The sequence below is a fragment of the Shewanella sp. POL2 genome (genome assembly GCF_000282755.1).
Classification (GTDB): domain Bacteria; phylum Pseudomonadota; class Gammaproteobacteria; order Enterobacterales; family Shewanellaceae; genus Shewanella; species Shewanella xiamenensis.
This window is the reverse complement of record NZ_AKZL01000036.1, coordinates 1-47,029: the sequence shown is the minus strand read 5'-3', so window position 1 is coordinate 47,029 and position 47,029 is coordinate 1. Positions and strand designations below refer to the sequence as shown.

Annotated in this window: 42 protein-coding genes and 2 pseudogenes; 21 read left to right on the top strand and 23 right to left on the bottom strand. The window is 48.5% G+C overall.

The features are described from left to right. On the bottom strand, positions 1-718 hold a 718-nt coding region (locus SHEWPOL2_RS11585; protein ID WP_037428386.1), incomplete at its 3' end, for a helix-turn-helix transcriptional regulator. Positions 719-928: 210 nt separating this feature from the next. Between SHEWPOL2_RS11585 and SHEWPOL2_RS11580 the strand changes: the two genes are divergently transcribed. Both SHEWPOL2_RS11580 and SHEWPOL2_RS11575 read left to right on the top strand, forming a co-directional pair. Next, positions 929-1,492, top strand: coding sequence for a malate synthase (locus SHEWPOL2_RS11580; RefSeq protein ID WP_037428380.1), 564 nt, complete (start codon positions 929-931; stop codon positions 1,490-1,492). A gap of 244 nt (positions 1,493-1,736) precedes the next feature. Continuing rightward, the gene (locus SHEWPOL2_RS11575) at positions 1,737-2,687 is read left to right on the top strand and encodes a putative sulfate exporter family transporter (RefSeq protein ID WP_037428377.1); all 951 of its coding nucleotides are present in this window, start codon (positions 1,737-1,739) and stop codon (positions 2,685-2,687) included. Between the two features lie 49 nt (positions 2,688-2,736). Here SHEWPOL2_RS11575 and SHEWPOL2_RS22720 read toward each other — a convergent pair whose 3' ends face one another. Both SHEWPOL2_RS22720 and SHEWPOL2_RS11565 read right to left on the bottom strand, forming a co-directional pair. Continuing rightward, entirely contained in the window at positions 2,737-2,883 is a 147-nt protein-coding gene (locus tag SHEWPOL2_RS22720) for a hypothetical protein (RefSeq protein WP_086024028.1), read from the bottom strand. Between the two features lie 112 nt (positions 2,884-2,995). Next, the gene (locus SHEWPOL2_RS11565) at positions 2,996-3,541 is read right to left on the bottom strand and encodes a LuxR C-terminal-related transcriptional regulator (protein WP_037428372.1); all 546 of its coding nucleotides are present in this window, start codon (positions 3,539-3,541) and stop codon (positions 2,996-2,998) included. Positions 3,542-3,685: 144 nt separating this feature from the next. Here SHEWPOL2_RS11565 and SHEWPOL2_RS11560 point away from each other — a divergent pair, with 144 nt between their 5' ends. From SHEWPOL2_RS11560 to SHEWPOL2_RS11545, 4 genes are read left to right on the top strand one after another with little or no spacing between them, the layout of a single operon-like run. Further along, positions 3,686-4,888, top strand: a complete 1,203-nt coding sequence (locus SHEWPOL2_RS11560; protein WP_037428368.1) for a hypothetical protein — start codon at positions 3,686-3,688, stop codon at positions 4,886-4,888. Further along, positions 4,885-5,913, top strand: a complete 1,029-nt coding sequence (locus SHEWPOL2_RS11555; RefSeq protein WP_037428366.1) for a membrane fusion-like protein — start codon at positions 4,885-4,887, stop codon at positions 5,911-5,913. Before SHEWPOL2_RS11560 ends, SHEWPOL2_RS11555 begins: the two co-directional genes overlap by 4 nt. 1 nt (position 5,914) lies before the next feature. Continuing rightward, positions 5,915-8,968, top strand: a complete 3,054-nt coding sequence (locus SHEWPOL2_RS11550) for a CusA/CzcA family heavy metal efflux RND transporter (RefSeq protein ID WP_037428364.1) — start codon at positions 5,915-5,917, stop codon at positions 8,966-8,968. Next, the gene (locus SHEWPOL2_RS11545; RefSeq protein ID WP_011627657.1) at positions 8,965-9,270 is read left to right on the top strand and encodes a DUF3240 family protein; all 306 of its coding nucleotides are present in this window, start codon (positions 8,965-8,967) and stop codon (positions 9,268-9,270) included. The genes SHEWPOL2_RS11550 and SHEWPOL2_RS11545 overlap by 4 nt, the downstream gene beginning before the upstream one ends. A gap of 42 nt (positions 9,271-9,312) precedes the next feature. Here the strand turns inward: SHEWPOL2_RS11545 and SHEWPOL2_RS11540 are convergent, their stop codons facing one another. From SHEWPOL2_RS11540 to SHEWPOL2_RS11505, 8 genes are all read right to left on the bottom strand, one after another. After that, positions 9,313-9,948, bottom strand: a complete 636-nt coding sequence (locus SHEWPOL2_RS11540; RefSeq protein WP_037423959.1) for a paraquat-inducible protein A — start codon at positions 9,946-9,948, stop codon at positions 9,313-9,315. A 104-nt stretch (positions 9,949-10,052) separates the two neighbouring features. After that, a complete protein-coding gene (locus SHEWPOL2_RS11535) occupies positions 10,053-11,243 on the bottom strand; it encodes an HD-GYP domain-containing protein (protein ID WP_037428357.1) in 1,191 nt (396 codons plus the stop codon). A gap of 217 nt (positions 11,244-11,460) precedes the next feature. Next, on the bottom strand, positions 11,461-11,703 hold the full coding sequence (locus SHEWPOL2_RS11530; protein ID WP_037428355.1) for a hypothetical protein: 243 nt from the start codon (positions 11,701-11,703) through the stop codon (positions 11,461-11,463). A 7-nt stretch (positions 11,704-11,710) separates the two neighbouring features. Beyond that, positions 11,711-12,448: a DNA-binding protein gene (locus tag SHEWPOL2_RS11525; RefSeq protein WP_037428353.1), complete on the bottom strand. Its 738-nt coding sequence runs from the start codon at positions 12,446-12,448 to the stop codon at positions 11,711-11,713. Between the two features lie 15 nt (positions 12,449-12,463). After that, on the bottom strand, positions 12,464-13,006 hold the full coding sequence (locus SHEWPOL2_RS11520) for a hypothetical protein (protein WP_037428350.1): 543 nt from the start codon (positions 13,004-13,006) through the stop codon (positions 12,464-12,466). Continuing rightward, the gene (locus SHEWPOL2_RS11515) at positions 13,003-13,686 is read right to left on the bottom strand and encodes an energy-coupling factor transporter transmembrane component T (protein WP_037423969.1); all 684 of its coding nucleotides are present in this window, start codon (positions 13,684-13,686) and stop codon (positions 13,003-13,005) included. Before SHEWPOL2_RS11515 ends, SHEWPOL2_RS11520 begins: the two co-directional genes overlap by 4 nt. Further along, a complete protein-coding gene (locus SHEWPOL2_RS11510; protein ID WP_037428348.1) occupies positions 13,676-15,043 on the bottom strand; it encodes an ATP-binding cassette domain-containing protein in 1,368 nt (455 codons plus the stop codon). The genes SHEWPOL2_RS11515 and SHEWPOL2_RS11510 overlap by 11 nt, the downstream gene beginning before the upstream one ends. A 1-nt stretch (position 15,044) precedes the next feature. Then, complete coding sequence (locus SHEWPOL2_RS11505; protein ID WP_037428346.1) at positions 15,045-17,234, bottom strand: TonB-dependent receptor plug domain-containing protein; 2,190 nt, start codon at positions 17,232-17,234, stop codon at positions 15,045-15,047. 418 nt (positions 17,235-17,652) lie between these two features. Here SHEWPOL2_RS11505 and SHEWPOL2_RS11500 point away from each other — a divergent pair, with 418 nt between their 5' ends. Further along, positions 17,653-19,011, top strand: coding sequence for an isochorismate synthase (locus SHEWPOL2_RS11500; RefSeq protein WP_037428343.1), 1,359 nt, complete (start codon positions 17,653-17,655; stop codon positions 19,009-19,011). A 24-nt stretch (positions 19,012-19,035) separates the two neighbouring features. Here the strand turns inward: SHEWPOL2_RS11500 and SHEWPOL2_RS11495 are convergent, their stop codons facing one another. Next, positions 19,036-19,761 carry a transporter substrate-binding domain-containing protein gene (locus SHEWPOL2_RS11495; protein ID WP_037428341.1) on the bottom strand — a complete coding sequence of 242 codons (726 nt, stop codon included), beginning with the start codon at positions 19,759-19,761 and terminating at the stop codon, positions 19,036-19,038. A 229-nt stretch (positions 19,762-19,990) separates the two neighbouring features. On the opposite strand from SHEWPOL2_RS11495, the gene SHEWPOL2_RS11490 reads away from it, so the two are divergent. Together SHEWPOL2_RS11490 and SHEWPOL2_RS11485 are read left to right on the top strand one after the other, a co-directional pair. Further along, positions 19,991-20,650, top strand: a complete 660-nt coding sequence (locus SHEWPOL2_RS11490; RefSeq protein WP_037423985.1) for a 7-cyano-7-deazaguanine/7-aminomethyl-7-deazaguanine transporter — start codon at positions 19,991-19,993, stop codon at positions 20,648-20,650. Positions 20,651-20,748: 98 nt separating this feature from the next. Then, positions 20,749-21,216, top strand: coding sequence for a GNAT family N-acetyltransferase (locus tag SHEWPOL2_RS11485; protein ID WP_037423988.1), 468 nt, complete (start codon positions 20,749-20,751; stop codon positions 21,214-21,216). A gap of 254 nt (positions 21,217-21,470) precedes the next feature. Here SHEWPOL2_RS11485 and SHEWPOL2_RS11480 read toward each other — a convergent pair whose 3' ends face one another. Both SHEWPOL2_RS11480 and SHEWPOL2_RS11475 read right to left on the bottom strand, forming a co-directional pair. Beyond that, positions 21,471-23,606 carry a cache domain-containing protein gene (locus tag SHEWPOL2_RS11480; RefSeq protein ID WP_037428338.1) on the bottom strand — a complete coding sequence of 712 codons (2,136 nt, stop codon included), beginning with the start codon at positions 23,604-23,606 and terminating at the stop codon, positions 21,471-21,473. Beyond that, positions 23,607-24,989 (bottom strand): sigma-54 dependent transcriptional regulator, encoded by a 1,383-nt coding sequence (locus tag SHEWPOL2_RS11475; protein WP_037423995.1) that lies wholly within the window; start codon positions 24,987-24,989, stop codon positions 23,607-23,609. A 284-nt stretch (positions 24,990-25,273) separates the two neighbouring features. Between SHEWPOL2_RS11475 and SHEWPOL2_RS11470 the strand changes: the two genes are divergently transcribed. From SHEWPOL2_RS11470 to mutM, 8 genes are all read left to right on the top strand, one after another. Then, positions 25,274-26,098, top strand: a complete 825-nt coding sequence (locus SHEWPOL2_RS11470) for a substrate-binding domain-containing protein (protein ID WP_037423998.1) — start codon at positions 25,274-25,276, stop codon at positions 26,096-26,098. Then, positions 26,095-26,802: an ABC transporter permease gene (locus SHEWPOL2_RS11465; protein ID WP_037428336.1), complete on the top strand. Its 708-nt coding sequence runs from the start codon at positions 26,095-26,097 to the stop codon at positions 26,800-26,802. Before SHEWPOL2_RS11470 ends, SHEWPOL2_RS11465 begins: the two co-directional genes overlap by 4 nt. 3 nt (positions 26,803-26,805) lie before the next feature. Beyond that, entirely contained in the window at positions 26,806-27,513 is a 708-nt protein-coding gene (locus SHEWPOL2_RS11460) for an energy-coupling factor ABC transporter ATP-binding protein (RefSeq protein ID WP_037428334.1), read from the top strand. Then, the gene (mobA, locus tag SHEWPOL2_RS11455; protein ID WP_037428332.1) at positions 27,497-28,090 is read left to right on the top strand and encodes a molybdenum cofactor guanylyltransferase MobA; all 594 of its coding nucleotides are present in this window, start codon (positions 27,497-27,499) and stop codon (positions 28,088-28,090) included. Before SHEWPOL2_RS11460 ends, mobA begins: the two co-directional genes overlap by 17 nt. Before the next feature lie 30 nt (positions 28,091-28,120). Further along, complete coding sequence (locus SHEWPOL2_RS11450) at positions 28,121-29,920, top strand: bifunctional molybdopterin-guanine dinucleotide biosynthesis adaptor protein MobB/molybdopterin molybdotransferase MoeA (RefSeq protein WP_037428330.1); 1,800 nt, start codon at positions 28,121-28,123, stop codon at positions 29,918-29,920. 16 nt (positions 29,921-29,936) lie between these two features. After that, positions 29,937-30,920 carry a GTP 3',8-cyclase MoaA gene (gene moaA / locus SHEWPOL2_RS11445; RefSeq protein ID WP_037428328.1) on the top strand — a complete coding sequence of 328 codons (984 nt, stop codon included), beginning with the start codon at positions 29,937-29,939 and terminating at the stop codon, positions 30,918-30,920. Positions 30,921-31,000: 80 nt separating this feature from the next. Continuing rightward, complete coding sequence (locus tag SHEWPOL2_RS11440; RefSeq protein WP_037428327.1) at positions 31,001-31,456, top strand: hypothetical protein; 456 nt, start codon at positions 31,001-31,003, stop codon at positions 31,454-31,456. Positions 31,457-31,480: 24 nt separating this feature from the next. Then, the gene (gene mutM, locus SHEWPOL2_RS11435; protein ID WP_037428326.1) at positions 31,481-32,296 is read left to right on the top strand and encodes a bifunctional DNA-formamidopyrimidine glycosylase/DNA-(apurinic or apyrimidinic site) lyase; all 816 of its coding nucleotides are present in this window, start codon (positions 31,481-31,483) and stop codon (positions 32,294-32,296) included. Positions 32,297-32,357: 61 nt separating this feature from the next. Here mutM and SHEWPOL2_RS11430 read toward each other — a convergent pair whose 3' ends face one another. The 3 genes and pseudogenes from SHEWPOL2_RS11430 to SHEWPOL2_RS11420 all read right to left on the bottom strand — a co-directional run bounded on the left by SHEWPOL2_RS11430 (position 32,358) and on the right by SHEWPOL2_RS11420 (position 35,487). Continuing rightward, on the bottom strand, positions 32,358-34,082 hold the full coding sequence (locus tag SHEWPOL2_RS11430) for a glycosyltransferase family 39 protein (protein WP_037428325.1): 1,725 nt from the start codon (positions 34,080-34,082) through the stop codon (positions 32,358-32,360). Between the two features lie 13 nt (positions 34,083-34,095). Then, positions 34,096-34,754, bottom strand: a pseudogene (locus SHEWPOL2_RS11425) (VTT domain-containing protein). A 1-nt stretch (position 34,755) separates the two neighbouring features. Then, positions 34,756-35,487: a glycosyltransferase family 2 protein gene (locus tag SHEWPOL2_RS11420; RefSeq protein ID WP_011624605.1), complete on the bottom strand. Its 732-nt coding sequence runs from the start codon at positions 35,485-35,487 to the stop codon at positions 34,756-34,758. A 233-nt stretch (positions 35,488-35,720) separates the two neighbouring features. On the opposite strand from SHEWPOL2_RS11420, the gene SHEWPOL2_RS11415 reads away from it, so the two are divergent. After that, positions 35,721-36,884: a nucleotide sugar dehydrogenase gene (locus SHEWPOL2_RS11415; RefSeq protein WP_037428384.1), complete on the top strand. Its 1,164-nt coding sequence runs from the start codon at positions 35,721-35,723 to the stop codon at positions 36,882-36,884. A 24-nt stretch (positions 36,885-36,908) separates the two neighbouring features. Further along, positions 36,909-37,916 carry an NAD-dependent epimerase gene (locus SHEWPOL2_RS11410; protein WP_037428324.1) on the top strand — a complete coding sequence of 336 codons (1,008 nt, stop codon included), beginning with the start codon at positions 36,909-36,911 and terminating at the stop codon, positions 37,914-37,916. 58 nt (positions 37,917-37,974) lie between these two features. Here SHEWPOL2_RS11410 and SHEWPOL2_RS11405 read toward each other — a convergent pair whose 3' ends face one another. Together SHEWPOL2_RS11405 and coaD are read right to left on the bottom strand one after the other, a co-directional pair. Beyond that, on the bottom strand, positions 37,975-39,447 hold the full coding sequence (locus SHEWPOL2_RS11405) for a capsule assembly Wzi family protein (RefSeq protein ID WP_037428323.1): 1,473 nt from the start codon (positions 39,445-39,447) through the stop codon (positions 37,975-37,977). Between the two features lie 66 nt (positions 39,448-39,513). Continuing rightward, positions 39,514-40,005, bottom strand: a complete 492-nt coding sequence (gene coaD, locus SHEWPOL2_RS11400) for a pantetheine-phosphate adenylyltransferase (RefSeq protein ID WP_037428322.1) — start codon at positions 40,003-40,005, stop codon at positions 39,514-39,516. A 276-nt stretch (positions 40,006-40,281) separates the two neighbouring features. Here coaD and SHEWPOL2_RS11395 point away from each other — a divergent pair, with 276 nt between their 5' ends. Then, positions 40,282-41,355, top strand: coding sequence for a glycosyltransferase (locus tag SHEWPOL2_RS11395; protein ID WP_037428321.1), 1,074 nt, complete (start codon positions 40,282-40,284; stop codon positions 41,353-41,355). Between the two features lie 361 nt (positions 41,356-41,716). Here SHEWPOL2_RS11395 and SHEWPOL2_RS22260 read toward each other — a convergent pair whose 3' ends face one another. The 4 genes and pseudogenes from SHEWPOL2_RS22260 to SHEWPOL2_RS11375 all read right to left on the bottom strand — a co-directional run bounded on the left by SHEWPOL2_RS22260 (position 41,717) and on the right by SHEWPOL2_RS11375 (position 46,094). Beyond that, positions 41,717-42,676 carry a glycosyltransferase gene (locus SHEWPOL2_RS22260; RefSeq protein WP_050991351.1) on the bottom strand — a complete coding sequence of 320 codons (960 nt, stop codon included), beginning with the start codon at positions 42,674-42,676 and terminating at the stop codon, positions 41,717-41,719. Between the two features lie 145 nt (positions 42,677-42,821). Beyond that, positions 42,822-43,893: pseudogene (locus SHEWPOL2_RS11385) on the bottom strand (CDP-glycerol glycerophosphotransferase family protein). A 19-nt stretch (positions 43,894-43,912) separates the two neighbouring features. After that, complete coding sequence (locus tag SHEWPOL2_RS11380; RefSeq protein WP_011627686.1) at positions 43,913-44,998, bottom strand: glycosyltransferase; 1,086 nt, start codon at positions 44,996-44,998, stop codon at positions 43,913-43,915. Positions 44,999-45,050: 52 nt separating this feature from the next. After that, positions 45,051-46,094, bottom strand: a complete 1,044-nt coding sequence (locus SHEWPOL2_RS11375) for a glycosyltransferase family 9 protein (RefSeq protein ID WP_037428319.1) — start codon at positions 46,092-46,094, stop codon at positions 45,051-45,053. A gap of 88 nt (positions 46,095-46,182) precedes the next feature. Here SHEWPOL2_RS11375 and SHEWPOL2_RS11370 point away from each other — a divergent pair, with 88 nt between their 5' ends. Next, positions 46,183-46,935, top strand: coding sequence for a 3-deoxy-D-manno-octulosonic acid kinase (locus SHEWPOL2_RS11370; protein ID WP_037428317.1), 753 nt, complete (start codon positions 46,183-46,185; stop codon positions 46,933-46,935). Positions 46,936-47,029: the final 94 nt, after the last annotated feature.

Below are 47,029 nucleotides of genomic sequence, written 5' to 3'. Positions count from 1 at the left end.
ATACACAATGGCCGATATGGGCGGCGAGATCGTACTTCAGCCGACTGGGGCGATTTTTAAGGACTTTATTGATGTAAATTGTGCTGGGCGGCTCGAAGAAAGAGGTCACTAACTGATGGGTACTCACGCCGCGCTCGTCGATCACTTCCTGGGGTGTACTATCTATCCATTTGATTTTTAAGCCTACGCTCTTGGCAATATCCAGCATCTCCTCGAGGGATAAGGGCATACGTTTTAACCCAACCTCTTCGGCGGCCCGTTCAAGATCGGGGAAATGGTTTTGATGATGTTCCTGATGGGCGCGGATTAATAGATGGGCGAATTGCCGACCCGAGATCCCTGTCTGGGATAGCATTTCAGGAATCGCTATTTGCAAAATATCATTTGAAAACAAAAAGCTGGGTTCGAGCGCCATGCCGCTGATCCCGCCTCGGCGGCCCTTGTCCGGCGTGATGGCGCTCTCCTCGGGTACATCGTCTAAAAACCAGTCAACGTCCTTTTGAAAAACAGTGGCAATCACGGCCAACATTTCGGCACTCGGCACGCGTTTTCCGCGTTCGATCATCGACAAATATGACACAGAGGGCGCACTGCCCGCATCGACGCGAATGCAACGCGCGGATAAATCTTCCATAGTTAAATTGTTACGTTTCCGTAGGTTACGTATTTTTGTCCCGAGGAAATGTGACTTTCTCATCAAGCTCTGGTCATTGCGCATTTTGTAAAATTCACATTGTAAAATTTTTATTGTGAAATTGTAGCCAAAAAAAGACTAGACTACAAATCAAGCAATCGAGGAAGGGTTATCCACCTGACACTGCTTAACCATTAACTCTGTCGGACAAACCAAATTGAAGACAAACGTTGAACCATTAGAAGTGAAATCAAGGCCCTAATTTTTAAATTGGAAAGTGTAGAGGAACTAGCGATGAATATGTCAATTATCAAGAGCAACCAGATCCAATCGAATCTTAACAGCTTCATCGCCGAAGAAGTGCTTGCCGTCGCCCAAGTGAACGTGGCCGAGCATGAAAAACTAGCCCAGGCGAAGCAGTTCCTCGACCGTCATTTCCCGCTGGATGCGGGTTCGCACCAAGATGTGATCAGCTATGTGGTTTATTACCAACACCTGCTGGCATTTTTTGCCGACGGCAGCCACAGCGGATTACGCCAAGCAAAGCAGTTTGTTGCCTTCAACGGCACTAAAGATGCACCGAGCGCCATAGTGTTACAGGACCAAGGCTGCCATGTAGAGTTGTGTTTCGACCGCACTGGCATGATAGGCGCGCGGGATTTAGCGAATTTGGAAGATGTGCAAATTGAAACCCCAATGGCACAAGCGACTGAGCCAAAGGACACTCGCAACGCCACATCGCGCCATTGGTTAAGCCTGTTACATGCGGGAATGCCAAGCGCCAACGATATTCAAGACAAGTTATTTACCGCTAAAGACGGTGGTGACTACAGCCTGCAAAGCATTGTTAATCTTTAATTTAATCCTACAGTTGGAGGAGATGAAACCATAGGTGAATCTCCTCAGCTTTCCTTTATGATCATTCCATCGGCCCAACAATCAGTAAAACTGACTCTCAAAATAAATTAAATTGATTTTATTGAAGATTAATTCCATCGCTATAATACCCGCTTTTATCAGCGTCTCAGTTCTAACCTCGTTGCCATATAAAACCGCGCTCCAGTAGTTAGAACCAAACACTCAGTCGCAAACCTAAGGCGTTATGAATTTTTCATCGATAGTCTCGCAACTTAAACAACCTCATCGCCTTGTGTTTATCTGCGCCGCGCTACTGTGTCTCGCGCCTGTTATCTCATCCCCTATGGCACTTGTGCTCGGTTTTACCTTAGCCAGCCTAGGTTGGGTGCCAAACGACTGGAATATCGCCGCCCTCACCAAAAAATTACTGTCCTATTCGATTATCGGCTTAGGCTTTGGCATTAACTTCAACGCCGCGATTGAGGCCAGCAGCCATAACCTCGGATTAATTGTCGGCTCGATTATTTTTACGCTGATCTTGGGCTTTATGGTGACTCGCGCTTTAAAGTTTGACCCGATCACAGGCCACTTAATCGCCTCAGGCACCGCTATTTGTGGCGGTAGCGCTATTGCCGCCGTATCGCCCGCCATTAATGCCAAACCAGACCAAACCGCTACCGCATTAGCCTGTGTATTTGTACTCAACTCGGTGGCTTTGTTTTTATTCCCCGCCCTCGGGCATTTGCTCAATATGAGCCAATACGATTTTGGCGTGTGGAGTGCCATCGCGATTCACGACACTTCCTCAGTCGTCGGCGCGGCCTCTGCCTATGGTGATGAAGCACTTAAAACCGCCACGACCATTAAACTGGCGCGCGCACTATGGATTATCCCTATCGCCCTTGTCAGTGCGCTGATCTTTGGCGGCGATAAACGTAAGCTTAACCTACCGTATTTTATCGGATTTTACTGTTTAGCCATCGCAATCGCCCATTGGTTACCGCAGTTTCAGCCGCTCTACGACACGCTGTTTATGGTGTCGAAACGTACCTTGGTTCTGTGTCTGTTCTTGATTGGTGCGGGGATTACGGTGCAAAAAATGCGGGCAAGCGGCCCTAAGCCTTTGCTGCTGGGCGTGATCCTGTGGACGGCAATTGGGGTAACGTCTTTAGGTTATATTCTGTATTTTCAATAGATTGGATTTGAGTCTAACGACTCTGATTGACGCGCTAACGCGGGAAGCTTTATTCGGCGTTGGGTTTAATCCGCCAAGCCAACCCCAGTACGCCTAAAAAGGCGGAAAACTCAATCAGCGAGCGGAGTAATCCTGTGGTTTGCGTGGATGCAACGAGGGCAATCAGGGAAAACACGATAATCAGCCAGTTTTTCAATTGCATCTTCCTGCAAACTTAGGGGATGCTCATTATTGTTTAGAACTAAAAAGCCAGCCAATATCGATTTTCAATAACAAATAGCTATAAAAACTAAGCCTGAGAGTTTAGCTTAAGCGGCTTTATGGGCGCTATCGGACTCGTTTGCCGCCAGTTCTTGGTTATGTTCTTGAATAAAATCCTCCATAAACCAAGCACAAAAGGTGTGGCGACCATCTACGTCGGCCTTGCCATAAATGGTCGACGCCTGTTGGCGAACGGTTTTCTCTTTTGTCTGCCTCACTTCGGCAATTTCTTTAAAACTCAGCCCCTTAAGCAATAAAAACGCGACTTGCTGCTCGCTCTTGGTAAAACCCCAAGTATCAAACTGGTTTGATACGGCTTGGCTGTATTCCTGTCTGGCGGAGCGCATTTGGGTCGACATATTGTCGATTTTCTTATCGGCGTACTCGAGGCGTTTTGCTAAGGCTTTAACCTCGCGCGAGCGGCGCATTAAATCGTAACTGAGGTAGATGGCCCCGACAGCGGTGAGCACTAAGAGTATGGCTTCCTGCACTAAATGCCATTGCGGAATGCCTAATTGAATGTCGGAACTAATGTCAAAAAGCTTAAAGCACATGATGAGTGCCAGCAGACCAATAATGACAATATCCTTCATCTAAAACTCCTAAATAAAAGCAAAATCAATCAATTATTTTATGGGGCATATGTACCATAGGCGGGTTTATGATACAGGTCCCCGACGACTTTCACCCGTCAATCCCTACACTGACAGCATTGTTTAATACCACAGAATCATCTCATGTCTGTCAGTTCGTCTTGTATCAAGTTATGTCTGTTGACCAGCTTAGTCGGCAGTAGTTTCCCGTGTCTCGCGGCGGAAGCCGAACTTTCCCAAGCGCTTTCGAGCAGCCAAGCTAGGTTGACTCATATCACTTCATCGAATACCCAATCGGCAAATTTATCCAGCTCGACCTGGCTCACTGGCCTGCCGAGCATTAGCTTAAGTCACCTCGGGAGTTTGGATAATAGTAACAGCTACGAGCAGGAACTCTCAGTCAATTTGCCATTTAAATCGCCCGCGCTACACAACAGCGATAAGCAAATAAAACAACTCGCCGAGCGAATTCATCAACAACAAACAGCGCTGCAAGGCTTGTATCTCTCGGGATTATTAAGGCAGAGCTTGTGGGAATACCGCCAGAGCGAAGTCAAACTGTCGCAGCTTGAGCGTAAACAGCAGTTGCTCGATAAACTCCATCACCAGCAAAAACAACTGACCGATGCGGGGGAATTACCACTGGCCAACACCCTGCTGCTGGAGCGGGAAAGTGTCGATATCGCCTTAAGCCGCGCGGACATTCTGCAACAACAAGCCCAATCTTTAGCCCTGTATCAACAGCTAACGGGCCAAGACCGAATGCCCAGCGCGATTGAGGAAACTGACCGCCCGCTTGGCAGGGGCGCCGAGACCTTAGCCCAACATCCCCTATGGCAATTGCTAAAGCTGCAACAACAGCAACACCTGCTGCTGATCCAAACTCAACACGCGGGTGAGCGCGATCCTTGGACCGTCTCACTCACGGCAAAAAATACCGCCGATGCGGGTGTGGATGATCAGCAGTTAGGCATAGCCGTGTCAGTGCCCTTAACCTTAGGCTCGGCGCTGTCACAGAGCGATTTATCCCAATGGCAACAAGCAAATACCGAACAAAGCCTCAATCTTGACCGCAGCGCACTCGAGCTTAAAAACCAGTGGGATCAATTGGTCCGCCAGCAAACTAACCTCGTCGAGCAACAGCGCTTACTCACCCAAGCACTCGCCCTCAGTCGCACCATTACCGAGGAACTCGCCAAGGTAAAAGATCAAGATCAGGTGAGTTATGAAGTCTGGCTGCGCCGCTATATGGAGGCGCTCGACACCGAGTCCCGCTTGGCGCTCAACCGCGTCAGCTTGCAACAACTGCATTCTCAACAACTCCAAGCCTTAGGAATTTCATTATGATGGCCAAGTACGGCGCATGCCTTCTCTGTTTATCCGCGAGTGTTGTAGGTTCGGCGCAGGCCGAAAGCTTAGCCATTAGCGCCTTAGGCAATCTCGACCTCAGTTACACCCAGCCACAAAGAGTCGCCAGTTATGAGGGCAGCCCACTGCCGGCGCAGGTTGAAATCCTCCCCGGCAATGATTACTGGATCAGCACGCCCGAGAATATCCAGCAGGTGCACTTTCTCGTCGGCCAAGGCCAGCGCGTCAGTAAAGGCCAAGCGATAGTTAAACTCACAGGGCCAGAAGTGTTCCACTACCTCGCCCAAGTCGAGGCTGCGGCGAGCCTGTATCAACTCGCTAAGAGTCGTTATGAGCGCAACAAACCTTTGCTCGCCAATGGCAGCATAAGTGCCGAAAAATGGCGTGAGATCAGTCAGGACTATTTCACGACTCACCTCGAATACGAGCATATGCAGCACTTTATGGAGCGCGTCCACAGCACAGATGCGGCTACCGACTCCTTAGTGGTCGCCGCGCCCGTTGACGGTATCGTTAAACTCAATACCATCAACGGCCCATATATGGCCGGGAATCAGCTGTTTTCACTGGTGCCCAATAACAGCATCCGCGTCAAAGTCAATGTGCCGACGGGCCAGTCCCACTCCCTGTCGGCCATCAATATTAATCAATGCCATATCGCGATTGAGTCACTGTCGGCGATTGCCGAAGGCGCCTTTGTCACGGCTTGGTCATCGGCGGTGCCACAGGAATGTAACCTGTTGTTAGGTCAGCAAATGACTGTGGTTCCCGAGTATCAAAAAGCCGTGTATTTGCTCCCCAAAAATAGTGTGTTTAGTTGGGAGCAAGACAGCCAAGTGTTCACTCTGTCCGATAACCAGCTCAATGCGCTAACGGTCGATATCTTAGGCTCAACCCCGGAGCAATATATTGTCGCCAGCGATCAAGACTTGAGTCAGCTGCAAGTTCTATCCCAGTCGGTTGCCGCGGTGAAAGGCATCATGCTCGGTTTAGGAGGCGAATAAGATGCTCACCTCTGTGATCCGTTTTTCGCTCACTCAGCGACTTTTTGTGCTGATTGTGGCGCTGATCCTCATGTTGGCTGGCGCACGAGCTTGGTTTGCCATTCCCTTGGATGCCTTTCCGGATATTTCCCCAACCCAAGTGAAGATTATCCTCAAGGCTCCCGGCATGACGCCGGAGGAAATCGAGGCCCAGATTACCGTCCCGATTGAAACCGAGCTGCTCGGCATTCCGCAGCAATCGATTCTACGCTCGACCACTAAGTATGCCATTAGCGATATCACCCTCGATTTTGAAGAAGGCACGGATATCTATTGGGCGCGCCAACAGGTGAGCGAGCGCCTCACTGCGGTCTGGGACAGTTTTCCCGAAGGTGTGAGTGGCGGTGTGGCGCCCATGAGCACGCCGCTCAGTGAAATCTTTATGTTTTCACTCGAAAACCCCAATCTTTCCCTGCTGGAGCGACGTCAATTACTCGAGTGGGAAATTCGGCCGCTGCTGCGCACAGTGCCGGGTGTTGCCGATGTGAATATCCTCGGCGGTTATGCCAAGAGTTTTAGTATCAGCCCCAATCCTGCGGCGATGGCGGCTGCGGGCGTGAGCTTTGCCGCGCTGCAACAGGCGATTGTGGAGAATAATCACAACGAAGGTGCTGGTAAGCTCACCATAGGTACTGACACCATCATAGTGCGCTCCGAGGGACGCATCGATGATATCGACGAGCTTAAACAGCTAGTGATCAAAACCGATAATGCCAAAGTCTATCGCTTGCAGGATCTCGCCGATATCCAGATAGGCCACCTTGCACGCTACGGCGCCGTCACTAAGGATGGCAACGAAACCGCCGAAGCTTTAATCATTGCCCTCAAGGACGCCAATACGGCACAAGTGGTTAACAACATTAAGGAAAAACTGGCGCAAATCAGCCTGACTCTCCCTGAAGGCAGCCAGATAAACACCTTTTACGACCGCGCTAACCTGATCAATACCGCTATCGAGACCATTTCCAATGCGCTATTCGAGGCCGTAGTGCTGGTCATCGTATTGCTGGCGCTGTTTTTAGGTAATGTGCGCGCCGCGTTAGTGGTGTCCCTGTCGCTACCGCTAGCCGCACTGTTCACCTTTTTGATGATGGATTACTTCAATCTGTCAGCGAACCTGATGAGTCTTGGAGGCCTCGTTATCGCTATCGGCATGTTGGTGGACTCCTCCGTGGTCGTGGTTGAAAACATGGTGAATTTAATCGCCACTAAACAGCGTTTGCCGCGTTTACACTTGATCTTTCGCGCCACCAAAGACGTCGCCATTCCCGTAGTATCGGGCACGGTTATCGTCATCATAGTGTTCTCGCCACTGCTCACCCTCAGTGGTTTAGAAGGCAAACTCTTTACCCCAGTCGCCATCACCATAGTGTTTGCCATGCTGTCGGCGCTGGTGTTATCGCTGACCGTGATCCCCGTGATTGCCTCATACCTCGTTAACGAAAAGGCCGCGAAAGAACCTAAGGCCATCGAAAAGCTCAAGCATCTTTACCTTGGAAGCCTAAAAGCCTGCTTTGGTTGGCAAAAACCTTTTATGCTCACCGCCTTTAGCTTGCTGATCGTCAGTCTGGGCCTATTTAGTCTGGTGGGGAAAACCTTTATGCCGACCTTAGATGAGGGCGACATCATTCTCCAGTTAGAGAAATCCCCTTCGATTTCCCTCGACGCCTCCATCGCTATCGATAAACAGATCCAGCAAACACTGCTAAGCCAAATCCCCGAAATCAAACAGATGGTGGCACGCACTGGTGCCGATGAGATTGGTTTAGATCCCATGGGATTGAACGAAACCGATGTGTTTTTAGAGCTGGCGCCCCGCAGCGAATGGCGTTTTGCCACTAAAGAGCAGCTTATCGATGCCATCCGCACTGTGCTGCTTAAATATCCCGGCGTGAACTTTAACTTTACGCAACCGATACAGATGCGTGTCTCCGAAATGCTCACAGGCAGTATTGGGGATGTCGCGATTAAAGTATTCGGGAATGATATCGAGACCTTAGGAAAACTCACCGGCGAAATAGAACAACTGGTCACTGCAACTCAGGGCAGTGTCGACGTTAAGATGGCGATGATTGAAGGCAGCCCCTTTATTAATCTCACCTTAGATAACGAGCTCGCCCGTGGGTTTGGGATGAGCACTATGGAATTTGCCCGTTACCTCAAGAGCCAACTCGAAGGTGTGGTCGTCACCGAGGTGCTGCAAGGGAAGAAGCGCACGCCTGTGCTTATCGCCAATAATCAGGCGCAGATCAGCAATATCAACGAACTGCAAAATCAGCTATTGGTAATGCCAGATCATTCCCTGAAACGCCTAAGTGACGTGGCAGTATTGAGTTATAAACAGGGCCCTATCCTGATCGAGCGGGAACAGGGAAATCGCTTTTCGGTAATCACCACCAACGTTCAAGGGCGGGATATTGTGGGCTTTGTGGAAGAGCTTAACAGCAAAATCGCCAAGGAAATCAAACTACCAAGCGGCTATAGCGTCAGCTTCGGTGGCGAGTTTGAAAACCAGCAGCGCGCCACCAGCAATTTGTTGCTGGTGATCCCAATAGCTATCGCACTGATCACTTTGATTTTATTCACCACCTTTGGCTCGCTAGCAAAATCGGGATTAATCCTCGCTAACGTCCCGTTCGCTATGATGGGCGGTATCGTCAGCTTGTATCTCTCGGGGGAGTACCTCTCGGTGCCCGCTTCAGTAGGTTTTATCGCCCTGCTAGGTGTCGCCGTGCTTAACGGCGTAGTGATGGTCAGTTATTACGAACAAACCAAATACTTATTTGGCAGCCTCAGGGAGAGAGTCGAACAGGGTGCCGCGCGGCGACTCAGACCCATTCTGATGACGGCCACCACCGCCATGTTTGGTTTGATCCCCTTAGTGTTCGCCTCGGGCCCTGGTGCTGAAATCCAAAAACCTTTGGCCATTGTGGTGATCGGTGGATTGCTCACATCGACCATTACGACCCTGTATTTACTGCCCATGTTGTATTTTTGGCTGGAGAAACGCCGATGAGCACGGAACAACTGCTAGTCCTGATCGCCCAAAACGATATTAAGGACGATATAGTCGACACTCTGATTGAGTTGGAGTTTTTATCCGGCTTTAGCTTGGGCAATATTTGCGGATTTAGCCGAGAGCACAGCCATTTCAATATCAAGGAACAGGTGGAAGGTTATCGGGAGTTTTGTAAGTTTGAGATTATGCACCCTGCAAGCCAGCAAAGCGCCCTGCTTGAAGCACTAGCAAAGGTCTGTAAACACAACCCATGCCGTTATTGGATTATGCCCATCTATCAAAACGGCACGCTTTCCTAACGATAAAGGGCATACAGAACCTGCTGTATGCCCTTTGATTGACTACAGAATCGGGGTTGGACGACGCACTAAGTAACCACTGGCGATGGAGAGGATGCAGTAGGCGGTAAAGAAGTAAAATCCGCTCTCAAACTGCGCCTTGGTCTTTAGCATTTCACCCATACCGCCCGAGGCATTGCCCGCCAAAAAGGTAATAATCAGGGCCACCACAAACACATCGGCCATCGACCATTTCGCCAGCGCAGACACTAGATGATGAATACGCCACTGCAGCGCAATCGAACTCACGCTTTGTTGTACCAACATTAAGCTGAGTTTTACCGCAGGGATAATGATACTAAACAGCATCACCAGTCCTGCAACTAAGCCATTGCCAGTATTATATAATTCGGTGACTGTGCTCCAAATACTGCGGGTTTGCTGCAATACTTGGACCTCACCTTTAAGGTTATTTAGCCCCAGCAGACCACTAACCATATTCAACATGCCGCGGGCACTGTCGCGCCCCGAGTCTTCATCGAAACTTTGGGCAACCTGCTCAATCCCCTGTTCGGCTAATTTGGCCTTATTTATGCTGCCGTTAAGGCTCAAAATGGGCTGAGTTACGCCGGGAATTAACAACGCCAAAGACAGCAGAATAACGAGAATGGGAAGGAGAGATTGACGAACACTGTTCATAACTGAGCCCAAAGCAAACTTTCACCCAGTGTAAGGCTTTTGGCGCAGCGGGGGCAATGAATGGCACTTAAGATCTTGGTAGATATCAAGTGCAACTTGGGCAATCAATAAAAGGGTGATGGATCTATATCTAAGGAGCTTGGCGATACGCCTCGCTCAATGTGAAGGTCTGATTTAAGAAGGTCTACCATGGCGACTTCAGTGTAACGCTTTGCTTTTAGAGAATAAAAACACTTCACAATTGGATGTAATGCATCTCTATCCTTGGAGGTCCAAACAATACCAACTCGACCATCGGACAATTCGACTAAAGAGCCTACAGGATATACACCGATACAACGAATAAACTCATAAACCAGCTCTTGATCTAAGTGAAATGGCGTCAAGCTCAGTAAGATCTTAAAGGCGGCCGCAGGACTCATGGCCTCTTTGTAGCAACGCGTCGCGGTTAAGGCATCAAATATATCGACAATACAACTCATCCGACCGTGGCGAGGTATCTCATCTCCCTTTAATCCCCTTGGATAGCCCCGCCCATCTAATTTTTCATGGTGCATTAGGCAGATATCTTTACTTATTTGAGACAACCCTTTGGTTTCGTTCATTATTTCAAGTGCATATACTTGATGCAACTTCATATGCTCGAATTCTTCAGGCGTGAGCTTGCCCGGTTTATGCAGGACTTTATTGTCGACCTTAATCTTGCCGATATCATGCAAAATGCCGCCCACCGCCATTTCTCTTAACATAGCGCGGTCGAGTTTAAGGTATTTACCGAAAGTAACGAGCAGGAAGGCGACATTCACTGAGTGCTCTAACAGATAAGCATCTTTAGTGCGCAGTGCTGACATACACTTTAGGGCGTCTTCATCCAACAACACTGACTCAATCATGCTGTCAGCAAGTGCTTCAAAAGGAGCGACTTCAATCGCTTTACCCTCGAATGTTTCTGAGAGTACTTTGCGAATGAGATCCTTCGCTTCGGTCAAAATGACCTTCGCCTGCGCTTGTTGCTTCTCACGGGTCAGTAGGGATTTTTTAACTTCTGATAGGCTATCGTTGCTGGCTTTACGTTTAAAACCACAATGTTCAGCCGAACGCTCCGTATCGACCCAAACATATTTGATGCCACTCTTTGATAATTTTAGAATCGAGTCCTTGTGCTTGATTTGTCCAGCATTTGCAATTGCCAACCGGCCCTGATCATTTCTGTCAATTGCTGTGACAAACATTCCCAACGTCAATTTCGACACTGGCAATTTGATTAGGTCAACCGATTCTGCCGACTCACTCATACTAGCAACCCCAAGGCATAGAGAATATTACTGCTATCGACTACGTAACATACCGCACTATTGGGCGCACGATGCCGTTGTTTACTTCCTGGAAGTATAGGACAGTATAACGCGCATTCTATGCTGAGGAAGATAAAAGCACCATATGCTTTGATGATTAGCATCAAAGAACAAGACAAAAACCTAGTAGAATCCTATGCCATTACTCAAGAGCGAGCTAATCGTCTAATAATATAGCACTTTTTAATATTACACATTCGAAGCTTGCCACCATCCAACGGCGATATTGGCAGTTATAGCAGGAATGAAGATCATCATCTATCTGCTCATCTTCATCATCTGGAGCAAAATGAGTGCACAACCGCGCCGCCCGCCTTGCTTCTGAATATTGCTGTAAACCCGCCCGAAAAATCCAACGTTCAGTCTCATATTCAAACAGCTTGAGTAACTTTTGATCCATTCCCACCTCAATAGTCCTGCAAGGCTTGCTTGCCAGCATTACGCCACAGCTCACCGTCCTTCGCGACTAATAAAACAAATTGATGTTCAAGATAGACAGCTTTTACTTTGCCTTTGAGTTGGACTTTTTCGTCTGCGGCCAAGCGGTATTTATCGGTACTCATCACCGCATCCAAGCCGGTTTGTTCAAGGATATCCGCCACAGGTAGCTCAAGGGAAACCTCTTCAAGTTGACCGAGTTTGATTTGGCCCTTCACTCGCCCATCATTGCCCATTAACCGCAATCCAAGCCCAGCCAAAGCACCAATCACACCTTGACCAGTACCACCGTGTTCAGTCAGATGAATCTGTAACTGCTCAGCAAGCTGATAGGCGGCCGCTTTGGTAATGACTTCACACTTGGCTCTGAGCCCAAAGTCTATCAGCGCGTTCACATCATAGTCGGAATCGACATCCAAAATTGCAATCCCAGGATCTGCCTTAGGTGCAGATTCAGCCACCAGATGCGCGACCGCCAGACGATAGATCTCGGCCTGTGATAACGGCGACTGCAACGCAAAACACATGGCGCTATTGTGAGAGGTGTAAGGAATATCAGGATGCACAAATAATTGGTGCCGCGTCACAAAGGAAGCCTTGCCACCCGAGTTTTGCGCGAGCAAATGTGCAATTTCCTCAGCTATCTCGCCTGTGCCTTTAGTGCCAATGTCGTCGGTATCATCGATACAAATAAGCCAATTTTTCATCGGTATTCCTAGCAGTTAAAACTTGTCACGGTGGAGGAGGTCATGGGCCTTAAGCCTATGCAGCACGGGAGGCACCAGCAGGGCACCTAAGGTGGCAAAAAATCCACCCTTAAGCACGCTCGCACCCCATTGGATCAGCACAACATCGAGCGCCATGCCCGCCAGCGCATTGGTCAGAGCCACTTTGACCGCCCAGGCCATACAGCCAACAATGCCTAAAATCACGCAGCGCCAGTGCAGGCTTAAGGTGAGAGGTAGCAACAAGGCCACCAGATCCATCGCAATAGCAGGTAAGATAAACTTCAATAAAATCATTGGGCCGCCCTTACCAACACCGAGCGCCATCGCGACTAGCCCTGCAACACCACCACAGGCAATCATGCTACCAAAACGCCCAAGTACGCCGTAGCAAATCAAATAGAAGAAACTCATCAAAAACATGCTATGGCCAGAAATCCCGAGCTTAAGCCTTAACATACTCGTCAATGCCACCAGCAAAGTGGCGCAAAAACCAATAAACAGCGAGTCCTGCAAACTCAGAGGAAGTTTTTTCTTCATTTTTTGTCTCTCGGTGAGTGCCAATGGGTGACACGCGTACGCTTGCCAAAGTGACGACTCTGGGCCGCAACCGCCATCTGGCGAGATAATTTAAGTAATTGGATTAATACAGGAAACAGCACGCAATACACTAGCTCAGGCCAATTTTTAGGATTTCGCAGCGCCTTAGGGGTAATACGCGCGCCTCGCAGACATTGGATCTGATAAATCTCGCGCACTTCATCCGCCATATAGGGCAGCAAACTCAAAGATGCGGCCACCACAAAGGCCCATTTGCTCGGCAAAAATGCACTTAATACTTCACCAATGCGCTCGGGCGCAGCCGTGATACACAACCACCAGCCGGGGATAGTCGCTAAAATAATGCGTCCCACCACCACGGCGCCTTGGGCGAGGTGATCAACGCCATAGAGCAATAAATAAAGACTTAAAGTAATCGTCAGTTGAATCACACCGAGTTTAACCACGCCCATAATACTGCCCCGGCGCGCTAAGCCATGGAGCACTAGCAAGCCATTCACGGCCGCCAGCGGCAGCAATAAATCGGCGGGCAATACAAAAGCGCAGGCGGAAAGTACGCAGACGAAAAACAGCGACAGCGCGCATAGCGTAGTTTCTTGCTTCTCGCGACTCCAACGCCGGCGGGCACGTAGTCGCCATCGACGACAACTAACCCACATAGCGCTCCTCCATCATCAGAGTGTCTTCCGTCAACAACCCATTGTGTAAACTGAGTTGCCGAGACACGGCACTATGCACGACTACTCTGTGACTACTCATTAGAATGGCGCAACCTTGTGCACTGAGGCGCTTGAGCAGATACCATACTTTGCGATAGTACTCTTTATCCATGCCCGCGAGTGGGTCATCGAGTAGCAGCACCTTAGGCTGCAAGCAGGCTAATGATGCCAAGGCAATAAGATGCTGTTGACCGTAGGACAACTTATGAGGCGACTGTTCGGCCAGCGCACTCAATTCGAGATCGAGCAGCATTTGCTCGGCACGCTCTTTAGGCAGTTCGAAACGATTCAAACTAAACTGCATCTCGGCCAGCACGCTGGTTTCAAACAGTTGTCGACTCGGCCTTTGCAGCAATAACCCTAACTCGGCGCCATACACACCGAGTTTAGGCTTACGGCCCAACACCTTGAGCGGCAAGCGCAACTTTAGGTGCAGCATGCCCGCGATGGATTTTAATAGGCTAGTTTTACCCGCACCATTATCCCCCACTAAGGTCACTATCTCGCCGGCGTGCAATTCAAACCCTTGTGGACAGCTAAACAAGGGCTGACAACCATCGAAGCAGAAATCAAACGCCTCGGCGCTCACCTGTACTTTGCCTAAGTGATGTGTACTTCCCCAAGCTCTCACTGGCGCTTCCTGCACGGTGGCATCGCTGACGGTATATATCCCCTCGGATAAACGGCCTGCCTCTAATTGCCAATAGTGCTGGATAATCTCGGTAAAGGCCGCCGCATTATGTTCCACTAACACCAATGCCATGCCTTCGGTAATTAGATTACGTAATACCGCTAACAACTCACTCACGCCATGGTCATCGAGCTGCGCCCATGGCTCATCGAGCAAGAGTAAATGCGGCTCACACACCAACTGTGCGGCAATCATCAAACGGTATTTTTGACCGAGGGAAAGGGTGCTGACTGGGGTGTCGAGCCGTAAAAACAGCCCGACGCGTCGCAGCGCTAACTGCACTTTAGGTAACATATTCTCGGCGGGGATGCCGAGATTCTCTAAGGCGAAGGCGACTTCGGCGCCCACTGTTTGCCTTAGTAGCTGGGTTTGCGGATCCTGCATCACTAAGCCAGTAACCAACTCGGGGTGACGCCAAATATCGCCCTCATGCGGGCGATTCTGTACGCCCGCCAGTAGATTTAATAGACTCGATTTACCCGAGCCCGTGGGCCCACTCACACAATGGCATTGGCCTGCGTCAATCGAGAGATTAAGCTCCTGTAAAACCGGGGCTAGCTGGCTGCCATAGTTAAAGCTGACACCGTCGAGCTCGAGTAATTTCATCTTAAATCTGCCAGTTCACACCCACGAAGAACTGACGGCCAGCCTGAGGCAGGGCTTCACTCTGGTAGTAGTTCTCATCCAATAGGTTAGTGGCACGCAGATACACGTCTAACTTATCGGTGATCAGCGGCTGCACTAAGTTGATATCCACTAAGGTGTAGTTATCCAGCGACTGCTGTTGATACTGGTTCTGACCGTTCACTTTCACCTGAGTCGCATAAACCTGATCGAGGATACGTTCCACATTGAGGTGGACTTGTGTCTCGAATGGGAATTCGTAGCTCATTTGCCAGCGCAGCTGGTGACGAGGACGGTATTGCAGTGCATCTAAGGTATCGTCGCCTTCCATTTCTTTCGAGTCTAGGAAGCTGTAAGAGAAGCTCAGATCTAAATGTTCAATCACATGGTTATTAATTTGAAAATCAATCCCTTTGAACTCATAGCGCCCCATATTTTGGTAGAAACCCGCAGTATCTTTGGCGATGTAGTTCTTCGCATCCGTGTAATAACCGTAGAGCGAGAAGTCGGTACTGGCGGGTAAGTTTTGCTCTAAACCCAACTCAACATGCTTAGACTCTTCTGCTTCTAAATCACGGTTACCCGATGATTGCGAGTACAAGTTCACCATGGAAGGGAAACGGACTTTACGTGCCACACTTAGGCTTAAACGTGAATCGGGTACCACTTGCCAGTAGCTAGATGCCATTGCCGAGTAATTATCATCCGTGCCATCAGAGGCATCGAGTGAATGGAAAGCTCCACCTAAGGTAACGCCATAGTTGTGCTCAGATTGATACTGATATTCGGCCGCAGCGGTATATAACCATGCGGAATCGTTTAGATTTTCAGCACCGCCGGAACCTGTTCCGCCACCACTACCAGTGCCACTGCCAGAACCTGTTCCGCCACCGCTACCAGTGCCACCACCAGAGCCTGTTCCACCACCGCTGCCAGTACCACCGCCAGAACCTGTTCCGCCACCGCTGCCAGTGCCACCGCCAGAACCTGTTCCGCCACCGCTACCAGAGCCGCTGCCGGAACCTGAACCAGTGCCCGAGTTATTCCCCGTACCACTACCAGTATTGCTGGAGTATGTGTCCACTACAGACTTCCAGCTCTGCTCTTCAGCAATCACAGAGGTGGTTAACAGCCCGGCCTTATGAAAATCAGTGATCAGCTGTAAATTGACCCCTTGAACCACGGAGCGACCGTCTTGAGTTTGCGTTAATGCCAAATAAGTTTCATCGGCATAAGCGGCTTCTAAGGTATCGCTTTGATTGTGATAGCCAAAACCTCGCAGGGTAAAAGTATCGTCGAACTGATGGGCTAAGCCGAGCTGGAAGGTATGTGAATCGTAATCGTCGGTGCGCTCATACTTAAGTTTGCCACTGCCAGTTCCATCACGGGCAGGTTTGCCCCATTCGCCATTACGCAGTGCCGCGTTGGCAATCAGTTGGGTCTTATCCGATAACCAGTAACTACCTTGGGCATAAACGTTGGTGACTTCTTTATCTGAGTTGGCACGCAGTTCACCGTCTTGATATTTGGTCGGCTCGAAATCGTTCGACATCGGGAAACCATCGGTCTGTTGACGGCTAACACTCACTAATCCCTGCCAATCATCACCCGAACCTGCGGCGCTGATGTCGCCATTAAAGGTATTGTCTTTACCCGCTTCTACACGTCCAGACAAGGCGGGCGCAGTGCTGCCTTGCTTAGTAATAATATTGATCACCCCGCCGGCACCGCTTGGGCCGTACAGCACTGAAGTCGGGCCGACCGACACTTCAACCGAGGCAATTTGGCTGGTTGGGATCACGCTTGGGTCGAACTGCCCATCGTCGGCACTGCTCATGGGCACGCCGTTTACCAACAGAGTGACATGGCGGGTCTTAAAACCACGGATATCGACCCTAGGGGTGCCATCACCACCCACACGGATATAAACCCCGGGCACATTCTTCAGCACTTGGTCTAATGTCTGCGCACCCAAAGCACGGATTTCGGCCTCATTGATGCTCCAATGAGTGGTCGCCAATTGCTCCGCATCGGCGCCGTCGCCATGGACTACAATCACTTCATTCACATTTAGCAGGGGATCGCGGGCGATTTCATCGGCGTGAGCAGTTAAACTGAGCCCAATCGCTAACGCTAAGGACGACACTCTAAAAATCGTTTGTCTGGTAATCATATTATTGTTGTCATAGAGGAAATTTAAGATGTGCTCCCTATTGTGGTCTTAGATAATTCCGTCTCAACCAAAAAAAATTAAAAACCAACCCAGATCGACTAATTACGGCAAATGGAACACGCCTTTAGTCACAAAGAGACAAAATGTCCAACACTGCCAACGGTATCGACAAAAAGACCCATCTTGGTCACATTTTTTTGCGTCTTAAAATGAGACTATGGTAAAAGTCACACACTCATGGCTTGCTTCTTGACACTGACGGCCTCGGCCTTTAATTTGAGCGAAAGATTCTTATTTACACGCTCTAATCAACTTGGTGTAAATGACTTTAAAAAGAATGCATTAACCTAGTTCATATTCACCGCTGAGAACCGGAACTTCAGCCACTACCTTCATTCCGTTATCTTTGGAGTTTTACTTGCCTGCTCATGCCCTGTCTGAAGACCTTAAGTCTCTCATCGACAAACTCATTCAAATGAAACAGGTTCCAGCGTCGGAGCCGATAGTGCAGCTATCTTTAACGACTGTCTCTATTCCTTTGATTTCATGGTTGGCATCACAAACTCAGTATCCACGCATCTACTGGCATGGGCGTGACAAAATTGAAGAAGTTGCAGCCATAGGTGCTTGTAAAGACATAAAATTTGAAACTGGCGTCCAGGATAACGAGCTGGCCAGTGTTTACGAACGGCAACGTGTTTTATCTAGCAATCCAGACATTCGATACTATGGCGGTGTAGCCTTTGACCGCAGCATTGAATCTTGGCCTGAGTTTGGTAATAGCCGATTTGTACTACCCAGAATCGAGTTTAGACGCAGTGCGGATCAGTTTAGTTTGCGGGTAAATCTTAATTTTGCCGATAACAATCCTATCGATGAGATCGACCTTGCGATTGCCGCTATTGAAGCGGTTATGCCAGCACGCCCCTTGGCGCCACCCAATAAACTCACCCTAGTGAGCCGCCAAGATATTCCGGACTTTCCTCGTTGGAAAACCTTAGTCGAACAAGTCGTTGAGCCTGAATTTAATCAAGATACGCCCAAGGTCGTTCTCTCACGTTTGACAGAGCTTAAGGTTAACGAGCAAGTTGATCCTTGGATGGTATTAGCCTGCTGGCAAGGCCGTAACCCCAACAGCTTTCAATTTGGATTCCAATTTAGCCCTGAGCGTACTTATATCTCCTGCTCCCCAGAGCGCTTATTTCGTCGTCGTCGGCAACAATTGTTTACCGAGGCATTAGCGGGCACGACAGTTCGCGGATTAAATAAAGAAGAAGATGTGGCGCTAGCCAATGCGCTGCTGGAAGACAATAAAAATAGTGTTGAAAATCAGCTTGTTCGCCGTCACATAGTCAATATGCTCACGCCTTTGAGTCAGTATGTCGGTGCAGAAGAAGCGGCCACAATCTTTAAGTTAAATCATATTCAGCATCTGCACCGCGCTATTCGTGCCGAGTTAAAGCCCGGCGTGAACGATTTTCAGCTGTTACAAGCACTGCATCCTACACCCGCGGTGGGAGGCCTCCCTAGAGAATCTGCAATGAAGTTCATTCGCCAGCGGGAAGGCTATATGCGAGGCTGGTACGCTGGCGCTTGCGGATATTTTAATCAAGATGAGAGTGAGTTTTCAGTCGCCATCCGCAGTGCATTGATTGAGCCAGGTAAAATTAATCTGTTTGCCGGTGCGGGCATTATTGCAGGTTCAGATCCCGAGGCTGAGTGGCAAGAGCTAGAGAATAAACTTGCAACGATAATGTCGATTCTGATTGAGCTATAAACATTTAACACTGATGCCGAAACATTAAAACCCCTTTGCTTTGGTCTCAGTGTAAAGCCTATCCTGCTCACCGGAGTCAATGATTTTTTTATGTTCAATATCAAAATGTTGCTTTAGCATTTGTCCTTTTTCGGTATTGGCAAAGGCAAAAAAAGTTTCTGCATTTAACACTCCTTGGATAATCACAAACGTTTGTGGCGCCCTCAGTTCAGGAATGAGCGCCTCCATATTCTTTTTGTAATCCAGTACTGCATCGATTCGTCCCGCATTTACACTATTGAGCATACTCAGCATGTCGCTACTTTCTTCGTAAAACATCGGTATGGAAGTCAGCATATTGTAACGATAGGCCAGCATGGCTTGGACTCGCTTATGGGATAAACTCTCCATCCCTGCCCAAGTTGCTGCAATTTGAGGCGTTACTGCGGCATCAATTGAATCAAGCTCAACGGCATTTTCACTCAGTAGGCTATTTTTCACATCGCCTTTGTACACGCTGAGAACCATATCGACCCGTCCACTTTCAATCAAATATAAGGTACGAGCAAAAGGCATAAACTGCACATCGACCTGCCATTCCGGTGATGGAAAGACACGCCTGAGGAGATCAAAGTAGTAACCCGTCTCATCAGGATTAGCAAAACCTTCCCAAGAGGCTGTGACAAGATGCACCACGACCGGCTTATTGGGAGTCGCGAAAGCACAGAAACTCAATAAGCTAACACACAAGGCGGCAAGAAATAATCTCATCGGTTTCTCCTAACATTTCTTAGAAAGTGTAGGACAATTTCGATCCCTATGCCTTAGGTTTGCGCAGTATTCGCGGCTAAATTGCTTGAAATATAAACCGTAAGCTTGCATCTTCAAACATGGTCACTATAATGGCGGCCCGATTTCAGCACGCTGGAACGGGATAAAATAACAGCAGACGATTTAGCGGGTTCCCTCACCCCGCCCTACACAACTAAAAAGGCCACATATGTTAATGTTAACCCCTGCGCAGCTTCGCCGCGCACTCCTGCTATTAGTGGGATTTCACATACTGATTATTTGCCTAAGCAACTACTTGGTACAACTGCCGTTTCAATTGTTTGGTTATCACACCACTTGGGGCGCGTTTAGTTTTCCTTTTGTTTACCTTGCAACCGATCTAACGGTGCGCATTTTTGGACAAACACCCGCTCGAAGCATCATCCTCAAGGCCATGGTGCCCGCACTGATGATTTCCTATGTTATGGGAGTCGTATTCCATCAGGGTAGCTTCCAAGGGATGGACTCCTTAAGCCAATGGAACACCTTTGTGTTTCGTATTGCGTTTGCCAGCTTTGCGGCTTATTTGATTGGTCAGCTGATGGATATCACTGTATTCGCCCGTCTGCGCCAGAGCCGTTCATGGTGGGTCGCGCCTGCGGCATCAACGATTGTTGGTAATTTAGTCGATACCTTAGTGTTCTTCAGCATCGCTTTTTATGCTTCAACAGACAGCTTTATGGCCGCCAACTGGCCTGAAATTGCCACTGTCGATTACAGCTTTAAATTGCTTGTTAGCCTAGGGCTATTCTTACCCGCCTACGGTGTGCTACTGAAAGTGTTACAAGACAAGATATTGCAAACCAGCCCACAAAAATCATTTTCCTGATTAACTCAACTGGCCAGACCTGTTATAATTTGAACAGTTTTTATTCGGCCCCAATGCGCTTGATACGCTATTGGGGCTGATTTTTGTGAGAGAAAATTATGTATTCAATTGAAATCAAAGCAATCACAACTCTGACTCCCGAGTTAGCCATACAACTCATCGAACTAAGTAAGCAAATTCCTGAGCTCGACCGTCCATTGACGCCAGACACCTTAACGGCACGGCTTTCAGGCAAGACTTGCTTGATTCTCCTAGCCTATGTGGAAGGCGAACTGGCGGGGTTCAAGCTGGGATATGAACAGGAAAAAGGGATTTTTTACAGTTGGTTAGGTGGCGTTGCGACAGACTTTAGACGTTTAGGATTAGCACAAAGCCTACTTGAATACCAAGAGAAATGGGCCAGCCTCCAAGGCTATAACCATATTCAGGTTAAAACCATGAATCGTTTCCCTGCAATGCTCAATCTGTTGATTAGAAACCAATATTTAATTACCGAGCTAAATGCCGATCCTCAGAGTTTGATCAACCATAAATTACATTTAAGCAAGTCTATTGTGGCTGCATAAATATACCATAGATAAAAATATGCATTTTTTTGCAATAAATAGCTTGCAAACACAATTGAGAATGATTATCGTTAACTTGCGTTCCAAAACTCATCTTTAACACCGATGACTGGTAATCTGACGTTGTTAAAGTGCTCCTGAGTTTGCAAGCACGACATTGCTCACACACTCTTTTGTGGCCGGATTCATCATCCGGCTTTTTTTTGCTTGTTATTCAGTGAATCAATCTGATAGCGTTTTATGCAGAGTCGCTTCTAAGATGACATTTCGGTGCTTTGGCCAGAAAAATGTAAGCCATCGTAAAGGTTGTTTTGTTGATCTTCCTTAGCCTCGTGATACAAGCCAATGGTGAAGATTGAGCCTTTACCTAATACAGAGCTCACCTCTATGGTGCCACCGATGCGCTTAATAATACCGTAGCTGAGCGACAGCCCAAGACCAGTGCCATCTTTACGCGTGGTATAGAAAGGATCAAAAATCCGCCCCAATTGCTCAGGCTCAATCCCAGACCCTTCGTCTTCAACCTCGATTTTGACGCCAATCGGCATATCTTGCTGCACCCAATCATAAGTGCGAACCCAAATGCGTCCCTTACCATCCATCGCATGGGCTGCGTTCACCACAAGGTTAATCAGTACTTGCAGTAACTGCGGGCGATTGACCTGAACAGGGCAACTGGCGTTCAGTTCCGTTATCAGCACAACTTCTTGCTTTTGAATTGAATGCCGCACTAATACCAGCATTTCCTCAATGATCGGCGTGATAGGATGCATCTCTAAGGGAGCGTTAAACTCTCCCGGGCGACTATATTGCAGTAGGCTACGGATAATAGTGCTTATACGACCAACCTGCTGAATAACTAGATCAATTTCTTCTTTTACGACGTCGGCATTATCACCCAGCTCATAGCGCAGTAACTCCATATTGCCGAGGATAACAGCGGTCGGATTATTGATTTCGTGTGCAATACCAGCGGTTAACTCTCCTAGAGCGGTCAACTTTTCATTAGTCACTAACTGCTGGCGTGTCTCATTGAGTAAAGCGACGTTACGCTGTAGCTCTAAGGTCTTATCTTGCAGGCTACGAGTACGCTCTTCGACCTTCATTTCGAGCTGTTCGGCAGCGGCCTGAATTTGCGCGTTGCGCCGCTGCAATAGGTCGAGCATACGGTCGAACTGCTCGGCAAGATTCGACAACTCGTTATCCCTATCTAACCCCAAGGCACCAATACGCACATTGCGTCCAGACTGCACCGCTTGCACCACATGGTGAATCCGCTCAATCGGCTGCAATAAACTGTAGGCACCGCGGTAAACCAGCAATCCAGAAATAAGCAGCACTAACATCAGAATGGTACCTAACTCAATGATATTAAGCAGGTAGTTATGAATAAAAGGTGACTCCGAAAAACCGGTGTAAATCATCCCAATTCGTTGTCCACGGACATCTTCTAACGGCGCATAGGCAGAAATAAACCAATCATTGTACACAAACGCCCTATCGACCCATAACTCTCCGTGATTTAACACTTTTTCTCGCACTTCCTCCGAGACCAAACTCCCCAGTGCACGCCCTTGGGATTCATTCGGCTGTGGAAAAAAATGCAAAGGAACGTTAGTCGATACCCGAATATTATCGAGAAAAATCGTCACAGTACCAATTGAACGTTCGGGCAAGGTACCCTTGTCGTAGACAAGATCGCGGATATGATCAACGATGCGGGTGTCGCGGTTAAATAACACCCCGCCGTCGAGATACCATGCCACTTTGCCTTCAGTATCGGGGATCGGCAACAAGCTACGGCTGAGCAAACCACGGTCCTCAACTTGCTTATTGGGACTTTGTGCCCGCAAGGTCGCTAACAGTGGAATACTCGCTCTTTGCGCTAAATCAGGGTCAATCCGCGCCAAACGTTCACGAGATAACACCATCAGTCCCGAATAAGGCAACATTCCACCCATTTTCGGTAAAATCTGTCGTAAATCAGGATCCGCCGCCGCTTCAGCCACACTGACCAGCCGCAAAAAGTCTAAATCGAGTTGCTGCTTTTGCTCATCAAGAAAACTATCTATGCTCGTCCTATGATCTAATGCACCACTGAGGATCGGCCTAAAATCATTCTGGAATGTCCATGAGGTCATCACTCTTTCTAGCTGTTTTTCTTGGCGAACTTGCACCTGTTGCAGGGTGTTTTCAGCCACAGCCAAATCGGCTTTGACCTTCATAAACAGTTGCTTGCCTGTGTAGCTGATATTCCAGTAAATCGTGATAAACACTAAACTCACCAAAGTGAGCAAAATCGGCAGCAATGTGAGGATCAAAATGCGATAACGCACTTTAGCCTGCATTTGCTGCCAACTAACTCCAAAAAAGTGAGTAAAAAAAGACACTTAAAACTCCTGCTCGTCGCTAACGTCAAACCACTCTTTATATTTGCGATCTAAGGTCTTGCGGGAAACCCCTAAGTCCCGAGCAGCCGCAGATTTATTACCAGAATGCAGATCGACCACACTCGTCACATGGTGTTTTTCCACATCTTTTAATGGCCAATCTAAAGGATAACCCTGCAAAGCCGAAGACTCGGTTTTAACCTGCTGCTTCCAGTACTCCGCTGGCGGTTTGCCGAGCAGAATACAGCGCTCAATCATATTACGCAGTTCGCGGATATTACCCGGCCATTCATGTTGTTGCAGCTTTACCATGTCTTCATGACTCCACACCACTTCACGCACGCCTAATTCAGCAGCCAATTGGCGGGTAAAATGGTGGGTCAATTCGACCACATCTTCCGGACGCTCACGCAGCGGAGGAATAAAAATATCCAGCACATTCAGTCGATAATAAAGATCGCGACGGAAGTTCCCCGCTTCGACTTCATCCATCAGAGTACGGTTAGTTGCCGCAATCACCCGGACATCAATATTGACTTCCTTCTCACTGCCCACGGGGCGAATCGCCTTCTGCTCCAGCACCCTTAACAACGCTGTTTGCATTTTGAGCGGCATCTCGCCAATTTCATCGAGGAAAATCGTACCGCCGGAGGCAAAACTAAATAGGCCTTCACGGTTACCTTTAGCACCAGTAAACGCCCCTGCCGTATGACCAAAGAGTTCACTCTCAAGTAGTTCTGGGGCTATCGAGCCACAGTTAACTGGCACGAAGGGCCCTTGGCGACCGCTGAGTAAATGTAATTGGCGCGCAACTAACTCTTTACCCGTGCCCGATTCGCCTTGAATTAATACCACGGCATTGGTCGGTGCCACGCGCTCTATCACTTGCTTCACCGACTTCATGGCGTCGCTACTCCCTATGATGGTAGAGGAATAGCCGATAGAGACTTCGCGACGCAACATCAAGTTTTCACGGCGCAGCAATCGGCGTTCAATACAACGGTCAACCGCCGACATCATCTGCTCGAGATGGAATGGCTTCATAATGAAATCTGAGGCACCTGCTCGCAGCGCTTTAATCGCCACCTCTAAATCCGCATAGCCGGTCATAAAGATTACATCGGAACGTCGACCTTGCTCATCTAAGGCTTCGTGCCACTCGATACCCGAACGACCGGGTAAGCGGATATCGACAATCAGCAAGTCGAAATGGCAGCGGCTACGTAACTGCTCAGCATCTTCAATACTGCCCGCCGTTTCGACTAAGGCGAATTTCTTCGAGAGCGCCTTATTCAAAAAGCTACGCATCCCCGGCTCGTCATCGACGATCAGGACTGAAACAGCGGAAGGAAGGGGCTTGAGGTTATTATCTATCTGGCTCATAGTGCTCACGTCTGGACATTTTGACTCAATTGCGACCAATTCTAGCATTGAAACTAGACGAATAGGTCACTATGAACCATCAGAAGCATGCGCTGGGACAATTTGTCTGTAAACTATTTGCTGAGCCTGGGATCGAGCTCACAATTTAGATCATGCTGTGAAGGTAAATGCACCATTATTGGTTTGGCATCCTATTTGCTTTCCATCGAACGCATTACAATTTACGGAATCTCCCACTCAGTAGGCAATTGAGTCGGACCCCTATTTTTCGCCAAGGAGTATCCATGCTAAACGTGAAATCCCACATGAAATCTTTACTAGGCTTAGTTGTTGCAGCCAGTATGCTCACAGTGTTACCCGCTCAATCGGCTGAAGTGATTAAATTAGCCACCACGACCAGTACTGAAAACTCTGGTCTGTTACAAGAATTACTGCCTAAGTTTGAAAGTGCAACAGGCTATAAAGTACAAGTTATCGCCACTGGTACAGGTAAAGCACTGAAACTAGGTGAGCAAGGCGATGTAGATTTAGTGATGACCCACGCACCAAGCGCTGAAGCAAAATTTGTTGCCGATGGTTTTGGTGTTGAGCCACGTGGCATTATGGAAAACGATTTCGTCGTATTAGGCCCTAAAAACGACCCTGCCAAACTGCGTGAAAGCAAAACCGCTGAAGAAGCCTTCGCTAAAATCGCCAAATCTGGCTTACCTTTCTTATCTCGTGGTGACAACTCTGGCACTCACATCAAAGAGCTAGAAGTATGGAAAGCCGCAGGCGTGACTCCTGACTTCAAAGGTTACACTTCAGTCGGTCAAGGCATGGGTAAAACCCTGCTGATGGCAAACGAATTACAAGGTTACACTCTATCTGACCGTGGTACTTTCGTAGCGTACAAAACGAAGTTGGACTTAGGTGTGGATTTTGATGGTGGAAAAACCCTAGCGAACCCATACCAAGTGATTCTGATCAACCCAGCGAAATACCCAGATCTGAACCACAAAGGCGCAAAAGCCTTCAGTGACTGGCTGATCAGCAAAGAAGGTCAAAGCATGATCAACAACTTCAAAGTTGAAGGCGAGCAACTGTTCAAGGCAACCTATAGCGAATGAACGAAGGCTGGCTAGCACTGTTACAGCAGGCGTTAAGCCTGCTGTTTTCATTGGACCCCGACGTTTGGTCCATCATTTCTGTCTCGTTTTCGGTTTCGTTCGCGGCACTTCTCATTACCTTAGTCCCGTCGATGGTGCTCGGTTTTGTGTTGGCGTTTGCCTATTTCCCTGGAAAGTGGTTTGTCACCAACTTAGTGCAGACACTGCAATCGATTCCCACCGTAGTGATCGGCCTTCTGGTGTACCTCATCTTGACCCGCAACGGCCCGCTTGGGGATTTAAAGTGGTTGTTTACTCAAGAGGGGATGATCCTCGGCCAAATGCTGATTTGCGCCCCCGTGATGATCGCCATGAGCCAAGCGGCCTTCACTAGTGTCGATCGCCGCGCATGGGAAACCTCACGCACCTTAGGCGCCTCTTGGATAAGCGCCGTCTGGACAGTATGTCGCGAGCTACGTATGCCATTATTACTGGCGATTGTCGCAGCCTTTAGCCGTATTCTCACCGAAGTCGGCTGTTCGATGATGGTGGGCGGAAACATTTTAAACGTAACACGTAATATCCCGACGGCTATCGCACTGGAAACCAGTAAAGGTGATTTCGCCCAAGCTATCGCCCTCGGATTAGTGCTGCTAATCTTGGCCTTGATCCTAAACTTTGCCTTAGGTAGTTTACGCGGCAAAGAAACGCCAAGGAGCCATTAACTTATGACCCAAGCCAAACTGATTGCCCGTGACTTGGAAATGTCCTTTGGCCCGCGCTTATTATTCAAAGCCCATAGCCTCGAGTTATGCCAAGGGAACGTTATTTATTTGCAGGGTGACAACGGCTCGGGCAAGTCGACCCTAATGAAGATCCTCGCGGGTCTACAGACGCCATCTCAGGGTAACATTGAGTTGAGCGGCTTTAAAAAAGATGGATGGTGGAAACGTAACCCTTTGCTTGGAAAGGCCATTTATCTCCACCAGCACCCCTATCTATTCGATGGCACAGTCAATTACAATCTGACTTACGGTTTACCTTTTGCTGCCTCAAAAACCGAAGCCAAACGTAGAATTGGTCAAGCAATTGAGATGGCTCAACTAGGCTCGCTATTGCAAGCCAGAGCCAGCAATTTATCCGGCGGCGAAAGACAACGCCTCGCTATCGCCCGCGCTTGGATATTGCAGCCAAAGTTACTGATGCTCGATGAGCCGACCTCCAATATGGATAAGGACTCCCAAGCCTTAGTGCTGCAAATGATCCAACAGCTCAAACAGCAAGGGACGGGAATGCTGCTAAGCAGCCACCAAAACTGTGCGCTCACCGCCATTTGCGAGCAGCAGTGGCACATTGCTGACCAACAGGTGATAACCTCCCATCAGCAAACGCACACAAACTCCACACAGGGATCTTTATATGTCGTTGCAAATTGATGCGGTTATTCTTGCCGGTGGTATGGCACGCCGTATGGGCGGGGACGATAAAGGCCTCGTCGAGCTAAACGGCAAGGCCATGATAGAACACACTATCGAACGGATAAAACCTCAGGTTAAGGAGATCCTGATCAACGCAAATCGTAACCAAACACGCTATGCTGAGTTCGGTTTTACGGTGTTGAGTGATGAGCATACAGGGTTTCTCGGCCCCTTGGCGGGCATGATCACCGCTATGGGTCACACTCAAGCAGACTATCTGCTCGTGGTGCCCTGCGATTGTCCACTGCTGCCGCGGGATTTAGTCGCCCGCTTATTAACCGCCATTGAGGCAAACGATGCTGAACTTGCCGTGGCCAGCGATGGGGAACGTGAGCAGCCGGTGGTGATGTTATTAAAGCCGAGCCTGCGCGAGTCGATGACCGCCTTTCTCGAAGCGGGTGAGCGTAAAATTGATTTTTGGTATGCCAAACATCGCTTTGCGGTGGCGGCCTTTGCCGATCAACCCAATGCCTTCGTCAATGTGAACACGCCAGAACAAAAACAACGACTGGCAGCAGAGATAAACCAAAGCTAAGGCTTCAAATTTCCTAGATTAGAGGTGCAAATGAGTACTCCCTTCGTCAATCCGCTATCTATTCCCGTTCTCGGATTTTGTGCCTATAGCGGCACGGGGAAAACCACCCTACTCAAGCAATTGATCCCCGAATTAAATCAGCGCGGCCTGCGTCTGGCGGTGATCAAACATGCTCACCACAATTTCGATGTCGATATTCCCGGTAAAGACAGTTACGAGATGCGCAAAGCCGGCGCGCGGCAAATGCTAGTCGCCTCCCATGTGCGTTGGGCGCTAATGACCGAAGATGCCCGCGATGGCGACCCAGAGTTAGTCCACCTACTCAAACAAATTGAAGCCGATAAAGTCGATATCGTCTTAGTCGAAGGCTTTAAAAAACTCACGCTACCGAAAATTGAGCTGCACCGCGCCGCCCACGGTAAGCCGTTTATCTATACCCAAGACGACAATATTCTCGCCATCGCTTGCTGTGATGACACCGAGCTACCGAGCGAGCTAAGAAGACTCGACCTTAACAATGTCGCGCAAATCGCTGACTTTGTGATGGAATATGCCAATAGCTGGCAAGCCCCTAACCCCGCATTACCGATCGCAACTGTCGATGCCTGCACCTTGGGCAGCGATAAAAACCTGAGCGTGAGCCAAGGGTTAGCGCAGATTTTATCCCATGTCACGCCGGTCACTGAGGTGGAAGACATAGGCTTAGACGATTTAGATAATCGCGTGCTCGCCCGCGACAGCATTTCGCCCGTGGATGTACCGCAGCAAACCAACTCGGCGATGGATGGTTATGCCTTCGCCTATCAAGATCCGCTGCCTGCAAGCTTCACCTTAGTTGGTGAAGTCCTCGCCGGACATCAATATTCGGGCACACTCAAAGCGGGTGAAACCGTGCGCATTATGACCGGGGCCCCCGTGCCCGCTGGCGCCGATACTGTTCAACCTCGTGAGCTAGCTAACGAGGCCAATGCCAAGGTCAGTTTTGAAGGCCGCATTCAGCAGGGCCAACACGTTCGCCTTGCGGGTGAAGACATTGGCCAAGGCCAAGTCGCACTCACACAGGCCACGCGCCTAAGCGCCGCCGAGCAAGGCTTATTAGCCTCCCTCGGCCTTAACCGTGTGACGGTTTATCGCCGTCCAACAGTAGCCGTGTTTTCAACTGGGGATGAAGTCAGCCAACCCGGCGAAGCACTGAATCCAAACTGTATTTATGACTCAAACCGTTACACCATCAAAGCGATGGCAAAACGTTTAGGTTGTGACGTCATTGACTTAGGCATTATCGAAGACTCCGAAAGCGCTCTCGAAGCCACCTTAACTAAGGCTGCGGCGCAGGCCGATGTGGTGATTAGCTCTGGCGGGGTTTCCGTTGGCGATGCCGACTACATCAAGGCCGTGCTGGCACGCCTTGGCAATATCGACTTCTGGCGGATCAATATGCGCCCCGGTCGCCCACTCGCCTTTGGTAAGGTCGGCGATAGCCTATTCTTCGGCTTGCCCGGCAATCCGGTGGCGGTGATGGTGTCGTTCCTGCAATTTGTGCAACCTGCACTGCGTAAGCTCGCTGGTGAAACTCACTGGCAGGCGCCATTATTCCCAGCGATTACCGATGAAACCCTGCGTAGCCGCACGGGCCGCACTGAGTTTATCCGAGGAATTTATCGCCTAGGTAATGATGGCAGGCTGCACGTGACCAGCACTGGCAACCAAGGTTCAGGCATGCTCAGCTCAATGGTCAAAGGCAATTGCCTTATCATCATTGGAGATGATGCTGAGGTGGTGAATGCGGGTGAAACCGTGTTTATTCAACCTTTTGCCGATCTTCTATAAGAGCCACTGAGTCCCTATGAGCCAACTTGTGGATGCCTTTGGCCGTCAGGTCGAATATTTACGACTCTCAGTGACAGATCGCTGCGACTTCCGTTGTGTCTACTGCATGACGGAAGATCCCTGCTTCTTGCCCAAGGACCATGTACTGCACCTCGAAGAGTTGGCTTGGATTGCCCAAGCCTTTACTGAACTGGGGGTGACTAAAATTCGCCTCACAGGCGGCGAACCGCTAGTGCGTAGCGATTGCGATCAACTGGTGCACTTACTGGGCAAGCTTCCAGGGCTCAAAGATTTATCGATGACCACCAATGGTTCCAGACTCAGTAAGTTTGCCAAGCCGATGTTTGATGCGGGACTTAAGCGCTTAAACATCAGCCTAGATACCCTTAACCCCGAGCTCTTTACCCAACTGACGCGCAACGGCAAATTAGCACGTGTTATCGAAGGGATTGATGCGGCCATCGCCGCAGGTTTTGAGCGGATTAAAATCAATGCGGTGATCCTTAAACAGCAAAACGATCATGAAGTGATTGATCTGGTTAATTTTTGTCGTGACCGTAAGTTAGATATCGCCTTTATTGAAGAAATGCCGCTGGGTGAAATGGACGAGCGTAAAGACGCGCGTCATTGCAGCAGTGATGAAGTTAAGGCCATGATTAACGAGCATTATCCCCTGCTGCTTTCTAATAAACGCACAGGCGGCCCCGCGCGTTACTACACCATGGCGGATAGTCCGATTCACATCGGGTTTATCTCACCCCATAGCCACAATTTTTGCCACGAATGTAATAGAGTGCGCGTAACCGTAGAAGGGCAATTATTACTCTGTCTAGGTAATGAACACTCCATTGATTTAAAAAGCATTGTGCGAGAATACCCCGGGGACATTGAGTGCCTTAAAACCGCGATTCTCCAAGGTATTAAGCTCAAACCTAAGCAACATGTTTTCGATAATAACGGCGTGCAAATCCTGCGCTTTATGAATAGCACTGGCGGTTAACCCCTCTAACCTAGGGCTAGCATCTCTATTTTGCCGTGATACACTCAAGGCATCAGTCCCTTTTTTGTGTCACTCTTGCCATGGCGCTTACTCGTAAACAGTGGAATAACATCATTATTCTTGCCTGCATTTTTATCATTGCGGTGCTGACGTTTATGGACAAGAAAACCCATAATGTGCCGAGTGAGGCCCAACTATTATTTGATGACAATGCCCCGCTGGCACAGTTGCAGCTAGATGGTGTGTGGTTGCATAAGCAAGCCTCGGGTTGGGAGTGCGATCCGCTGGTGCTCAACTGCACGCAATGGGTCAAGGCTTGGCAAGGCCTAAGAGTCTCGCCACTCAGCGAGGCACCACAGCCCACGGGCAAGCCGCAGGAATTGGTGATCCAAATTGCCGAGATCCGCCAATCGCAACGTTGGATTTATTTCCCCGAGGACGGTGTGCTCAAGTCACCCGCTGGCAACTGGTACTTAGTGCCCCCCAGCCTAAGGGCAGATTTACAGCCTATCCTCGATGCCAAATCCACCAGCTAATTTATTACCTAAAAGAACTCAATCATGCCGGAATTACCAGAAGTCGAAGTCACCCGTCAGGGCATAGCCCCACATCTTGTCGAACAAACCGTGGTTGACCTCGTAATCCGTAACGCCTCACTGCGTTGGCCCGTTCCCGAACTTGCCAAACAGATCATCGGCCAAACCATACGCCAAGTGCGCCGCCGCGCTAAATATCTGTTAATCGATACCGATGCTGGCACCAGCATAGTGCATTTGGGAATGTCGGGGAGTTTGCGGATCCTGCCCCATGACACGCCAGTAGAGAAGCACGACCATATCGATCTCGTTCTCGCCAATGGCCGTATTCTGCGCTTTAACGATCCAAGACGTTTCGGCGCTTGGTTATGGTGCCAATTGCCTGAGGAAGCCCATCCACTACTGGAAAAACTCGGGCCAGAACCTCTGACCGATGCCTTTAACGTCAATCAGTTAGCTGCCGCGCTGGCGGGCAAGAAGAAGGCCATCAAACTCTGCCTGATGGATAACCATATTGTGGTGGGTGTGGGAAATATTTACGCCAACGAAGCCCTGTTTGCCGCACGAATACACCCCGAGGCAGAAGCTGGCAAGATAGATATTGAACGCTTAACGCTACTGGTTGCCGAGGTCAAACAAATCCTCGCCCACGCCATCAAGCAGGGCGGCACCACGCTTAAGGACTTCACCAATGCCGAGGGTAAACCCGGCTATTTCGCGCAGAAGCTGCATGTTTACGGCCGCGGCAGCGAAACCTGCACTCAGTGCGGCAATCTACTCAGCGAAATTCGCCTTGGTCAACGCACCACAGTATTTTGCGGTATCTGCCAGACGCGTTAATCTCGCCGATAAAAATGCCTGCAATCGCAGGCATTTTTAGCTTCTTCGATATGGTTTTTGATTACTCTTTTAACCAACGGCCAGGATGGTCGGTAAAGTAACGGTACTCAAGCTCTGGCGCTTGGCACTGAGGCTTAAGCTCTGACGCGGATAACAAAATCCATTCGTCACGGTGAGCAATCCCCATGCTCTTACCGCCTTTGATATCGAAGCAACTCAGCTCAGCACCGCTAGGCACTAACACATAACGCTGTTTGTTCTCCTGCATCCATTGCCACGCGTTACGCTCCTGTTCTTCTACTGGCGCGAGATAACTAAAGTGCGTCACACTCATGGGCGAGAACAGAATAAATTGCTCTTTAAAGTTTACTAAACCAAGTTCGGCATCCTCACCTATCACCTCGGCGGTGTGTAGCATCAGGCTTCTGGGGGTGCGCATTTCATCGAGCATAGCGTAACCCCAAGTGCTCACCAGCACCCAGCCCAAGGCTGAAACTAGCCCCACCTTGACCAGGGCAAACTGACGACGCGCCAGCCACAGCAAGGCACACCAAAGCACCCCGAGCAAAATAAATAAGTAACCAATGCCAGTGAGATCATCGGTATAGTCCGCCAGCGCTTTGACAAGTGCAGGATGATGGATAAATGCCAGCACACCGGCCACTAACACGAGCGCGCCCAAGAACCACAGCACACCAGTGACTAGTTTTTCAAACCAAGCTTTGGGTGAAACACCCGTTAATACCGCCGACGCCGCGAGGGCCAACATAGGTAATGCGGGCAGAATATACACGTTGCGCTTGCCCGGGCTGATACTGAAAAACAGCACCACGAGCCCGACCCAAATCAGCAGAATCGCAATGGTAGGATCGGCTTTTACCTTTTGCAGCCACTGTTTCCAATAGGCGACCACCAGCAACGAAATCGGGAACCACATCCAAGGGATCACGCTCAGCACGAAGAAATACCAAGGCTTGATATGGTGCCAAGCATTGACGTAACGCTCGCCCGTTTGCTTAAACAAAATATTATTTTGATAGGCCACCATCTCGGGCGTGCCATGGGCTTGAACCGTCATCACCATTGGCACTAACCAACAGGCAATCACGGCCAACATGGCCAAAGGCCCCGCGAGGCAAAGCCAAGTTAAGCGGCCCTCGAAACGGGTCTTATCTTTGAAGGCGTAAATCCCAATCGGAATGAGCAACAACAAGGGCAAGAAACCAACCCCCTTAGTGATCACCCCAAGCCCCATAAATGCCCAGCCAATAAAATACCAATGCCACTTAGGCCCAAGCATAAAATGCCTGATTAATCCGTAACATCCCACGGTTATCCAACACATCACCATGGCATCTATCTGGGCATTTTTCGCCTGCATCAAAAACTGCGGCACGATAAGGAGCAATAGTGCGGCGTTGCGGCCAACCCGTACATTCCACAATCTGGCACCCAGATCATAGACAAGGAATACAGTCAGCAAGCCGCAGAAAGCATTGGGGAGTAAGAAGGAGAGTTTTAACGACCCCGTGAGTTGATAAAACAGGGCAATCGCCCACATAAACACTGGCGGCTTATCGGGATAATATTCCCCGCCCCGGGTAGGAAATAACCATTGACCCGAGGCCACCATTTCCCGCGCGACCTCAACAAACCGCGGCTCGTCAGCAGGCCAAGGGGAACGAAAACCTATGCCAACCAGTAAGATCAGCAAACTCATCAACAGCAGCGGCCAGAGTACTTGGTAATAATCTTCGCTATTGAAACGACGATTCAATGCATCCATTCCTAATCCCTATTTAGTTTTCCAATTCATCCACCTGCTTACGCAGGCTAGAACGGTAAAGGTAAGCGCCGATAAGACTCGAGATAATAAACAGCCCGATACTGATCCCCAGTTGGTTATGATCAGATAAGCCAATGCCCGCGCCCGCAAAACTGAAAATCAGCATCTGCGGCAAATAACCCAGCACGCTGCCAAACATAAATCCCCCGCGGGGATATGTGTCGCCCCCGCAAACAGATTCGTCAGCAGATTACTGCCCACGGGCAACAAACGGATCATTAAGACTTTTAACCAAGTCCGATGAATGATCAGCGCCTCAAACTTTTGTAAACGATTGCCAAAACGTCGTTGCAGACTGCTTCGAATGGTTAATCTCGCGGTATAAAACGCCAGCACACAACCCAGCAATGCCGCTAAGGTGGAAAATAAGCCACCATAGATGCCACCGAGGGCAAAGCCGAATACAAAGGCGATCACCTGTCTCGGTCCTCCGACAGCGGTAAACAAGGCGCCAACCATCAGCAACACCGCCAGCGCATAGGCCCCTTGAGCGGCAATAAAATGTGCTACCCAATTGCTATCGGTTACATGCTCGAATAACCCTTGCTGGGCCGCAAACATTAACACCAGCAAAATAAAGACGATAAAAATCGCCTTATAGAGTCGCTTCATCTTAATCGTGCCAGCTGGTTTCGCTACGGGCGACCTTAGCGATTTTCGCCCTGCGACCGAGCCACATGACGCCCATGATGTCGACAATCCCGACCCAGACCCGATTCCAAGCGGTATATTTAGACACGCCAACTTGGCGATCCCTATGATTAACCACAGAAATAAACACTTCGCCCCCCATGCGGCGCACCAGTGCTGGGATATATCTGTGCATATGGTCGAAGTAAGGCATGCGCAGGAAGGTTTCGCGGGGGAAGAGTTTTAAGCCACATCCGGTATCGGGTACGCCATCGTGTAACAGTGCATCACGCACTTTATTCGCAAAGCGGGACTGGAATCGCTTCCACGCCGTGTCCTTGCGGTTTTTGCGATAACCGGCAATACAAAAATGTTCGGCATGAATTTGCGGCAATTGGGCCAACATGGCGGGAATATCCGCAGGGTCGTTTTGTCCATCGGCATCTAAGGTGACAATGTATTTACCGCGGGCATGTAAAACGCCAGTGGAGATAGCGGTACTTTGGCCCGTACTACGCTCGTGACGAATAGCTTTGGCATCGCATTGCATCACCTCGGCGGTGTGCATAACTTCACCAAAAGTGTCATCCTGACTACCGTCGTCGACAACAAGAATTTCAAACTCAGTCAACCCTTGCAGGGCTTGGCATATCTCTTTCATTAATGGGCCAATATTGCCCACTTCATCTTTGGCGGGGATCACGACTGAAATCACGTTAAGGCTCCAAGCTTAATAACCATGAGTACGGTAACATAGGATTGTGGCAAACAAAAATCTGCATTGATAGGATGTTATGAATTAAACGGAACGCGAGCCCAGCATTGTATACGGGTGAAAATCGAGAAAAGAGCACTTAATTTGGAACTGTGAATTTCATCGAAATGACATATTCTAATGCCGCAGAAAATGCTAGTTTGGGAAACAAAATGCCAAACTGTATAAAACCTATGAACATAGTTGTAGTTGGAATGGGCTATGTTGGCCTATCGAACGCGGTTTTACTCGCCCAGCAAAACCATGTAGTAGCGATTGATTTGATGCCCGAGCGCATCGCGTTAGTTAATGCGCGTAAACCAACGGTCGCCGACAGTCTGATTGAAGAATACCTGCAGCATAAAGCCTTAAATCTCAGTGCCACGAGCGACAAAAGCGTCGTTAAAGAAGCCGATTTTGTCATCATAGCCACTCCTACGGATTACGACCCACAAACCAACTACTTTAATACTCAGTCGGTCGAACGGGTGGCGAAGGAAGTGCTCGCCCTGAATCCTGACACCACCATTGTCATCAAATCGACTGTGCCAGTGGGTTTTACCGAAGGGCTGAGAAGTAAACTCAACAGTGACAATATCTTATTTTCGCCTGAGTTTTTGCGCGAAGGTAAGGCGCTTTACGATAACCTGCACCCCTCGCGGATCATAGTGGGTGAACGTTCCGAGCGCGCCCAAGCCTTTGCCGATCTGCTTGCTCGCGCCGCCATTAAGCAAGATATTCCGATTTTACTCACAGACAGCACTGAGGCCGAGGCGATTAAGTTGTTTGCCAACACTTTTTTAGCTATGCGCGTCGCCTACTTTAATGAGTTGGACACCTATGCGGAGAGTCGAGGGCTCAACACCCGTCAGATTATCGAAGGCGTATGCTTAGATCCGCGCATCGGCGATTACTATAACAATCCGTCCTTCGGTTATGGCGGTTACTGTCTTCCCAAGGACACTAAGCAATTGCTGGCCAACTATAACGATGTGCCTAACAATCTCATCAGCGCCATTGTCGATTCCAACACGACCCGCAAAGATTTTATCGCCAACGCGATTATCAGTAAGCAACCGAAGCGAGTGGGGATCTATCGCTTAATCATGAAATCCGACTCAGACAACTTCCGCGCCTCGGCGGTACAAGGTGTGATGAAACGCATTAAGGCAAAGGGCATCGAAGTCGTGGTCTATGAGCCAGTACTCAAGGAAGACGAGTTTTTTAACTCGAAGGTGATCCGCGATTTACACGAATTTAAAGCCATGTGCGATGTGATTATTTCTAACCGTATGGCCAATGAACTCGAAGATGTCGCCGCTAAGGTGTACACCCGGGATCTGTTCCATCACGACTAAGCGTCCAAAATATAAAGGTTTACTATGAAATACTTAGTCACAGGCGCCGCCGGATTTATCGGCGCTAAAGTCAGTGAGCGCCTCTGCGCACAGGGCCATGAGGTTGTCGGTATCGATAACCTCAATGACTATTATGATGTTGGGCTAAAGCTAGCCCGACTTGCACCGCTCGAGGCCTTATGCAATTTCCGTTTTATCAAACTGGACTTAGCAGACAGAGACGGCATAGCAGCATTGTTTGCAGAACAAGGTTTTCAACGAGTTATTCATCTCGCCGCACAGGCTGGGGTGCGCTACTCCCTCGATAATCCCCTCGCCTATGCAGATAGCAATTTAGTTGGGCATCTCACGATTTTAGAGGGCTGTCGCCACCATAAGATTGAGCATCTAGTCTATGCCTCTTCATCCTCTGTGTATGGTTTGAATCAAAAGATGCCATTTTCGACCGAGGACAGTGTCGATCATCCGATATCCCTGTATGCAGCGACCAAGAAAGCCAACGAGTTAATGTCGCACACTTACTCACATCTCTATCAGTTACCCACCACAGGCTTGCGCTTTTTTACCGTGTATGGCCCCTGGGGACGACCGGATATGGCCTTGTTTAAATTCACAAAAGCCATTCTCGCAGGCGACTCTATCGATGTGTATAACCATGGCGATCTCAGCCGTGATTTCACCTATATCGACGATATCGTTGAGGGCATCATCAGGGTACAAGACAAACCTCCTCGCCCCACACCGGACTGGCGTGTAGAAACTGGTACACCTGCTAATAGCAGCGCACCCTATCGCGTATTCAACATAGGCAATGGCAGCCCTGTGCAATTGCTGGATTTTATTACCGCACTCGAAAGTGCACTCGGCATTGAGGCGAAAAAGCAATTTTTACCCATGCAGCCCGGTGATGTGCATTCCACTTGGGCCGATACCGAAGACCTGTTCAAGGCGGTGGGTTATAAACCCCAAGTGGATATCAATACCGGGGTGGGCAGATTTGTCGAGTGGTACCGCACGTTTTATGCGAAGTAAGCTCTCTGAGAAAACAAAAAGGCCTGTTGATTAGCAGGCCTTTTTGTTGGATTAGCGCTTAAAAACGGTATTCAAAACTGCTGAAGAAAGTCGCATTAGTATCGTTTTCTTGTACATCAAATTCCGATCTCGATACTGTACCGCCCAGACTCCACATGCCCTTCCACACCGGCATACGGTAAGAAAGTTCCAGCATCAGTAAGTCTTCCTTCGGTGGCTGTGGCGCCCATGTGGTCGCCACGTTGATGCCGTCTTTATTCAACTTGGCATAACGCAGGAGCGAGGTAAAACCGCGGCTGTTATGGAACTGACCAACCAAACCAAACACAAAGACTTGGGCATCGCTATCATAGGTCGAACCTAAAGCTCTGCCGTAGTAACGCGCTCCACTGAGGTAAACAGGATCTTCATAGAAGCAGTTAGGCTTGCCATCACACTCGACAAAGGTATCCGAGTATTCCATGAATAGCTTGAACTGCTTACCCGATGTGCCGAAATGGGTATCTATCCCCCAAAGTGAGCCGCAATCGCTGCCGTTTTCACAGCTATGCTCAAGGTACAAACCAACGGGAATATCCTGCCAAGTGTCGGCATAACGTAAATCGATACTCTGGGTTCTATGGCCCGCATCACGGCGTTGATCGGCCAAGCAAGAATCCGAACCGTCGATGCACACCGCATTGCTTGCCACCGAGTCCCACCAAGAATCGAAGTCGCAATTCTGCCCTTCACCACAAAATAGTGTTGACCAAGATAAGCCTATTTCTAGCTGCTGAAGGGGTTTGGCGGTGAAACGCATATCCCATTCAGCCATTTTAGGCACGGCACGCTCTTTTTCAGCCATGCTAAAGCCAGTCTTGAAGGTCCAAGGCCCAATCCAAGATAACCATGGCGTTTCGAAGGCGGCGGCATTATTACGGCTGAGCGACAGTGACTGCATAGGGCGCGCATTGTTAGAGCGATGCAATGCCGAGTCAAATCCCGGCCCCCACCATTGCTCAACCGTACCTAAGGTTGCAATCCAGTTACCCATGATTACAGCAAAATAAGACTCATCGAGACGGAAGTTTTTGTTATCTTGCGGATCGTAGGTCTCAGCAACTGTGGTTTTATAGGCCACACGTGAGCCTAAGTATTCGTATGAGGCTTTAGCCTCACCCTTTTCACGGTAGTCGGAGCCATAATGCTGGAAGCGAGCGGGATCGGTCGCCCCCGAGAGTTTAACCCTAGCATTGCCGCGATTATCGACGGCATTTTGATAGTAAAAGTTAACTCGGGCAAAGGCTTGCACTAATCGGGGAGACAATAGCTCGGGTTCGACTTTCGCTAAGTCGCCACCAATACCAGACCACATCAAGGGAAAGGTATTCACTGGCACACGGATCACGCCCGCATCGGCCAGTGCTTGAATATCGGCTCTTAAATAAATGTCCGAGGCATCCACCCAAGGGGCGGCAGCAACGGAAGCAGAAAACAGTAAACCAGATGCAACGCTAGCAGCGAGGATAGTGGGGGTCAAAAAAGCCTTCATAACATCCTTTTCATTATCATCGCGAGGCCTGATGCCTCAAAGGTTTTATGGAAATACTCAGCCTTATCAGGCTTTTGCGAGGTTAAGCTTGTCGGTCAACGCGCTTGCCACCTCAGGGTGTACAAATTGACTCACATCGCCGCCATGCAGCGCGACTTCCTTCACTAAGGTGGAAGAAATAAAGGAATTTTCTTCGGCCGGTGTTAAAAACACGCTCTCAAGATCTGGGCTTAATCTACGATTCATATTGGCCAATTGGAACTCATACTCAAAGTCAGACACTGCACGCAAACCACGCACCAGCACGCTCGCACGCTGTTCCTTGGCAAAATCCACCAGCAGGCCCGAAAAACCAACCACTTCCACATTATCCAAATGGGCTGTGACGCGGTTTACCAACTCAACGCGCTCCTCGAGAGTAAACCTTGGCTGCTTAGATGGATTGGCCGCAATGCCAATAATCACATGCTTAAACAACTTAGCCGCACGCTCAATCAAATCGGCATGACCATTGGTAATGGGATCGAAAGTCCCAGGATAAATCGCTCTTGTATGCACTTTGCTGACTCAACTCAGATAGATACCCAAAAATCATTGCCGCCAGTCTACTCGTTTTAGCCACTTGAGTGAATCATCCCGATAAAAACCGCTGAAAATCCCGTTAAAAATTGAAATACTGGCAAGAATTCCTCGGATTAAGCCCATGTAAAGGCATGAACTGATATAATGCCGACTCGCTATATATTGGCTTAAGTAGGCAGCGGCTTTTCGTCCAACCTCGATGGATTGAAACCACACCACAACCGATTAAGTCCACGTAATCAGAGCACTTATATGAAAAAAATCGCCATTTTTTGCCATAACTTTTTCTCTAACGGTACAGTAAAAGTCGCCTTATCTCAGGCCGAAGTGCTGCAAGAAGCCGGGCAAGATGTTCACCTCTTTGTGTTCCATAAAGAGGGGGATTTTATGCCACCAGAAAATGTGACGATTCATTATCTTTATGACGCCGGTCAAAAGCCAAGCCTACAGGAGCAAAGACAACGCCTGCAGGCCAAGGTGGCCGAAGCGGAACAATCGGGTAAGTTCTCGCTATTTTTAAGTAACTCGACCGATTGCGATGTCGTTGTTTCCGGCTGCGATTTCGATCCCTGCTATTACTTTTGCCACTGCGCCCTTAAGCAAGAACTCTTGATGGAATTAAAGCGTGGTCCAGTGCATTTCTGGCGTCGCTGGAAAAAGGCTAAGGCACTGATTGGCAAAAAAATCATTACAGTTTCCAATGGCATCGCCGATGAACTCAGAGCTACATTTTGGCTTAAGCCAGAGAGCGTACAGACTATTTATAATCCTTTTAAAATCGAAGAGATTCGTAATAAGTCAAAAGAATTCAACGCTGACATTCCTAATAAGCCTTACATGATTCACGTCGGCCGAGTTACGCGCCAAAAACGGCATGATATTCTCTTTCAAGCCTTGAAACTCGCACCAAACGCACCAGACTTAGTTTTACTAACTAATCGTCCAGAGCGCGCACGGAAAATAGCCAAAAAATATGGGGTAGAAAATAGAATTATAACTCCAGGCTTTCAACAAAATCCTTTTCCTTGGATTGCAAATGCTGAACTGATGCTATTAAGTTCTGATTTTGAAGGTTTTGGATTAGTCATAGTTGAGTCATTAATCTGTAACACTCCAGTTGTTAGCACTGACTGCCCTTATGGTCCAAGCGAGATTCTCACAGGACATTTAGCACAATATCTTGTCCCCGTTCGACAACCCGCTCTACTTGCACAAAAGACACTGGAGTGCTTGGCTTCACCGCCAGCTTTAGACAATCTCGAAATATTAAAAGCCGTAGACAGCCAATATATTGCCGCTCAATATATTGCTCTGGGAAAGAATTAAAATTGAGAACTCCATTGTGAAACTCCACCTTTATAGCAGGTGGCTTTCAAATAGCCCCCTAGAAGGGGGGGCTAAAAAACTAATATTCCATATCCTAACTGAATCAGTCTCTCGACTTCCTCTTTCGCGACTTTATCTTGGTGCCTTACATATCTTCTGATGATACTGACAACGGTAAGATATATGCGATGATGACTCGTATCTGCTCATACAATTACTGGTAACAAAGGCAGTAATTGTATGAGCATTCTTCGGGCAAAGCCTCACATGAACGATCATCATCTCCAAAGGAGGTGGTTTTAAAATACCAATAAATATACACAATACGAGTATTAACTAACGACTATTATCATCATAAAAACTAAATAGTTTTCATGAGTTTTTTATAAGCTATATATCGTGAAAGACGATGCCCGCGCCATGTAAGCAAACCTTTGCTATCAAGATCTCTCAACTCTTCTGCAAATGCTGGTAACATTTCAGCTTGTTGTTCCAATCCTGCTTGCTTACATTTTTTGAGCTGATAACTTAAAAGAGGCCGCATCAAAGTATTTTTTATATGGCTTAACTCCTTACTTCCTAAGTTTTTTTGGTAAGTGTTGTAGATCGAATTGATTACTATGTGATAATCACGAATAAGCTTTGGAGTTGGCTTTTGTTGTGTTATCGAATTCTCATACCTTGTGTATAGATATAATGGGGTTGGAATAACGACTGTCTTTGGACGTTTTGCTAAAATGGAGAAACTGTACGAGATATCTTCATAGTTGACTCCAGGAATAAAATAAAGCCCTTTAACAAGCTGTTTCTTATATAACTTATTCCACACAACCGATCCAATTTTATAAGGCTTTTTATTTTTATGATATAAAGGGTCCGAGATTACTTTATAATTTATTTTTTCAATTTCAAACTTTTTATCTGGATGATCGAAGCCATCAGAATAAACACTCTGCCAAACAACCAAATCCGCTTTATTTTTTTGCGCAAAATAATAGGCTATTTCTAATGTTTGCGGTTGTATCGCATCATCTGGATCGATAAAAAAAATGTAATCACCTAGAGCTACGTTTAAGCCAGTATTGCGAGCGACTGATACACCTTGATTATTCTGGTTTACAATCTTAATTCTTGCATCGTATTTTTTATATTCATCTAAAATAACATCACAATTATCAGGTGAACCATCATTAACACAAATAACTTCAAAGTCTTTAAATGTCTGCGACACAACACTTTTCAAACATCTTCTTAAAAACTTCTCAACATTATAAACTGGAATAATAACAGAAATTACAGGGTGTATATTTGAAATTTCCATATTCACTTCAATCCTAAAGACGTCTTTTCAATTATTCAAGCACAGTAAAATAACATAAAAATAAACTTTATGATAATACAGTTCTATATTATATACGCCATCACAAAACCAAATAAAAAACACAAATCAGACATTCATGAAACAATTAGCTAAACAATTTCCAATAGCCTAACTTGCGGCGCATTTTAAAGTGTCGCAGTAGGTTCAATGGCTTAGGTTTAAGCCAAGCGGTTCCCTTATCGATCAAGGCATCGGAGTACACGCTGGCTAGACTGACCATCTCCCGTGGGGTGGATTTGATTGCAATAATCATGGATATGCGCCATCAAATCATCGGGGCGGCTAAGTGCTCTAGTGAGTGCAGGTTCAATCTCTTCGACTCGGTTAATATCGATTAAATGCGCCTTCGGTGACTGATTTTTAAAGGTCACTACAGGCTTACGCTGCATTAAAAACATCAATAAAATCGAGGATGTATCGCAGAGCATCACATCTCCCGCCTGCAGAAGCGGGATCACGTTGTCGGTTTCCACAAACTGCAGATTCTCATTTTCGAGAGTCTTGTATTGCTCAACAATACTTGGCTTCATCTTAGGATGGAATTGTACCAACCAGCGCCACTGGCTCTTTTGCGACAGGGCTTTAATCTGCTCGAATACCTCAGGCGCACAGGTGAGACTGGGGGAGAATGTAGAGCAAAACAGCACTACAGGCCGAGGATCATCGGGCTTAATGTAAGGATTATCTTTATTTTCAATAAATAAAGGATCGAGCGCTGGCCAGCCAGTTTCAGCCACGGTAAAGGTGCCGATTTTTTTCTCTAGCTCAAGGAAAGGCAACGTCGTCGCGGGCCCTTGGGTGCAATACAGGTCAAAGCAATCACGGATTTCGAAGTGATCTTCTCGCCCCTTATGATTCATTTTGCCCGCATTAAAACCGTGGAACACCCCCACTTTTACTCCAGGGATAAAGCTTGGCACTACGTTACCCGGCACGAACACGGCATCGGGTTTCCATGCCTTAACGGCATCGATATCGGGTAAGCGTTTTTCATCCGCTTTAAGGAATTTGGGGTCGACTTCACGGCCTTCGAGGAACCAACACGCCTCATCGCCACGCGCCAGAATCACTTGCTGCAGCGGCCTTAGCATCGCATAGGAATAGTTCTGTGCTATGTAGAACAAATAACGTCTTTTATTTGATTTACGCGCTTCCACCGCTTTCTCCTTGGGTAAATTATTTCGCTAGCGCGAGATATTGTTCGGCAATCGCAGTCGCATCCACCTTAGCTAAAATCTCCACATTGTCGAGGGATGGCGGCTGGGCGACCACGGCGTCAATCATCTTGGCCAAGGCAGCAGGATTACGACGGGGCACAAGATAGGGAGCCAAATTGCCGGTCAAAATCTCATTAGGCCCATGTGGGCAATCGGTACTGACCACTGGCGTGCCGCAGGCTAAGGATTCGATTAATACCGTCGGCAATCCTTCGAAATCGGAACTCAGCACCAGAGCTTTCGCACGTTTGATCCAAGGAAAAGGATTACTCTGGAATCCAGGAATGATTAAGCGCTTCTCGATGCCGTATTTCTTCGCCGCTTTAATCGCCTTCTTATGGTTATGGCATAACAGCACTACGGGTAACTGATTTTGGGTCTGTTTAAGGGCCTCAAACAACACATCGTGGCGCTTCTGCTTAGCAAAACGTCCCACGTGGATCAGATAGTCACCTTGAGGGATTTGCGGATTATCTTGCTGTGACTGAGCAACAATCTCATTAAATTCAAATGGATTGTAGATAGTTCGCATGGATGCTGGCTGCAAGCGTCCCTTAGCTTGAATCTCTTTGGCGATGCCGTTGGACACTGTGATCAAATGCTGGCCATTGAGCGCTTTTTTCGCCCGCAGTTTCTTATAGTAGGCGAAGGGGCCTAACTTAAACTGACGACTCAACTCTTCTTCAACCGATGAATGCACAATCACATAGAGTGGTGTCACCCCAGTTTTGGTCATCATCAAATTGGTTTTATCAAGATTAGATAAAAACAGATCGAACTTACCGACTCGGTACTCAATCTCGGCAATCTTTGCCCGTAACTTATCGACCGATGCCCCTAGGCGCCCGAAGTGGTCATAATCTTTATCTTTGTCGGCAAAACATTGATGTACAGGTAAATTTTCAGGAGTTTCGTAATAACGATTATCTTCCATGACCAAAAAATGCGGCTCATGCCCTAGGCTAATAAACTGCTTTGCCAAGGTAATCATGACCTTCTCGGCTCCACCACCCGCTAAACTGTCGATGGCTATGGCTATCCGCATGATTTTTCTCCTAAACGATAATCTAAAACTCAGGGTGACAGGCTAACAGTGGTTAACTGTGTGTCTGCTGAATAACCTGATCAAATTTCTCTATCACGGCTTCGACACTAATTAGCGCCATAAGGTGCTCACCCTTAGCACGGGTGCCCCATTTCACCTCACCGCTTTGCTGTGAGGCGATGGCCTCTTGGTAGGCGCTTACCACATACTGCTGCGATAAATAAGGCCCGGTGCGACCTGGGTTGGAATGGGCATATAAACCTATGACAGGCGTCCCTTGCGTGACCGCCATGTGTGCAGGGCCTGTATCGGGCGCTAGCACTAGGCTGGCGCGTTTCAGCAGAGCCAGCAATTGAGTCAAACTGGTTTTGCCGACTAAGTTATCGAGTTTCGCAGAACATGCATTGGCAATATCGTCGGCCAATGTCTTTTCAAGTGCTGTTGGGCCACCGCAGAGAATGACTCGATAACCCTTATTCACCGCATGTTGCGCCACGGCGGCATAGCGCTCGGGCAGCCAATTTCGCTCGGCTTTACTGGCAGCCGCGCAAATGACTAATACCTTCTCGCCATCGGCAATCTGGCGCTGGGCAAATTCAGTATCCGCTTGAGGGACTGGAATATTCCAACTCGGGGTGATGTCGCTCACGCCAATCGCCTTGGCGAATCCCATAAAGCCGTCCAGCACATGGGGCTCTGCTAAAGGTTCGACTCTATGATTGGTGACCAGCCATTGACCTTCTTTGGCGCGGGCACGGTCGAATCCGACCCGAACCTTTGCCGAAATCGCGAGGGAGGCCAAGGTAGCACGTAGCGCCACTTGCATATGTAGCAAGACATCGAAGCGACGGCCTTTCAGCGCCTTATGCAGATTAAGGTAACTGCGCCAGCCCTGGGATTTATCGAAAATCACAAACTCAATACCGGGCAAGTGCTTTAATAGTTGGTATTCGAGCTTGCCTATCACCCAAGTGATTTTGAGCTGGGGATATTGGCGTTGAATCGCCTGCACCATAGCCACGGCATGACAGACGTCACCGATAGCCGATAGCCTAAGCAGGCAGAGAGAATTCATGGTGTTGGGATTTAAACTCAAGCGAATAGCTCTTAAGGTTATTTGGCGCAAGCTAAGGATCTTAATGTAGAATGGCCGCAGGTGCCACGCTTAAGTCAACAAATCTCCCATGAACGCACAAATCAAAATCATAAATACCGCAGATGGCTATATGGCACTTTGCCAAGATACGCCTGAAGACATTACTCCGGCTTGGTTTTCGGTGGATTTCTGGCGTGAAAAAGCCGCGGTAGTGGGATCATCCAAGGGACGTTACACCACTTGGTTTGTGGCCTTTAGCGAGCGTCATTGGGTGTTGCGACATTACTGGCGTGGTGGCCTGATGGAGAAATTCAGTAAGGATGCCTACTTCTATACCGGGCTTGAAAATACCCGCGCCATGGGCGAATTAAGGCTACTTGACTTGCTCTACCGCGAGCAATTTGCGGTGCCTAAACCTATTGCCGCCAATATTGTGCGCGATGGCTTGTTCTACCGTGCCGACATTATTATCGAGCGGGTCAATGGCGCCGAAGACTTGGTCGCTAAGTTAACCAAAGGCGCTATGACTCCAGAGCAGTGGCAAGCATTAGGCGCCACCATTGCCCAATTTCATCGCCGCGGCGTTTACCATGCCGACTTAAACGCAAAGAATATTTTGTGGCAACCACAGCAAACGGATGGCGTACAAGAACGTTTCTATCTGATTGATTTTGACAGGGGTGAAATCAAAACGCCCCATGCGCAATGGCAGAAGGCGAACCTTGATAGGCTGCTACGCTCCTTCAATAAAGAACAAGGAAAACAACCTACGCTCGCCTTTACGCCCGCCGACTGGGCGGCTCTGCTAGCGGGCTATCACTCAGTGCTCCCCAAAGCCTAATCACCTAAACGGCGTTAGGCTGTTTGGCGCGAGAGTAAGGATTCTGCGAGAGCAAACTGACGCTGCAGGGCACCACGATTAGCCTCTACCACGG

Coding starts and splice junctions, on each gene's coding strand:
- SHEWPOL2_RS11580 (WP_037428380.1), top strand. CDS start 929: ATGAATATGTCAATTATCAAGAGCAACCAGATCCAATCGAATCTTAAC.
- SHEWPOL2_RS11575 (WP_037428377.1), top strand. CDS start 1,737: ATGAATTTTTCATCGATAGTCTCGCAACTTAAACAACCTCATCGCCTT.
- SHEWPOL2_RS11565 (WP_037428372.1), bottom strand. CDS start 3,541: ATGAAGGATATTGTCATTATTGGTCTGCTGGCACTCATCATGTGCTTT.
- SHEWPOL2_RS11560 (WP_037428368.1), top strand. CDS start 3,686: ATGTCTGTCAGTTCGTCTTGTATCAAGTTATGTCTGTTGACCAGCTTA.
- SHEWPOL2_RS11555 (WP_037428366.1), top strand. CDS start 4,885: ATGATGGCCAAGTACGGCGCATGCCTTCTCTGTTTATCCGCGAGTGTT.
- SHEWPOL2_RS11550 (WP_037428364.1), top strand. CDS start 5,915: ATGCTCACCTCTGTGATCCGTTTTTCGCTCACTCAGCGACTTTTTGTG.
- SHEWPOL2_RS11545 (WP_011627657.1), top strand. CDS start 8,965: ATGAGCACGGAACAACTGCTAGTCCTGATCGCCCAAAACGATATTAAG.
- SHEWPOL2_RS11540 (WP_037423959.1), bottom strand. CDS start 9,948: ATGAACAGTGTTCGTCAATCTCTCCTTCCCATTCTCGTTATTCTGCTG.
- SHEWPOL2_RS11535 (WP_037428357.1), bottom strand. CDS start 11,243: ATGAGTGAGTCGGCAGAATCGGTTGACCTAATCAAATTGCCAGTGTCG.
- SHEWPOL2_RS11530 (WP_037428355.1), bottom strand. CDS start 11,703: ATGGATCAAAAGTTACTCAAGCTGTTTGAATATGAGACTGAACGTTGG.
- SHEWPOL2_RS11525 (WP_037428353.1), bottom strand. CDS start 12,448: ATGAAAAATTGGCTTATTTGTATCGATGATACCGACGACATTGGCACT.
- SHEWPOL2_RS11520 (WP_037428350.1), bottom strand. CDS start 13,006: ATGAAGAAAAAACTTCCTCTGAGTTTGCAGGACTCGCTGTTTATTGGT.
- SHEWPOL2_RS11515 (WP_037423969.1), bottom strand. CDS start 13,686: ATGTGGGTTAGTTGTCGTCGATGGCGACTACGTGCCCGCCGGCGTTGG.
- SHEWPOL2_RS11510 (WP_037428348.1), bottom strand. CDS start 15,043: ATGAAATTACTCGAGCTCGACGGTGTCAGCTTTAACTATGGCAGCCAG.
- SHEWPOL2_RS11505 (WP_037428346.1), bottom strand. CDS start 17,234: ATGATTACCAGACAAACGATTTTTAGAGTGTCGTCCTTAGCGTTAGCG.
- SHEWPOL2_RS11495 (WP_037428341.1), bottom strand. CDS start 19,761: ATGAGATTATTTCTTGCCGCCTTGTGTGTTAGCTTATTGAGTTTCTGT.
- SHEWPOL2_RS11490 (WP_037423985.1), top strand. CDS start 19,991: ATGTTAATGTTAACCCCTGCGCAGCTTCGCCGCGCACTCCTGCTATTA.
- SHEWPOL2_RS11485 (WP_037423988.1), top strand. CDS start 20,749: ATGTATTCAATTGAAATCAAAGCAATCACAACTCTGACTCCCGAGTTA.
- SHEWPOL2_RS11475 (WP_037423995.1), bottom strand. CDS start 24,989: ATGAGCCAGATAGATAATAACCTCAAGCCCCTTCCTTCCGCTGTTTCA.
- SHEWPOL2_RS11470 (WP_037423998.1), top strand. CDS start 25,274: ATGCTAAACGTGAAATCCCACATGAAATCTTTACTAGGCTTAGTTGTT.
- SHEWPOL2_RS11465 (WP_037428336.1), top strand. CDS start 26,095: ATGAACGAAGGCTGGCTAGCACTGTTACAGCAGGCGTTAAGCCTGCTG.
- SHEWPOL2_RS11460 (WP_037428334.1), top strand. CDS start 26,806: ATGACCCAAGCCAAACTGATTGCCCGTGACTTGGAAATGTCCTTTGGC.
- mobA (WP_037428332.1), top strand. CDS start 27,497: ATGTCGTTGCAAATTGATGCGGTTATTCTTGCCGGTGGTATGGCACGC.
- SHEWPOL2_RS11450 (WP_037428330.1), top strand. CDS start 28,121: ATGAGTACTCCCTTCGTCAATCCGCTATCTATTCCCGTTCTCGGATTT.
- moaA (WP_037428328.1), top strand. CDS start 29,937: ATGAGCCAACTTGTGGATGCCTTTGGCCGTCAGGTCGAATATTTACGA.
- SHEWPOL2_RS11440 (WP_037428327.1), top strand. CDS start 31,001: ATGGCGCTTACTCGTAAACAGTGGAATAACATCATTATTCTTGCCTGC.
- mutM (WP_037428326.1), top strand. CDS start 31,481: ATGCCGGAATTACCAGAAGTCGAAGTCACCCGTCAGGGCATAGCCCCA.
- SHEWPOL2_RS11430 (WP_037428325.1), bottom strand. CDS start 34,082: ATGGATGCATTGAATCGTCGTTTCAATAGCGAAGATTATTACCAAGTA.
- SHEWPOL2_RS11415 (WP_037428384.1), top strand. CDS start 35,721: ATGAACATAGTTGTAGTTGGAATGGGCTATGTTGGCCTATCGAACGCG.
- SHEWPOL2_RS11410 (WP_037428324.1), top strand. CDS start 36,909: ATGAAATACTTAGTCACAGGCGCCGCCGGATTTATCGGCGCTAAAGTC.
- SHEWPOL2_RS11405 (WP_037428323.1), bottom strand. CDS start 39,447: ATGAAGGCTTTTTTGACCCCCACTATCCTCGCTGCTAGCGTTGCATCT.
- SHEWPOL2_RS11395 (WP_037428321.1), top strand. CDS start 40,282: ATGAAAAAAATCGCCATTTTTTGCCATAACTTTTTCTCTAACGGTACA.
- SHEWPOL2_RS22260 (WP_050991351.1), bottom strand. CDS start 42,676: ATGGAAATTTCAAATATACACCCTGTAATTTCTGTTATTATTCCAGTT.
- SHEWPOL2_RS11380 (WP_011627686.1), bottom strand. CDS start 44,998: ATGCGGATAGCCATAGCCATCGACAGTTTAGCGGGTGGTGGAGCCGAG.
- SHEWPOL2_RS11370 (WP_037428317.1), top strand. CDS start 46,183: ATGAACGCACAAATCAAAATCATAAATACCGCAGATGGCTATATGGCA.